We start from the raw sequence: 57671 nt of genomic DNA, 5'->3' as shown, positions 1-57671 counted from the left end.
TCCCTAAGGAAAAAGTGCGGTCAAAAAAAGACAAATTTTTTGATCGTTTATTTAATTCATCACACCAACAATGGCAGCAAGAAAAGATCCAGCAAGCCGCAAAGCAATTTTCTGTTCAACATCTGTTAGAACAACCTTTCCAACAGCTTTCAGGCGGCGAAAAAGCCCGTGTTCAGCTTGCCCGTTGTTGTATTAAAAACGCACCGATTTTATTGGCAGACGAACCTATCGCGCCCCTTGATCCTTATTATCAAATTGATATTTTAGAACAATTAAAATCACTCACCCCAAACACCACTTGCGTTGTCGCCATTCACCACCTTGATCTTGCCTACCGTTTCTGCGATGAAATCATCTTGCTTCACCAAGGCAACTTACTTGCTCACGGCAACACGCAAGATGTCCTAACCGCAGAAAATCTAGCCATTGCGTTTGGGGTTAAGGCGGAGATTGATGTGGAAAAAAGAATGTTTGGAAATATTCATAAATTATGATTAACTATTTATATTTAATCAAAAATGAGAAAAGAAAATGACAAGCACAATACTTAAATCCTTAGCTGAAATTCATAAAGCACTTGCTTTTTTTCAACGTGAAAATGCTAAAAAAGAATTATATGATGCGAGCAGTTTTAGCCCTTTTCAATTTATAAGGAATGATGAAAATTGTTTATCTGAAATCATTGCGTTCCTACTTGACCCTAGTCAAAATCACGGGCAGCAAGAATTATTTTTAAATAGTTTATTAAAATATTTGAAACTGCCAGAATATTTGTCTTATAACAATGTGTCAGTAACTTGTGAAAAAGCAACTTTTAATAATAGAAGACACGATATTTTTATTGAAGGTTTTTTACATAATGAACGCCAATGGATTGTTTCTATTGAAAATAAGTTAAGATATGCAGCCGATCAAAATAGCCAATTAGAAGATTACTGGAAAGATATTAATCGTTATCGCCCTAAGTTTAGCTGCTTGGTCTATTTATCTCCATTCAAACAGCTGCCCAGTGAAAAATCTATTAATACAGATAGCTGGAAAGAATTAATTCAAAATAATCAAGCAAAAGTGATTGGTGCAGAAGATCTGATTAAGTGGCTGGAGCAAACGCCAATAGTTGCTCCAAATATTCGAGCTTTTTGTCAGAGTTTTATACAGTTTTTAAAGGAAGATATTATGAATGAAACAAAAGAAAATAATCAATTATTAGATGAGTTAGTGAAAAATCCTAATTGGGTTGAAACAGCAACAACGTTATTAGAGTTATCAGATAATATTTATCAAAAATTAGAAGATAGCTTGGTTCAACAACTTCATAAGATGCTTAACGATAACAAAAAATATTCGAGAATGATTGAATATAACTGGCATTTTTATAATAAACATAAAGAAGGCATTTATCTTGATAAAGAAGATAAAAAGTATCCTTGGGGGATCGGAGTAGAATTTAGAGATAGAAGTTATCATAAGGCATATTATGGTTTTTGGGCTACTAAAGATAATATCTCACAGGAAAATTATCAAAGATTAGAAGAAATATTTAAATTAGAAGGATTTAAACAAGATAACTGGTGGCTGCAATGGCAAGATTGCAATGGAAACTTACAAAATTGGGACGGAAAAGTTTGGAAGGAAGTTTGGAAGGAAGAGGAAGTTAAGGCTGGTCGATTAGCGAAAGAGATTTTTGAGTTATTAGAACCCTTTATCAAGATAGCTAATGATCATTTAGAAGAATTAGAAACGTTTATTGATAAATAGAAAAAGTGCGGTGATTTTTCACCACACTTTTTTTAGTTTACTTATTTCAATTTACTTCATCGAAACCCCAAGCCATTTGTGCATTTCTTTTTCGTTCCAGCCTTTACGTTGGGCGTAGTCTAAGGCTTGGTCTTGGTCAATGCGGCCTAGGGTGAAGTAGTTGCTGGCTGGGTGGGTGAAGTACCAACCGCAGACGCTGGCGGCAGGCCACATTGCGTAACTTTCGGTGAGTTTCATTCCAATGCGTTGTTCCACTTCAAGTAAATCCCAAATTAGTTGTTTTTCGGTGTGTTCTGGGCAGCTTGGGTAGCCCGGTGCGGGGCGGATACCCACATAATTTTCTGCGATCAGATTTTCGTTATCGAAGGTTTCATTGGAATAGCCCCAAACTTTTGTGCGAAGCTCAAAGTGTAAATATTCTGCCATCGCTTCGGCTAAGCGGTCGCCAATGGCTTGCAGTAAAATAGCGCTGTAATCATCGCCTGCGGCTTTGAATCCTTCCACTAAATCGTGTTCTTCAATTCCTGCGCACACCGCAAACATTCCGAACCAATCTTGTTGGCCGCTTTCACGATCAGCAATAAAATCACTTAAGGCAACGTTATAAGGGCTTTTGCTATTTTTGCCACGTTCACTTTGTTGGCGCAGATGATGCGCCACGCCTGTCACAGAAGTGCGGTCAGAATTTTGATAAATTTCAATATCATCGCCCTTGCGATAGGCAGGGAAAATGCCCATAATTCCACTTGGTTTGAGTTTGCCGTTTTGCTCAAATTCATCAAGCATTTGTTGCGCATCATTATAGACTTTGCGCGCTTCTTCGCCGCCCTCTGGATAGTCAAAGGCATCAGGATAACCGCCCATTAACCCCCATAAACGGAAAAATGGCGACCAGTCAATAAATTGGCGTAAGGTGGAAATTGGTACATTTTTGTATTCCACAATGCCTGTTTGTTTTGGTTGTGGCACTTGATAATCCGCCCATTCGCCAGAAAACGCTGGGAAAGCGTTAGCACGCGCTTCTTCAATTGGAAGCTGTTGGCGTAATGGTTTACGGTTAGCAAAGCTGTGCTGAATTTTTTCGTATTCTTTTTTTGTACGTTGCCAAAGTTCTGCTTTGCTTTCTGGGTTCATCAAAGCGGCACAAACCGTTACAGCACGGGACGCATTGGTGGTGTAGATCACTTCGTGCTTGTATTTTGGATAAAGTTTGATGGCGGTATGTTCTTTTGACGTGGTTGCACCGCCAATCAGTACGGGAAGGCTTAATCCCAAACGGTTCATTTCACCTAAGAAATATTCCATTTCATCTAACGATGGCGTGATCAAACCGCTTAAACCGATAATATCGGCTTTTTCGTTGATCGCCGTTTCGATGATCTTATCGGCAGGAACCATTACGCCGAGATCGATCACTTCAAAGTTATTACATTGCAATACCACGCTGACAATGTTTTTGCCGATGTCGTGCACATCGCCTTTTACCGTAGCGATTACCACTTTTCCGCTTGATACACCTTGCTGTTTGGTGGCGTTGATAAAGGGTTCTAAATAGGCGACCGATTGTTTCATTACACGCGCAGATTTCACCACTTGTGGTAGGAACATTTTACCGTCCCCGAATAGATCACCAACCACGTCCATTCCCGCCATTAATGGGCCTTCGATCACTTCTAGCGGTGAGCTAAATTGCAGACGCGCTTCTTCCGTATCTTCAATAATATGGCTAGTAATGCCTTTCACTAAGGCTTGTTTTAGACGCTCTTCCACCGTCCAAGTACGCCATTCTGCCACGGCATTATCGCTGCTTTCGCTGGCTGAACCTTTGTATTTATCCGCAATATCAAGCAGGCGATCGGTGGCGTCTGCACGGCGATTTAGCACCGCATCTTCGACAATTTCACGCAGTTCAGGATCAAGATCATCATAAATTGCCAGTTGCCCTGCATTAACGATCCCCATATCCATACCTTGTTTGATGGCGTGATAAAGAAAAACGGCGTGAATGGCTTCACGCATTGGATTGTTGCCACGGAACGAGAAAGAAACATTGGACACACCGCCCGAAATTTTAGCGTGGGGGAGTGAGCGTTTAATGCGTCCTGTGGCGTTAATAAAATCCACACCATAATTATTATGCTCTTCAATACCCGTACCGATCGCAAAAATATTTGGATCGAAAATAATGTCTTCAGGGGGAAAGCCCACTTCATCAACCAAAATGTGATAAGCTCGGGTACAGATTTCCACCTTGCGTTCTTCGGTATCGGCTTGTCCCACTTCATCAAATGCCATCACTACGGCGGCTGCACCGTAACGGCGGATCAATTTGGCTTGCGCAACAAATTTTTCCTTGCCTTCTTTCAGGGAAATGGAGTTTACAATCCCTTTTCCTTGAATTGATTGCAAGCCCGCTTCGATCACTTCCCATTTAGATGAATCGATCATCACTGGCACTTTCGCGGCATCAGGTTCGGTTGCCATAATATTAAGGAATTGAGCCATACATTTTTTGCTATCAAGCAAGGCTTCGTCCATATTTACATCAATCACCTGAGCGCCATTTTCCACTTGGTCAATAGCAATCTCAATGGCTTCGGCATAGCGATCTTCTTTAATTAATTTTTTAAATTTGGCTGAACCAGTAACATTATTACGTTCGCCCACGTTTACAAAGAGGCTGTTTTCATCAATGTTTAACGGTTCTAAGCCTGATAAACGCATTGCCACAGGCAAATCAGGCAAGGCTCTTGGCGGCACGTTTTTCACCACTTCTGCAATGGCGTGGATATGCTCTGGGGTTGTTCCACAACAGCCGCCCACAATGTTCAGCCAGCCGTTTTGTGCCCATTCTTGAATATAAGCGGCCATTTCTTCTGCGCCTAAATCATAACCGCCAAAGGCGTTTGGCAAGCCTGCATTCGGGTGAACGGAAACAAAGGTTTCGCAGATTTTTGACATCACTTCCACATACTGACGCAATTCTTTTGGCCCAAGGGCGCAGTTTAATCCAAAGCTTAATGGCTTAACGTGGCGCAACGAGTTATAAAAGGCCTCCGTAGTTTGCCCTGAAAGGGTGCGCCCTGAGGCATCGGTAATCGTGCCTGAAATCATAATTGGCAATTTGATGTCAAGTTCTTCAAACACTTGATCAATGGCGAATGCCGCCGCTTTAGCATTGAGCGTATCGAAAATGGTTTCGATCATAATGAGATCTGCGCCACCTTCGATTAATCCTTTGGTGGCTTCTGCATAGGCATCAACCAACTGCATAAAGGTGATATTGCGGTAAGCAGGATCGTTTACATTAGGCGAAATAGATGCGGTGCGGTTAGTCGGCCCAAGCACACCAGCCACAAAACGTGGTTTTTCTGGCGTGCTATATTTATCCGCCGCCAAACGAGCTAATTTCGCACCAGCAAAATTCAGCTCATAAGCAATGCTTTCAAGGGCATAATCCGCTTGCGCAATGGTGGTGGCTGAAAAGGTGTTGGTTTCAATAATATCCGCCCCTGCGGCAAGATATTTTTCGTGAATCGCTTGAATCACCAAAGGCTGAGTAAGCGTGAGTAAATCATTATTGCCGCGTAGATCGATGGTGCTGTCTTTAAAGCGTTCACCGCGGAAATCTGCTTCGGTGAGTTTATATTGCTGGATCATCGTCCCCATCGCCCCATCTAAAATAAGAATGCGATCTTTAAGGGCTTGCTGGATAAGAGAAAAAGAAGGATGTTGTTTCATTTTGTTACGACTTATTGTGATGACTTAGATTTAATAATAACAGGCATAATAGAAATAAGGTGGGGTTGTGTCAAACCTTATCTTTATGCGGGGAAAAGTGCGGTGCAAATTGAGCAAGTTTTATTTGCTTTCAGATGCAAAATTTTGAAAAAATCCCACAGCACTTTGGAAGTGTTCGCCATAAAAAATCAGCGGGGTGCGCGTGCGTTGCCAGACTGGCACATTGTGCGCTTGCCACAGTTTTTTGATGTCTTGATGAACGCCTTGTGCATTGCGCACTTTGCCCGAATAAGCAAAACGGATTGAGAGCGGCGCATCGGTTAATGGCAACTGATAGCTTTTCCCTTGCCATTGAATTTGAATGGCTGATTTGGTTTGGGTGAAGCGGATTTCTCCAAGATTATCAGGCAATTCAATACGCTGATTTAAGCGAACGGGAATTTTTAGTGCACGAAGATCGGCTAAGATTTCTGTTAAATACAGGCGCTGCTGATAACGGCGCAGGATTTTATTACCCAGTTGAAATTGTGGATTGCGATCCGTTTCGGCAAAAATCACGTCTTGAATTAATTGTTCCAACTGCTTGGTGGAGGGCATTGGCTGCTGCAAGGTTTCCAGCCATAAGCGGAGTAGGGCTTTTTGTTTCAAATCAGACAATTGCGAGAAATCCGTTAAATCAAAAGTGCGGTGCGTTTTGTCTGAATATTTTTCTAGCTCTGGCTGTAATAATTCGGCTAAAAGCTGTTGTTGCTCCGCACAATGGGTGGCACTGCGTTGCACTGCTTGATCGAAGTGCGTCCAGCGTTCACGCAGTTTAGGTAAGATTTCATTGCGTAAGAAATTGCGTTCGTATTGGTTGTTTTGATTGCTTTCATCTTCAATCCACGACAGCTGATTTTCCGTGGCATATTGCCAAAGTTGTTGGCGTGAAAAGCCGAGTAGGGGACGAAAAATATTCAGATTAAACACCGCACTTTGTGCTTTCATTGCGGATAAACCGCTGACGCCGCTACCACGTTTTAAGGCGAGGAAAAAGGTTTCGGTTTGATCTTGTTGATGGTGAGCGGTGAGCAAAATCTCTTGCGTTAAAATATGGCGAGCAATCGCTTGATAGCGCGCTTGACGTGCTGCGGCTTCAATGCCCATTCCTTGTGTCAGCTGAACTTTTTCCACGATCAAAGGAATGGAAAATTGTTGGCAAAGCTGTTGACAGTGGCGCGTCCAATCATCAGCATTTGGGCTTAAGCCGTGATGAATATGGATCGCACGCAGCTGAAAGTGCGGTTGTTTTTCGCGTAATTTTGCTAAAAGCGCAAGCAACACGGTAGAATCCAGCCCACCGCTTAAGGCAATCAGAAAATGCGAGTGGGGCTGGCGTTGTAATTGCTGTTGAAATTGCTCAATTAGCGTCATAGCAAGGGCAATGTTAGGCGATTTTCACAGCGTTAAATTGGCTCACAGGGCGAACAATCTGTTCACGCGCAGCCACAATTTGCAGTTCATAATTATCCTGCTGTTGCGTTACCGTCATTACATCATTCACGGCATTGGCGGTATGCTCAAAGGCTTCCACGTCCGTTTTGCCATTAAGCAGATTCGCCATAAATAGCCCCGCGGTTAAATCGCCCACGCCCACAGGTTCTTTCTTAAATTGATGAAGTGGGCGGCTAATATGCCAAATGCCCTCTTGATTGGCGAGCAACATTTCAAATTGGCTTGGATCTTGCCCCACTTTGCTCAGGTGTTTCACTAGCACTTTTTTCGGCCCTTTGGATAAAATTACTTTTACCGCTTCAATGGCTTGAGCAAAGTTTTCTACTGGCAAACCGCTCAGTTCACGCAGTTCCACTAAATTAGGCGTGATAATATCGGTTTTCGCCATAGCAAGGTTGATGAGATTTTCTTTCACACCATCAGCCACAATGCAACCTTTGTCAGGGTGGCCCATTACAGGATCGCACAAATAAACGGCATTAGGATTGCGAGATTTCACTTTTTGCACCGCATTAATGATTTCTTCCACTTGCTCCGCCGCGCCGATATAACCTGAAATCACCGCATCACATTGATGTAATTGACCAATATTATCAATCCCTTGCACGATTTCCCCAATTTGTTCTGGTGGCATTACCATTCCCGTCCATTGGCCATATTGAGTGTGATTGGAAAATTGCACGGTGTTCAATGCCCACACATCAATGCCGAGTAATTGCATTGGAAAAGTGGCAGATTTATTGCCCGCATAGCCGTAAACGACGTGAGATTGAATGGAAAGAAGATGTTTCATTTTGCTATCCTTTATGCTTTCTAATAACGCTTGAAAGTAAAAGTGCGGTTAAAAAACCGCACATTTTTATTTAGCAATAACCGTAGCTCATTAGGCGTTGGTAACGGCGTTCTAACAAGGTATCTGGATCAAGAATTTCTAAATCCGCTAAATCTGCCAGTAAACGCTGTTTAAGATTTTGCGCCATTTGCTCATAATTGCGATGCGCACCGCCCAATGGCTCAGGGATAATGTTATCGATCAATTGCAATTTTTGCAGACGATCTGCGGTTAAACCCATCACTTCTGCTGCGGTAGAGGCTTTATCGGCGCTTTTCCATAAAATGGACGCACAGCCCTCTGGGGAAATCACGGAATAAGTGCTGTATTGCAACATATTGACTTTATCGCCCACGCCAATGGCTAACGCGCCACCAGAACCGCCTTCACCAATTACCGTACAAATAATTGGCACTTTTAGCATTGACATTTCACGCAGGTTACGCGCAATGGCTTCTGATTGTCCACGCTCTTCCGCGCCCACACCAGGGTACGCACCTGGGGTGTCAATAAAGGTGATGATTGGCAATTTAAAACGTTCTGCCATTTCCATTAAACGTAACGCTTTGCGATAGCCTTCAGGGGCTGGCATACCAAAGTTACGTTTCACTTTCTCTTTTACCGTGCGTCCTTTTTGGTGGCCAATCACCATAACAGGCTTGCCGTCTAAACGGGCTAAACCACCCACAATGGCTTTATCATCTGCAAAAGCACGATCGCCTGCGAGTTCTTCAAACTCGGTGAAAATTTGTTCGATGTAATCCAATGTATAAGGACGATTTGGGTGGCGAGCCATACGAGAAACTTGCCACGCATCTAAGTTGGCAAAGGTTTTTTTGGTTAATTCTTCGCTTTTTTTCTGTAAGCGAGCAATTTCATCATCAAGATTAATTTCATCATCTTGCCCCGCCACTGCACGCAAGGATTCAATTTTTGCTTCAAGTTCAGCAATCGGGAGTTCAAAATCTAAATATTCTTGGCTCATTTGTTATTCCTAGTATTTTCGGCAAAATTAGTACGCACTTTAGCAATATTTTACTTAGGGTGCAAATCTACCGAATATTTTATGCGTTTTTTACAAAAAAAGTAGTGTTTTTTGCAGTTAGCTGGTTAGACGACTGGTAGAAATCTTTTTGTCATTTAGGAATTGGGGTTAATCCCTTTTTGATAATATTTTCTAAGGCGCTGTAATCACATTTATGCGATAAAATAGACGCTTGAATCATTTCATCTGTACTAACCTGTTCAAAATTTAAATAAAAGCCTAGGGTTTGAGCTAATTGATTAATGAATAACCTTTGAGTACGACCATTGCCTTCACGAAAAGGGTGTATCGCATTAATTTCGCCTAAATAGTAAGCTAATCTTGCAGGGATTTTTTCTGGAAGCGTATTTTTCAAAAATTGCTCATTTTTTAGCTCATTAAACAATTTTTCTAGCTCAGGGATAATTCTTGAGCTGGTTGCAAACATTGTATCTCCTTTAGAGATATCAATACTTCTAATTTCGCCAGCCCAAGAATAGATGTCATTAAACAAATGTTTATGGATAGCTTTTAGGTGAGCGATATCAAATTGCCCTTTCACTGGTGTAATTAACAATATAGCTGTTTGAATAGCAGTGATTTGAGCTTCTTTTTTATCTAGTTCATCTTGAGTTTCGATTTTCAGCTTATTAATTAGTACCCCATTTTTATTTAGCATAGGATCAGAGCTATGATATTTCATTCGTTTTTACTTTTAATTCTGAGATAGTTATTTCACCCATTACCCATCTTTGAAAATAATGTAGCATCTCTTGGCTAAGATATAGTCCTTCAAGGCGATTATTATCAATTGCAAACTGTAGGGCTTGTTGTCTAATTTGTTGCTCTTTTAAATTATGCATTATTTTATTCCCTATTCGGCACTTCTTCCTGACAATGCGGGCAGGTCATTAGGTGTTTTTGGTTGTTATGCACGATGAAATGCCCCATTTTTTTTGCTTTGGTGTCTAAATATTCCGTGTTGTAGCGGTTTTCGCCTACGTTTAACGGAACGCGTTCTACCACGTTTATTCCCGCTTTTTTCATTGTGTCGATTTTGTTTGGGTTGTTGGTGAGCAGGCGAACTTGTTTTACACCGAGCAGATCAAAAATATCCGCGCAAACTTCAAAATTACGCTCATCTGCGGCAAAGCCCAAAGCAAGGTTGGCTTCAATGGTATCCATTCCTTGATCTTGTAAGGAATAAGCACGGATCTTGTTAATTAAGCCAATGCCGCGGCCCTCTTCGCGGTGATAAATCAGCACGCCACGGCCTTCCTCGCTAATTTGGCGTAGTGCAGTGGCAAGCTGAAAACCGCAATCGCATTTCAGGCTATGCAACGCATCGCCCGTTAAACATTCGGAGTGAATGCGGGCTAAAACAGGCTCCTCTGGATTTGAAATATCGCCCATTACTAAGGCAACGTGTTCTTTTTTAGTGTCGGGAAACTCAAAGCCCACAATGCGGAATAAACCAAATTCGGTCGGTAAATTGGCTTCCGTAACCCGTTGAATTTTTGTCATCGCTAAATCCTTCATTCTTTTTTTATTGAATAATGCTAAACTATGCACTCAAATTTATGGAGTGATTAAAATGTTAAAACGTCTTTCATTATATACCTTATTGCTTTGTTGTGTGCCTTTTTTTGCGTGGTTAATTAACTGGCATTGGCAAGGGGATACAAATTATACACAAATTGATACGTTGCTTTATTTTATTACCGAAACAGGTAGTGTGCTTTATGCCATTATCACTTGTGGCGTGTTTGCTGTTGCGTATTTTTTCTGTATTGCAGATAAAAAGCAAGCCCTTGCGGTGATTGCAGTGATGGCGATTTCTGTTGGGGTAAACCAAGGGGTGAAATCGGCGCTCAAAACGGTGTTTGCTGAACCTCGTCCTTTTATTGTGCAATTGGCGGAAAAATCAAGCATTAGCCCTGAGTATTTTTACGATCAACCTCGCAATGAACGCGAAAAAATCGTGTTGGATTATTATGCAGATAAGCCAGTTGATGCCCATTTAGTGCATCACCGTAGCAAAGAAACAGGCTATTCTTTCCCATCTGGTCACAGCATTTTTGCCGCCACTTGGTTAATGCTTGCGGTAGGATTTGGGCAGCTTTTGGGGCGTAACAATAAAGGAATGAAATATCTCACCGCAGGCATTGCCGTTTGGGCGGTGTTAATGCTCGTTAGCCGTTTGCGTTTAGGAATGCATTACCCGATTGATTTATTGGTTTCCGTGTTGCTGGCGTGGGCGTTTCATTGTGGATTATTCGATTGGATCAAAAACAAACCGATTTTCAACTGCACTTTGCAAGATAGAGTGCAATAAGAAAGTGCGGTCAGATTTTTAATTATTTTTTGAGGTGAACAATGTTATACGGATTTGATATTGGCGGCACAAAAATTGAGCTTGCTGTATTCAATGAAAAATTGGAAAAACAATATTCCGAACGGGTCGATACCCCAAAAGAGAGCTACGAGCAATGGCTTGATACCATTGTCAATTTGGTGAAAAAAGCCGATGAAAAATTTGGCGAAAAAGGCACAGTAGGGCTAGGCTTACCGGGTTTTGTGAATCACGAAACAGGTTTGGCGGAAATCACCAATATTCGCGTAGCAGACAACAAACCTATTTTACAAGATTTAAGCCAGCGTTTAGATCGCGAAGTGCGGGCAGAAAATGACGCAAATTGTTTTGCCTTATCAGAGGCTTGGGCAGAAGAAAATCAGCAATATCCAAGCGTGTTAGGCTTAATCCTTGGCACAGGTTTTGGTGGTGGGTTAGTGATTGACGGCAAAATCTACTCAGGACAAATCGGAATGGCGGGCGAACTTGGGCATATGCAGCTGAATTACCACGCCTTAAAACTGCTCGGCTGGGATAAAGCGCCAATTTACCCTTGCGGCTGCGGCAATCAAGCCTGCTTAGACACCTATCTTTCAGGCCGCGGCTTTGAAATGCTATACCGCGATCTCAAAGGGGAAAGCCTATCAGCCAAAGAAATTATCCAGCGTTTTTACGCCAAAGAACAAAGTGCGGTGGAATTTGTGGAAATGTTTGTGGAACTCGCCGCTATTTCTATCGGCAACATCATAACAGCCCTTGACCCGCATTTAATCGTACTCGGCGGCGGTTTATCCAACTTTGATTATCTCTACGAAGCACTACCAAAAGCCCTGCCTAAACACCTAATGCGCAGCGCTAAAGTGCCAGTGATCAAAAAAGCCAAATACGGCGATTCCGGCGGCGTTCGCGGTGCAGCAGCGTTGTTTCTTTCACGTTAATATTTAAGTAGTCCTATTAGGTGATTAATATGAGGCTAACATTAGCTATGAATGTAAGAAGTTTATATAGTTAATTTATTAGGGGGAATTATGACATGCGGAATATTTCTAAATTAAGTATTTCAGAATTAATGGTTTCCCTGCCTTCCAATAAATTAAGAGTAAATTAGTGGGAGTGAGAATATGAATTGGTGTTTAAGATTTATGCACTTAAAGAATTTAAAAACTCAAAATATCGTACAATAAAATCCCCAATCCCCCCATTTTTTATGATAAAATCCGCCCCTATTTCCATAACATTAAACATAGGACAGATTATGAAAGTATTAGAAGGCGCGATTGCAGCACCAAACGCTAAAGTTGCGGTGGTGATTGCACGTTTTAACAGCTTTATTAACGAAAGTTTATTAGAAGGCGCATTAGATGCCTTAAAACGTGTTGGGCAAGTAAAAGATGAAAATATCACCTTAGTGCGCGCACCGGGGGCTTATGAGTTACCATTAGTGGCTCGCCGTTTAGCGGAAAGCAAAAAATATGATGCGATTGTGGCATTAGGCACCGTGATCCGTGGTGGTACAGCGCATTTTGAATATGTCGCAGGCGAAGCGAGTAGCGGTTTAGGCCAAGTGGCGATGCAAGCGGAAATTCCTGTGGCATTTGGCGTGCTAACCACTGAAAATATTGAACAAGCCATTGAACGAGCAGGCACAAAAGCGGGAAATAAAGGCGCAGAAGCGGCATTAGTGGCTTTAGAAATGATCAACTTATTAGCACAAATTGATAACGCATAATGGCTGAACTTGCAATGAACGATAAAGTAAAGAAACCAAGCCAGCGCCGCCGTGCCAGAGAATGTGCGGTGCAAGCCCTTTATTCTTGGTATGTTTCGCAAAATCCTATTGAAGAAGTGGAATTAGCGTTTATTACCGAGCAGGATATGCAAGGCGTGGATATGCCTTATTTCCGCAAATTATTGTGTCAAACCGCAGAAAATATTGAAGCGGTTGAAGCGACAATGACCCCTTATTTGGATCGTAGCCTTGATGAATTAGATCCTATCGAGCGTGCGATTTTACGTTTAGCGGTGTATGAACTGAAATTCGAGCTAGACGTGCCTTATAAAGTGGCAATCAATGAAGCCATTGAAGTGGCAAAAGTATTCGGGGCAGATGACAGCCACCGTTATGTGAATGGTGTATTGGATAAAGTTGCACCTGCCTTATCGCGTAAATAATCATTTCAGGGAAGGAAGCCAATGAGTGAAGGCGAATTTGATCTAATTAAACGATATTTTAATGCGTCTAAGCGCCCTTCCCGTAAAGATGTGATTGTTGCCATTGGTGATGATTGTGCGATTACCGAACATCGGCAAAACCAACGCATTGCCATTACAACAGATACTATGGTGGAAAATACCCATTTTCTGCCATCTATTTCTCCCGCCGATCTGGCTTATAAAGCCGCTGCGACCAATTTAAGCGATCTGGCCGCAATGGGCGCAGAACCTGCGTGGTTCTCCCTTGCTTTAACCTTACCCCATATAGATCATCAATGGCTGCAAGCGTTTAGCCAAAGTTTTTTTGACGTGTTGGATCACTATAATGTGGATCTGATTGGTGGTGATACGACCAAAGGCGCGTTGCACGTCATTAGCATCACCGCACAGGGCATTATCCCCAAAGGCAAGGCGTTATGTCGCCACAGTGCTAATGTGGGCGATTGGGTTTATGTGTCTGGCACCCTTGGCGATAGCGCAGGGGGCTTGGCTTTATTGCTGAATTCCGTAAGGGAAACACCTATGCAAGCGCAAAGTGCGGTGCAAAATGGGACAGATTTTGAGCGCGATTATTTAATTCAACGCCACCTTCGCCCGACACCCCGAGTGTTGCTTGGCTTGGAATTAGCGGTATCTGCACTTGCCAGTTCTGCCATTGATATTTCAGACGGTTTGATTGCCGATCTGGGACATATTTTAGAACGTAGCCAATGTAGTGCGGTGATAAATTTAGATAAATTGCCGTTGTCCAATGCCTTGATTAATACTTTCGGGCGCGCTCAAGCAGAGCAGTTTGCTTTAACTGGCGGTGAAGATTATGAGCTATGTTTTACCGTGCCAGATCGTCAGCGAGAAAAACTAGATCAACATTTAAAACATATTGGCGTAAATTATACCTGTATCGGCCAGCTCCGTGCGTTACGCCCAAATGGCAAAAAACGCCTTGTTTTTCAACGTAATGGGCAAGAAGTGGACGTGGCGCATACCGGCGGTTTCGATCATTTTAAATAGAAAAATTATGCAAAATACAGCCCAACAAGATCCCCGCAGCAGACTTTCTTTAACCAATCCCGTGCATTTACTGGCCATCGGGTTTGGCTCAGGCTTGCTTCGCCCCGCTCCCGGCACTTGGGGAAGTTTAGCCGCCACGCTAATTGGCGCGGCGCTCTTGCAGATTATGCCATTAAAAATTTTCCTTTTTTTCACCGCACTTTGTTTTGTGGCTGGTTGCTTTATTTGCCAGAAAACTGCTGATGATATGGGCGTTCACGATCACGGCGCGATTGTGTGGGACGAATTTGTTGGCATTTTTATGGTGCTTGCGGTGTTGCCTGAAATCAATCTGCTATGGTGTGCAGTCGGTTTTGCGGTATTTCGTCTTTTCGATATTTTGAAGCCTTATCCGATCCGCTATTTCGATCGTAAATTGGAAAGTGGCTTTGGCATTATGATTGATGATGTGCTAGCCGCCATTTACAGCATTATTACCATTTATTTATTGTCATCTATTTTATTGGAGAGCTTTTTATAATGTGGACAGTTTTATTTGTTAATTTTGTTGGCTTACTTAGCCCTGGCCCTGATTTTTTATATGTAAGCCGCAAAGCGGTAAGCGAAAGCCATCGCAATGCCGTGGCAGGTGCGTTAGGCATCGCACTAGGGATCTTGTTCTGGTCGGCAGTAGTCATTTTTGGCTTAGCGATGATTAACCGCACCAATAATTTAGTGCAATATATCATTATGTGCTTAGGCGGCAGCTATCTCGCTTACTGCGGAATCAAAATGCTACGCGTTACCCAAAACGCACAGCTAACCGATTCTAGCCAACAAAAAATAAAGCAAACGTCCTTTTTTAGCGAAGTGATGAAAGGTTTATTCATCAACATTAGCAATGCCAAAGTGATCGTATTTTTCAGCAGTGTGCTGTCTGGTTTTATGACAAATTTCTCAGGAATGGCAGAAATTATACTCGTTATTGTCCTTGTGGCGCTGGAAAGCTTCCTTTATTTTGTGCTGATTGCTTTTTTCTTTTCACGCAAAATGGTGCGCGATTTTTACAACCGCTACAATCGTTATATCGATAATTTTGCTGGTTTAGTTTTCCTATTTTTCGGTGGTGAACTGATTTATTCAGGCTTAACCACCATTATTGAACTCACCTCGTAACAGGAGTAGAAAATGACATTAAAAATTGCCGTGGTAGGTGCAGGTGGCCGTATGGGACGCCAATTAATTCAAGCCGTACATAGCGCAGAAGGCGTGGAATTAGGCGCAGCTTTTGAACGCAAAGGCTCATCATTAGTAGGCGCAGATGCAGGTGAATTAGCAGGCGTTGGACAACTTGGCGTGAAAGTTTCTGATGATTTAAACGCAGAAAAAGATCACTTCGATTTAATCATTGATTTCACTCGCCCTGAAGGCACGTTAGCACACTTGGATTTTTGTGTTCAACACCAGAAAAAAATGGTGATTGGCACAACTGGTTTTGATGATGCAGGCAAAGCTGCAATCAAAGCTGCTTCAGAAAAAATTGGTATCGTGTTTGCGTCTAACTTCAGCGTAGGTGTAAACCTCGTGTTTAAATTGTTAGAAAAAGCTGCCAAAGTGATGGGCGATTATTGCGACATTGAAATCATCGAAGCGCACCACCGCCACAAAGTGGACGCCCCCTCAGGCACCGCTTTATCAATGGGCGAACATATTGCGAAAACCCTCGGACGTGATCTTAAAACCCATGGCGTGTTCTGCCGCGATGGCATCACAGGCGAGCGCAAACGCGATGAAATTGGCTTCGCCACCATTCGCGCCAGTGATGTAGTGGGCGAGCATAGCGTATGGTTTGCCGATATTGGCGAACGTGTTGAAATCTCCCACAAAGCCTCAAGCCGAATGACCTTCGCCAACGGTGCCGTGCGTGCCGCAAAATGGCTCGAAGGCAAAGAAAAAGGCCTGTTTGATATGACAGATGTGTTGAGTTTGAATGAGCTTTAAGGGCTGTTAAGTTAAAAGTGCGGTGGGAATTTTTGAAGTTTTAAAATTCCGTGGAAAATGACCGCACTTTTTTGTTTGGACGTTATCGTTGGTTAATTGCTTTTTTCTTTGGGAGTGATAACGGGTTTCGCTCGTTGAGCGACCTACTTTCTTTTGCTTGCTCAAAAGAAAGTAGGCAAAGAAAAAAGCACCCGACTAAATTGCTGATCTTCATTTTTAACAAATTTTCTTAACGAAAAGTAAGCCCATACTCGCTACGCTGCGTTCAGGCGTTACTTTTCTAAAAATTTGTTAAAAATGAAGGCAATTTACACGGGAGATTAATCCTTTCTCTCTTCTACATTTTGTTTGAAAATTAGAGCAAAGTAGGAGAAAAGATTTATTTTCCTATTTTGCAAAATGAAAAATGCGGTCATTTTCCACGGAATTTTAAAACTTCAAGAATTCCCACCGCACTTTAAAATTTGCCTTAACCGTATTCCCCGTCCAAACCGCCCGAGTGGAGATAAAATTTTTAGAAAAATCACGCCGAGCGAGAGCGAAGCGAACATCAGGCTGATTTTTCGTAAAGAAAATTTTATTGGAATGAGGAAAAAGCGGTTTGATCGGGGTTCCCTTTTCTTTGCTTCCTTTCTTTTGGGTAAGCAAAAGAAAGGAAGTCGCCAACGGCGAAACCCGTTATCAATCTCAAAGAAAAATAATTTAACGCAGAAAAAGAAAATTTCACTCAAATACGATTATTTCAATATCTCACTTTAAAAAATGAAAATCACCCTATTAAAACAAAAAATTACCCTTGAACACCACAACGAAATGCCGTTACTACAAAAATTAGAAATCCACGGCATTTATCCAGAATATCAGTGCCGTTCGGGTTATTGCGGTACTTGCCGCACAAAAATAAAAAAGGGTAAAGTCCGCTATAATGAACCACCACTTGCTTTTGTAAATGAAAACGAAGTGCTACTTTGCTGCTGCCAAGTGGAAAGTGATTTGGAGTTGGAGTTATGAGGTAAAAACTTTAACCGTTTTACTCCCCGTGTAAATTGCCCGAATGAAAATAAAAGTTTAGAAAAATGGAACTTATCAACGTCAAAGAAAAAATAACCGCACTTTTAGTTATCTGAAAGTGCGGTCAGAATTTTCCATAAATTTATTACAGATCAAAATCCCCGAAATCGCTGGTATCAACTTTTGAATCAATTTGACCAACAAGATAAGAACTTACTTCCACTTCTTGTGGGGCGACTTGTACATTGTCCGACACCAACCACGCGTTGATCCAAGGGATTGGGTTTGAACGCGCTTCAAATGGCAATGGTAAGCCGACTGCTTGCATACGGATATTGGTGATGTATTCCACATATTGCACCAAAATATCTTTATTTAAGCCAATCATTGAGCCATCTTTGAACAGATAATCTGCCCATTCTTTTTCTTGTTCTGCGGCAGCTAAGAAAAGTTCATAAGCCTCTTGTTTGCATTCTTCGGCAATTTCTGCCATTTCAGGGTCATCTTGTCCAGCTGCCATAATGTTGAGAATGTGCTGTGTTCCCGTTAAGTGTAGTGCCTCATCACGGGCGATAAATTTGATGATTTTGGCGTTGCCTTCCATTAATTTCCGTTCCGCAAAGGCGAAAGAGCAAGCAAAGGAAACATAAAAACGAATGGCTTCTAAGGCGTTTACGCTCATTAAGCAGAGATAAAGTTGTTTTTTTAGATTGCGCAGAGTGACGACGCATTCTTTGCCGTCCACGGTGTAAGTGCCTTCGCCATAAAGGCTGTAAAGCTGGCTGTCGCGGATTAAATCATCGTAATAGGCGGAGATGTCTTTTGCGCGTTTGATGATTTCTTCGTTAGTTACAATATCATCAAAAACGATGGACGGGTCATTGACGATATTACGAATAATATGCGTATATGAACGGCTGTGAATGGTTTCAGAGAATGTCCAAGTTTCGATCCACGTTTCCAGTTCAGGAATAGAAACCAATGGCAATAGCGCCACATTTGGGCTACGACCTTGAATGGAATCAAGCAGGGTTTGATACTTTAAGTTACTGATAAAAATATGTTTTTCGTGTTCTGGCAGTGCAGCATAGTCAATGCGATCTTGAGACACGTCCACTTCTTCTGGACGCCAGAAGAAAGAAAGTTGTTTTTCAATCAGTTTTTCAAAGGTTTCATATTTTTGTTGATCGTAACGGGCGACGTTCACATTTTGTCCAAAGAACATTGGTTCTTTGAGTTGATCGTTTTTGGTTTGTGAGAAAGTGGTGTATGCCATAGAAATATCCTTACATCTTTTTAATTGAGAATGGCTCGTATTTTACACTAAAAATCTGATTCGTTTAATGGGTTTTATATATTCTTGAAATTAGCGAACAATAAAAACGGAGAGTTGTTTTAAAACTCACCGTTTTTCAAAGGGTTAGGAAATTATTAAGAGCTATTTTTCGGCCTTTAAGATGCCTGATGATCCTTCAGAATAATCTCTTGGAGGATTTTCTTCTGAATTGTTTTCAGCAACGGTCTTATCTTGTTCTGCTTTTTTATCTTCTAATTGATTTTCAAACAGAATTTTATTCTCTAGCTGAGGAAGTAATTCCGCTGAAGAATTGGCTAAATGCTGATAAAGTTTCTGGTAATCCTGTGCAAGGGTTTTGAGTAATTCAGCACTTTCTGAAAAGTGTTTTTCCAGATTTTGCTTTTGCTGATCAAGTTCAGATTTGACTTTTTTTAACTCAGTTTCTGTTTGCAGTTGTTTTTTTACTGAGCCTTTAGTGAGACGCAATAATAAGTAACCGAGAATCAAACCAACGACTAAGCCAACTAAGGCTGATTGCCACATTTCAGGTGTCCAATTTTGCATAAAAACTCCTTATTGTTAGTAATAAAAAACGCTAATATCCTAGCATTAAATAAGCATAATTTCTTTGGGGCAGATCACAAAATAGGGTTTAATTCTCTGCTTTCCAATAGTCTGCTTTGGCTTTTTGCAATTTATGATAGGCGTTGAGTAATTTTTGATGTGCGTGGAATTGTTGTAAATGCTCATCATCAGCCAATAAATCATAGAACGGATTGCCACCTTGAATGGCATTCCAAGCAAATTCCACCGCACTTTTGCCATACATTTTCTCAAATACCGCACGATATTGAGCGGGATCGCGGTTTTCATCTAGGAATAATTCTAGGCTGTTTACTAAACAGCGGTAATAATTCGCACGCTCTGGGGGAAACACGGATTGATTCATATTTAGCGTCCAGTTTGCCCAATCTAAGGCATTTTCTAAATCTTGTGTAGCAAGATAGAGCATTGCTTTGAGTTCACCAATGCGTAGGGTTGTCCAGCCCGATTTTGGTGGTGGCACGATACCAATAAATTCGCGTACACGAGAGGCATCATCAATGCCTTGTTCGTCAAGCTCATCAAGCAATTCTTGATAAGTGTCTTGATCGTGATGGAAGTGTGGTAAATCAAGCAAAATTTCACGCCAATCCATTCCCATATTGTTATTGGCGTAAATTAAATCGTCCGCAGGGTAAATATCCGACATTCCCGGCACAATAATGCGGCAAGCGTAAACGCCGAGATGTTGATAATCCATAATATAGACTTCCTGATTGAGCGCTTGGAAAATCGCCATCAGATTTTGATATTCTTGCTCCGTTGTGCCAGAAAAATCCCAGTCCACAAAAGGATAATCGCTCTCTTGTTTGAATAAATCCCAAGAAATTAAACCGCTTGAATCAATAAAGTGCGTTTCCAAATTGGCGTGTTCTGCTACATCATCATTGTTGAAAGAAGGTGGTGTGAACACATCAAGATCTTTCAAGCTACGCCCTTGTAATAATTCGGTTACCGTGCGTTCCAAGGCCACGCCAAAATTAGGGTGCGCACCGAAAGAGGCAAAGCAAGTGCCATTTTGTGGATTGAGCAACACCACACAGATTACAGGATATTTTCCCCCTAAGGACGCATCATAAGCGAGAATTGGGAAGCCTTCTTGCTCAAGGGTTGCAATGGCTTCTTGCACCGTAGGGTAGCGATCCATTACATCTTGCGGAATAAGTGGCAAGCTGATGGCATCTGCAATAATTTTATTTTTGACATAACGCTCAAACACTTCTGAAAGCCCTTGCACACGTGCTTCAAACAAGCTGTTGCCTGCGGACATTCCATTGGAAACATAAAGATTAGCGATAATGCTTTGTGGAATATATACCGTTTGGTTATCCGATTGACGCACATAAGGCATTGCCACAATGCCACGTTCTGCATTGCCCGATTGGAGATCGATCAATAAATCTGGCGTCAATTCGCCATTGGGATCATAATAAGCCAATAAATGCTCATCTAAAATGCCTTCGGGCAGCTCGGTTTCATCTTCAATTTCAAACCATTTTTCATTGGGATAATGCACAAAAGGTGCATTGGCAAGTGCTTGCCCAAGGTAATAGTCGGCAAAGAAATAGTTGGTGGAAAGGCGTTCAAAATATTCCCCTAAAGCAGAAGCCAGCGCCGCTTTTTTACTCGCCCCTTTACCGTTAGTGAAGCATTGCGGGCAATCTTTATCACGAATATGCACAGACCAAACATTCGGCACGGGATTGAGCCACGAGGCTTCTTCAATATCAAAGCCAAGTGCGGTCAATTTTTGCTGAAATTTTGCAATGCTGTCTTCAAGGGCGGCATCTTTGCCGGGAATAAAGGTTTGTTCGGTCATTTCGTGTTCTCCGTCATTTCGTATTATTCGTTATCTAAGAGGCGAATCATATTGAGCCGTGCATAATAGGCAAGTTTCGCCTGTTCAGCAAGGGGAAATCCTGTTAAAAAGCAAAACCAGCTTGTTATTTCAATGAGTTGTTTTTGATGAGCCTTTCCGCTTTGGCGGCTTGGCGAAAAGCATTGGCAGGGTTGAGAACAGGGGAAAAGGGCGATGTTTGGGGATTTAAGGTCATTGGCAACGTGCGTTTTTGGGCCACAATGATCATCATTTCGCCAAAATAATGGGGGTTTCCTTGCAAGGATAAGCATTGCTGATCAAGCAGATCGAAATTGAGCAGGCTCAGCCAATCCACAATCCGACTGGCAAAATAAGGGTGAAACGGCAATTTATTTTTGCCAAAAGGCAAATGTTGTTTAAGGGAAAATAGGCTGAGCGGATTAAATAAGGAAAGAAATAAGATTCCATCTTGATTGAGCGTGCGCGTAGTTTCGCGTAACACTTGGTGCGGATCAGCGGTGAAATGCAAGCCGTGCGCAAGCAAGCAGGCAGAGAAACATTCATCAATAAAAGGTAGCGCCGTGGCTTGAGCTTGCACTAAATCGATGTGTGGGCATTGTGAAAGTGCGGTCAAATTTTGCGGAATTTTTTCGCTCACAATAATTTGTTGATCGCAAGGATAATACGCCACTTCGCCACTTAACGCGCCCAATTTGAGGCAATAATCTCCCGAAATTTGTGCAAAGTGTTTTGTTAAATATTGCTGAATTAGGCTACAATAGCGCTCACCTTGTGGCACCTGTTGCCAGCTTAGCGGTGTTTCTATTTGCGCATTGTTTAGAATATTCCACTTCATTTTTAATAAGGATCAATATGTTAGTACCCATTCCTGCCCTTGATGATAACTATATTTGGCTGTATGCACGAGAAAATTTACCTGTAATTGTGATCGACATCTCAGAAAGCGCGCCTTTGCTTGCTTATTTACAGCAACATCAGCTTGAAGTGGAAGCGGTGCTGCTTACCCATAAGCATCAAGATCACGTTGGCGGCTTGGCAGAATTTAAACAGCATTATCCCAATGTCCCTGTGTTTGGCCCACAAGAAACCGCAGACTTGGGCGCAACGCAAATCATTAATGAAGGGGAAATTCACACCACGCATTATCAAATCCAAGTGCTGTCCTCGGGCGGCCACACGGAAAATCACGTGAGTTTTGTGGTGGACGGTCATTTATTCTGTGGCGATACCTTATTTTCAGGCGGTTGCGGACGCGTGTTTACAGGGGATTACGCACAAATGTTTGATTCGCTCCAACGGCTCAAAGCCTTGCCTGATAGCACCATTGTTTGCCCGGCGCACGAATATACTTTAAGTAATTTACAGTTTGCCGAGAACCTGTTAGGCTCGTCTGACTTTCTAACCGATTATACGAGAAAAATTGCAACATTACGCCAACAGAATCAACCGAGTTTGCCCACTACCTTAGCATTAGAAAAACGGATTAATCCTTTTTTACAGGCGGAAAATTTAACCCAATTTACCCAATGGCGAAAATTAAAAGATCAGGGTTAAATTAAACAAAAGTGTTGCTTTTTGCTAGGAAAGGGCAATCCGATTTGCTCAAGGGTAAATAATTGCTTAGAATGAGCAAGTTTTTATTTTCTTTCTTTTTATTTTGTGGGGGCTTGACCGAAAGTGCGGTCAAATTTCAATTAATTTATGACAATTCTTGTTTTAGGCATTAACCATAAAACTGCTTCTGTGGCATTGCGTGAAAAAGTGGCGTTTTCTGATGAGAAACGTCAGCAGGCGTTGCAACAAATCGAGCAAGCTGCTTTGGCAGACAGTGCTGTGATTTTGTCCACCTGCAATCGCACGGAAGTGTATTTTCATAATAAAGCCATTTCCCCACAAGATGATGCTCAATGGCAACGCCAATGTATTGATTGGCTGAGCGAAATTCATCAGATCGATAAAGAAGAACTCAACCACAGCCTTTATGTCAAACAAAATCAGTTCGCCACCCAACATTTAATGCGTGTCGCGTGCGGATTGGATTCCCTTGTATTGGGTGAACCACAAATTTTAGGGCAAGTGAAGCAAGCCTATCAGCTGAGTGAAGATTATTATCAGCAACATCAAGGGGCGATTTCTGGCCAGCTTTCTCGCTTATTCCAAAAAACCTTTTCCACGGCAAAGCGTGTGCGCACGGAAACCAGTATCGGTGAAAATGCCGTGTCGGTGGCCTATACCGCCTGCACGCTCGCCCGTCAGATTTTTGATAGTTTACGTCAGCTGAATATTTTACTTGTCGGTGCGGGCGAAACCATTGAATTGGTGGCACGCCATTTATTACGCCACGGCGTGAAAAGTTTAACCATTGCCAACCGAACCCTTGCTCGCGCTGAACAGTTAGTAGAAAAACTGGGATCAGCACAGAAAATTCGTGTGGTAGGGCTAGATGATCTTCAAGCAGGCTTAGATCAGGCCGATATTGTGATCAGCTCAACAGGCAGCCCAAACACCCTAATCAGTCAAGCAATGGTGCAGCAAGCACAGAAAAAGCGTTGCTATAATCCAATGCTAATTGTCGATATTGCCGTGCCACGTGATGTAGAAGAAAGCGCAGGCGAAGTGGAAAGCGTTTATCATTACACTGTTGATGATTTGCAGAATATCATTCAGCGCAATCTCACCCAGCGCGAACAGGCTTCCGCCGAAGCAGAACAGATTATTGACGAAGAAAACCAAGCCTTTTTTGAATGGCTCAAGGTGCATCAATTTTCTAATTTAATTCGCCGTTATCGTGAGGAAGCGGAGCAAACCCGCCAAGAAATGCTAGAAAAAGCCTTGAGTGCCTTACAGCAAGGTGAAAGTGCGGAGCAAATTTTGCAAGAATTAAGCTACAAACTAATGAATAAATTGATTCACACCCCAACCCAAGCAATGCAAGCCATGGTGAAATCAGGCAACGCACAAGGCTTGCAAGCATTTTCGCAAGAAATTCAAACCAAACCAGAATAAGGCGAAAAAATCGCCTTATTTTGCACCGCACTTTATTTTTTCGCCTCCCCTAATCCGTCAAAATCACAACCATAGCCATTACTGCACCGGTCAGGATAAACCATAGGCTACGTTTTAGCATTTTCTTTGAGCCTGGGATAAGCCATAGGGAGCTTATGCAGAAAAAGAGCAGAGAAATGCCGAAAAGGGTAGTGAGCCAAGAATAGGGATATTGCGAATTGCCTAAGTGTAGGCGATTTAGTTCAGCGAGCCAGCCTGGGTATTCCATTGCGTGATATTTTACTTCCCCCGTTTTGCTGTGATATTCCCCTTGCTTAAAATAAAGCACGTCATCTTTTTTCTCGCTGATCAATAAATTTTTTATGCGTAATTTCTGCCCAAGCTGTTGTTCAGTGAGTTGGGGGGAAATGTTTTTTTCGATATAGACTGAACGTTTGAAAATGTTGGTATCTCGATAAATCAACACGATGCCAGTCAGGGCATAAATCGACATAATGACTAATAATAAAAATCCGAAATAGCGGTGCAAAATCCGCATCCATTTTGCTGTTGTTTTGCTCATTTGTATGTTGGTTGGAGGTTAAAAATGCGGTGATTATATAGAAATTTTATCCATTATGTAAATGAAAATAATTATTATTTGTTGAATTAATAATTATTATCAATAGAATAGGTGGCTGTTGTTCAATAGATAAGGAGTTCTAACTTTATGAAACTAGCTTGCCCTCTAAATTTTCCTTTAAAAACGACCGCACTTTTAGTTATAAGTGTTTGTTCTAGCAAGGTGTTATATGCGGAGGAAATTTCTTCATCAACAGAGTATATGGCCGTGTTACCAACGATTGATGTTGTTACCACACAGGAAACCGCCAACACAAAGGGCTATGTGGGGTATGAAGAAGCACAGGCAACACGCAATCTTCTTACGATCAAAGAAATGCCGCAGACTGTTGATGTGATTAACATTCAGAAAAATAAAAATTATGGAACCAATGATTTGAGTTCTATTTTAGAGGGAAATGCGGGGATTGATGCCACCTATGATATGCGTGGTGAAAATATTTACTTGCGTGGTTTTCAGGCTGATGCGAGTGATATTTATCGTGATGGGATTCGTGAGAGTGGTCAAGTTCGCCGTAGCACCGCGAATATTGAACGGGTTGAGATTTTAAAAGGCCCATCGTCAATTTTATACGGACGCAGTAATGGTGGTGGTGTGATTAATATGGTCAGTAAATTTGCTAATTTTACAACCAGCAGAAATATTGGCGTAACCTATGGTTCTTGGAATAGCCGCAGTGTAAACTTAGATGTGAACCAAAAAATTAACGAAAATGTTGCAGTGCGTTTAACTAGTGAGCTTTCTGCAGCAGAGGCTTATCGCTATGGGGTTAGAAATAAGGGGAGAATGTTTTCGCCAAGCATTAGCCTACAAAGTGATGATGGGCGACTACAATGGATTGGGCAATATACCTACGATTATCAATGGCGTATTCCAGATCGCAATCCAGCTAAATCTGTTTATGATGAAATGGGAATAGGCTATCGAAATAGTTTTTTCCGTGATGGAGACTATGTCGATGATAAATTGCAAGTTTGGCGTTCGGATCTCAAATATTTTATAAATGATTTATGGATGGTCAATTGGCAGCTGGCTTATCGCCAAGCAGATCAGGATTTTGATCATTATTTTGCAGGAACTTATTCTGCAACGGATAAAACGTTAAAGCAAAGCTATGCGTGGCAAAAAACACGAAATAAAACGTTCACCAATAATATTACCTTTAATGGCGAATTTGACACAGCTCGCTTTAAGCATAAAGTAACCATTGGGCTGGATTATAGTCAGGAAGAACGCCACCCTATTTTGGCTGTTTTGCGTAATCAAGAAATTGATCCTTTTCTCAACCGACATCAATGGCCAGCTCGTCAGCACCCAAATGCGACGGTAAATAATCGCCATAAAGCGTATAGTACAGGTATTTTTGTACAGGATTTAATTTCATTAACCGATAACGTAAAAGTGCTATTAGGCGGGCGTTACGATTTTTATCGTTTTAACTCCACAAATATTAAGCAAGAATGCCGTGATACAAAAGGGCATTCCTTCAGCCCAAATGTGGGCGTTGTGTGGGAAGTTACACCAGAACATACGCTTTACGCCTCCTTTAACCGTAGTTTCTCACCTTATGGAGGGCGTGGCTATTTAGGGATTAGCACCGATCAAAAAGACGTGTTTAATGCCTCACCCGAATATAATCAACAATATGAAGTGGGCATTAAGAGCGATTGGTTTGACAAAACCTTAAGTACTACCTTATCTGCTTATCAATTAGAACGCCGTAATATTCGTTATCGTCCTAATAAAGATATTCTTGATGTTTGGGCGGTGCGTGGAAAAGATCAATCCAAAGGTGTGGAATTAAGCCTATTAGGGCAGCTCGCACCGAAATGGTATATCCGTTCTTCAGTAGGCTGGATGGTTGCAAAAATTAAGGAAGATAAACAAAATCCGCAAAATAACAACCGCACTTTAAATAATACGGGAAATTTCACGAGTAACCTGTTTGTGCGTTATGTGCCAACAGAAAAACTCTATTTAGAAACAGGAGTAACCCATTTAGGAAAACGTTATTATTTCAATAACAATAAACAAACCATTCTGCCAAGTTTTACGCGTGTTGATGCGATGGTGGGATATAACTTGAACCCTGTGAATATCACCTTGGCGGTATCAAATTTATTGAATAAAGCTTATTGGCGTTCCGATTCAATGCCGGGTAATCCGCGTTCCTTTAATTTACGTTTAACTTATACCTTTTAATTAATCAAATAAATGCGGTGTTTTAAGCACCGCATTATTTTTAGAGAATAATTGTTTTATTTTTATAAACAAAGATCCGATCTTGTAGCGCGAGATCTAAGGCTTTGGTGAGAACGGTTTTTTCCACATCACGCCCTGCACGCATCATTGCATCAGCACTGTATGTGTGATCCACATTAATTACGTTTTGCATAATAATTGGGCCTTGATCTAATTCATTATTAATGAAATGCGCAGTTGCACCAATAATTTTTACCCCACGTTCATAAGCCTGATGATAAGGTCTTGCGCCAATAAACGCAGGCAAGAAAGAGTGGTGGATATTAATTACTCGATTTGGATAACGGGCAACAAATTCAGGGTTTAACACACGCATATATTTCGCTAACACAATATAATCTGGCGCATATTGATCGATTTTTTCCGCTAATAATTTATCGTGTTCAACGCGGGTTAATCCTTCGTGGCTAATACAATGAAACGGAATGTCAAAACGTTCCACTAAATTTCTTAGGGTATCGTGATTTCCAATAACGGCAGCGATTTCAACATCTAAACCACCGTAATAATTTTTCATTAAAATATCACCAAGGCAATGGGCTTCTTTGGTGACTAAAATAACAATGCGTTTTCTTTTTGTGCTAATTAATTGGCAATTTGTTCCTGCTGGTAGGCTAAATGTTAAATCAGCAAGCAAGGTTTCATCATTGAAAATCCCTTCCAATTCCGTTCGCATAAAGAAATGTTTTGTTTCAAAATCGACAAACTCATTGTTATGAATAATGTTGAGTTGGTGTTTATAACAAATATTGGTTATTTTTGAGATGAGTCCTTTATCATCAGGACAATCAGTTAGAAGAATTTTATTTTCTCGCATAATTTTGTGTGTGGTAAGGTTTTTTGAGATGAAAAAAAAAGTAAAGCCAAGGGGCTTTACTTTTTATCGTAAGAAATTAAATTTCAAAATCAGATAATGATTTACCTGCATTTAATGCACGTTGAATTGGAAGCGGGGTTCTGCCTTGACCAGTCCAGGTTTTTACGTTGCCATTGTCATCAGTGAATTGATATTTCGCTGGACGAGCAGGGCGTTTTTGACGTGGTGCTTTTGGTGCTGCAGTTTGCTCTGAAATTAAATCTTCAGGTGTAATTCCTTTTTCTTTTAAGAAATTATGCACTTCAGCAAGGGATTTTAATCTTTCTGCTTCTTGTTGTGCAGCTTGTGCCACTTCTTCACGTTTTTCTTCAAGTACAGTTTTTACTTTTTCTAAGATTTCTTCTAAATGTTCTACATCTAGATTTTTTGCTACAGCGCGTAAACTACGAATATTTCTTAATGATCTTAATAAATCACTCATTTTAAATCTCCCAAAGTATGATATTAAATTAATAAGGACGTAGCTATAATAACGAAAATATTATTCAAGGTAAATAGCAAATGTTATTTAATGTTTCATTCTTTTTATTTCCTTTATAAAAGTGCGGTGTTATTTTGCCAAGTTTTTTACATAAATTTCATTTTCGTATAACGCAATCCTTTGCGTGCAGTGAGATGATGTTTAGATAAAAAGTTATCGCTTTTTTATGGATAATGCTTGCATTTTTCCTTGCTTATTGTAATCTTTGCGAGATCCTACTTATGTAGAGGAGCGACTATTATAAGTATTTTTTCTGAGTGGATAACGATGAGGAAAAAGGAAAGGAATAGTTGCCGAAATCAATTAAAAGTCGTTTTAATTGGTTGGGAGCGTTTTCGAAAGAAACGTTACTGTCATAGTCTTTTTAACAACTATGGAGCGCTACTGGTTAGGTTGGGTAATTTTGCCTGCCTTTTTATTTTAAATTTTCACCCTTCTTTAAAATAGTAAACTTCAGTGGTTCTCCCTTATTCTTAGGTAGAACAATAATGGAACTCTTAGATTATTCCACATCAATTTGGTCGGTTGTCCCGCCCCTGTTAGCCTTATTATTGGCAATTTTTACCCGTAAAGTCATTTTATCGTTAAGTATTGGTATTGTGATTGGCTCATTAATGTTGGCAGATTTCAATATTGCCAACACAGCGATTTATTTAAAGAATACCGTGCAATCTTTGGTATATGGTGATGACGGTTGGAACTTTGATACCATCAACATCATTTTATTCTTATTATTATTGGGAATTTTGACCGCACTTTTAACGGTATCAGGTAGCAATCGTGCCTTTGCGGAATGGGCGCAAAAGCGTATTAAAAATCGCCGTGGCGCGAAATTAATGGCGGCTTCTTTGGTCTTTGTTACTTTTATTGATGATTATTTCCACAGCCTTGCGGTGGGGGCGATTGCCCGTCCTGTTACAGATAAATTTAAAGTTTCTCGTGCAAAATTAGCCTATATTTTGGATTCCACCGCCGCGCCAATGTGTGTGATTATGCCTGTTTCAAGTTGGGGCGCGTACATTATCACCTTAATTTCAGGCTTGCTTGCTACTTATGCCATTACGGATTACACCCCAATTGGGGCATTTATGGCGATGAGTGCGATGAATTTCTACGCGATTTTCTCTATTTTAATGGTGTTCTTCGTGGCCTATTTCTCTTTCGATATTGGCTCAATGGCAAGACACGAAAAACTTGCTCTTGAAAGAGCAGAAGAAGATAAAGATGAGCAAAACGGCGTGAAAGGCCACGTTCGCAACTTGATTTTACCTATTGTTACCTTAATTGGTGCAACGGTATTTATGATGTTGCACACAGGTAATGAAGCTCTCGCTGCAGATGGCAAGCCTTTCTCTGTATTAGGCGCATTTGAAAACACTACGGTAGGGATTTCTTTAGTGGTGGGTGGCTGTGCTTCAATCGTTGTGGCAACCCTTTGTATTTTGATTGATCGTCAAGTGAGTTTTGCAGAATACGCCAAATCTTGGATCGTTGGCGTGAAATCAATGCTTGGTGCGATTTTGATTTTATTCTTCGCTTGGACAATTAACAATGTTGTGGGCGATATGAAAACAGGAACGTATTTATCTAGCCTTGTTTCTGGTAATTTACCTGTGGCAGTGTTGCCTGCGTTATTATTCGTATTAGGCGCAGTAATGGCGTTCTCAACAGGAACAAGCTGGGGAACATTCGGCATTATGTTGCCAATTGCTGCAGCCATTGCCGCCAATGCCGCGCCAGAATTAATGTTGCCTTGTCTTTCAGCCGTAATGGCAGGGGCGGTATGTGGCGACCACTGTTCACCAGTTTCCGATACCACCATTTTGTCTTCCACTGGGGCGAAATGTAACCATATGGATCACGTTACCACCCAGTTACCTTATGCCTTAACCTTAGCCGCTGCAACCATTGTGGGCTATCTTGTGGTCGGTTACACCGCATCAGGCGTGTTTGGCTTTATTGCTACAGCAATCACCTTGATTGCACTCATTTTCTTATTTAAAAGACGATAAAATGTGATCTAGATCACAAAATCAGAAATAAAATTTTATTTCGTCTATTTTATAAAATGCGGCAGATTGTCGCATTTTTTTATTTTAAGCTGAATTTTATTTTATAAAATATCGAATTTGCAAAATTTTTAGAAATTTATTCTGAAAAATCACCACTCTTTTCACTCAAATCTTGCTAGACAAGCCATTCTCAATCCGTTACAAATAATCATCGTTAATGAAAAAACAGAAGTGCGGTGCAAATTCCGCAAATTTTTGCGAGGTAACAATGAAAAAATTATCAGGTGCGGAAATGGTTGTGCAATCCTTGCGTGATCAGGGCGTAAAATTTGTATTTGGCTACCCCGGTGGCTCGGTGTTGGATATTTATGATGCTATCCACACATTAGGCGGCATTGAGCATATTTTGGTTCGCCACGAGCAAGCCGCCGTGCATATGGCAGACGGCTATGCACGTTCCACAGGGGAAGTGGGCTGTGTGTTAGTTACATCGGGCCCCGGGGCAACCAATGCCATTACAGGGATTGCCACTGCGTATATGGATTCTGTACCTTTGGTGGTGATTTCTGGACAAGTAATGTCTGGCTTGATCGGTAGTGATGCGTTCCAAGAATGCGATATGGTGGGGATCTCTCGCCCTGTGGTGAAACACAGCTTTTTGGTAAAACGGGCAGAAGATTTGCCTGAAGTGATCAAAAAGGCGTTTTATATTGCCTCCACAGGTCGTCCGGGGCCGGTGGTGATTGATTTGCCGAAAGATGTGCTAAACCCGGCTAATAAATATACTTATACCTATCCGCAAGAAATCAGCTTGCGTTCTTATAACCCGACAGTGCAAGGGCATAAAGGGCAGATCAAAAAAGCCTTGAAAGCCTTATTGGTGGCGAAAAAGCCCGTGCTTTTCCTTGGCGGTGGTGCGATCACAGCAAATTGTAGCGAGCAAATTAGCCAATTTGCCAAGCAGTTAAATTTGCCGGTTACTGCGTCTTTAATGGGATTAGGTGCATTTCCAAGCACGGATAAACAGTTCTTAGGAATGTTAGGAATGCACGGCACATACGAAGCGAATAACGCAATGCACCACAGTGATTTAATCTTCGCCATTGGCGTGCGTTTTGATGATCGCACCACCAATAATTTGGAAAAATATTGCCCGAATGCCAAAGTGGTGCATATTGATATTGACCCAACGTCCATTTCTAAAAATGTACCAGCAGCGATCCCGATTGTGGGCAGTGCAGAAAATGTGTTAAACGAAATGCTAGCTTTATTAGAAGAAGATAACTTAGCTAAATCCCAAGCGGATCTGAGCGATTGGTGGAAACAAATTGATGAATGGAAAGCGGTGAAATGCTTGGATTTTGATCGCAATAGTGGCGTGATTAAACCACAGCAGGTGATTGAAACTGTCTATCGTCTAACCAAGGGCAAAGCCTATGTGGCATCAGATGTAGGGCAGCACCAAATGTTCGCTGCCTTGCATTATCCTTTTGATGCGCCACGTCATTGGATCAACTCAGGCGGGCTTGGCACAATGGGCTTTGGCTTGCCAGCGGCATTAGGCGTGAAATTGGCTCACCCAGAGGCAACGGTGGTGTGCGTAACGGGGGACGGCAGCATTCAAATGAATATTCAAGAGCTGTCCACGGCGCAACAATATGGCATTCCTGTGGTGATTATTAGCCTAAACAATCGCTTTTTAGGAATGGTAAAACAATGGCAAGATTTGATTTATTCGGGGCGTCATTCGCAATCTTATATGAACTCACTGCCAGATTTCGTCAAGCTGGCGGAATCTTACGGACACGTTGGCATTCAGATTGATCGTCCTGAAGAATTGGAAGAAAAATTGGCGCAAGCCTTTGCCATTAAAGACAAACTTGTTTTTGTGGATATTAAAGTTGATGAAACGGAACACGTTTACCCAATGCAAGTGCGTGGTGGCGCAATGAACGAAATGATTTTAACTAAACCGGAGAAAGCCTAATGCGTAGAATTTTATCAGTGTTATTAGAAAATGAATCAGGGGCGTTATCCCGCGTGGTGGGCTTATTTTCTCAGCGTGCTTTTAATATTGAAAGCCTAACTGTTGCGCCCACCGATGATCCCACGCTTTCGCGTATGACCATTGAGGCTTACGGTGATGAGCAAGTGCTAGAGCAAATTGAAAAGCAACTGCATAAATTGGTAGATGTGTTCAAAGTGATCAGCCTAAGCGATTGTGAACACGTTGAGCGTGAAGTGATGTTGGTGAAAGTGCGTGCGCAAGGCAGTTCCCGTGATGAGTTAAAACGCTTGGCGGAAATTTTCCGTGGACAAATCGTGGACGTTACCACCAAATCCTACACCATTCAATTAGTGGGAACGAAAGACAAACTTGATGCTTTTGTGAAAGCATTAAAAGAAGAAAGTTCGCTGATTGAAATTGTCCGTTCAGGTTTAATCAGCCTTTCGCGTGGCGAGAAAAATTGTTTGTAGGAATAGAGTAGAAAAGCAGTAAAAAATAAAGTGCGGTGGTTTTTTCCGCACTTTTTAATCAATATTATTTATCCATTATTAACAATTCAACCCTGTGCTTTCAGCCACTTGCTCAACTACTTGGCGTAGGGCTTTGGCGCATTGGTGAAGTTGCTCTAACTCATCAGCGGGTAGTTTGTATTTCAAAATGCGTTCTACGCCTTTGCTGCTGATGATCATTGGCACGTTCACCACCACATCGTTTAAGCCGTATTCGCCATTGAGCATTGTGCCAACGGGCAAGACAGAATATTCATTAATGCTAATGGCGCGAATAATGCGGAACACGCTCGCCGCAATGGCATGGTTGGTGTTGAGTTTTAAGCTGAATACTTCCAAACCAATGGCTTTGGTGGCTTTGAGTAGCTCTTGCGGATCGAGCATTGGTACATCGTTTTGTTGGCAAAAATCATCGATTTTTTGCCCTGCGATATTTACGATACTCCAAGGAATAAAACTATTGGCGCCGTGTTCGCCCATCACATAACCGAACACGTTTTTCGGATCGATTTTTACTTTATCGGCAATAATTTTCATCATTCGCGCCGTATCCACCACACAACCTGCACTAATCACACGGTGCGCAGGGAAGTTCGTATTACGAATAATAAAATGGGTGAGAATATCACAAGGGTTGGTGACCACAATGATAATCGCATTGGGTGTATAACGTTCTAATTGACGGGCAATCTCCACGGTGATTTTCGCATTGATATGACCGATTTCTAAGCGATCTTGCCCCACTTTAATTTGTGCGCCAGCGGTGATCACCACCACATCGCTATCACGAGTATCTTCATATTCACCGGAAATAATTTTGGTGTTTTTGGCGAAGGTTAATGCGCTGGTATGGCTGAAATCTAACTGTTCGCCACGGGTGCGCTCTTTGTTGAGATCCACCAAGACTACTTCTTGGCATTCGCCCATTGTCAGAAGATAATTACAAATGCCCACGCCCACCGCGCCTGCACCGATAATGGATACTTTCATTGTGTTTTCCTGTATTTGTTATAAGTTAAGTTGTTTTCAAAAGGGCGTTAATCTTACTTTATCTGTTTCCCTTGCTCAACGCCTGAATAGAAAGTGCGGTGTTATTTTTGCGAATTTTTTGCTATTTCGCTTAAAAAATTAACAAATGTTCGCACCGTTGGCGCAAGCCCGCGATTTTTATAATAAATGGCATATAAAGGCACGCTTTCCACTTGCCAATCGGGTAATAATTTTTGCCAATGAGGTTGAATTAAGCCTGAAAGCTCAGGCAACAGGGCAATGCCATAGCTATCTTCAACAAGTTGCGCCAATACTGAAGCATCATTGGTTTGTAAGGCTTTTTTCCCTTGAATTAATTCCCGTTGATTGCCCTGCTTGAAAAGCCAATTTTTGCCATCACTTTTATGTAGCAAGCGGTGGTTTTTTAGTTCTTTTGGGGTGAGTGGCGAGCCATTTTCCTTTAAATAATGAGGTGAAGCGTAAACCCCAGAATCAATATCTAATAAATGCTTAGCAACCACGTCATCAAGATCAAGTTCACCAATACGCAAGGCAATATCCACGCCTTCTTGCAATAAATTCGCGCGGCGGTTTTCCATTGTAATATTTAGCTCAACATCAGGGTGTTGCTGTAAATAGTACGATAAATGTGGTGTGAGCCAATAACGCAAAATTTCACTAGAAATGGAAAGACGTAGCAACCCACGAGGCGTGGCTAAGCAATCTGCCACAGAATTCACCGCACTTTCTGCCGCTTCCACCGCAATTAAAGCGTGTTGATAAAAATGTTCACCCAGATCATTTAAACGTACCCCATTACGATTGCGATCGAGCAGTTTGCTGCCCAGTTGATTTTCTAATTCGGTTAAACGGCGGCTTAAGCGAGATTTCGGCACGTTTAGTTGTTCCGCCGCGTGGGTGAGGCTACCAGATTGGATCACGGTAACAAAAAAGCGCATATCATTGAGATCGATTTGTTGCATAAATAGAACCTTGTGTTTCAAAATTGACTATTGTTCACTATATGGAACAAGTATAAACTACGCCACAAGAAATAAGCAAACAGTTTAGGAGAAAGAAAATGCGTATTTTGGAATTAGATAGAATTAACGAATTAGCGCGTAAAGCAAAAGTTACCGCACTTTCTGAAGCTGAATTAAATGAGCGTAGTGCGTTACGTCAGCGTTATTTAGCGGCAATCCGTGGACAATTAACTAATATTTTATCTACCGTAAGTGTGGTTGATCCAGACGGCAATGATGTTACCCCAACTAAATTGCGTGAAGCGCAACGTAGTGGAATGCAAGTTGCCACTTATTAATGAACTAACCGCCCTGAATATTCAGGGCATTACAAAAAACAGAATTTATCAAATTTAGGAGAAAAAATTATGCGTACAGTAAATCGAGTATATCAAGCACCACAACAACATTGGGTGGGCGATGGTTTTTATGTATCACCTTTATTTTCACATAGCCAACAGGATAAAGTAACTAGCCCGTTTTTAATGCTAGATTACGCAATGCCAATGGAGTTTAAACCTCATAACGGCGCGCCAAGAGGTGTAGGGGCACATCCACACGCAGGATTTGAAACCGTCACAATCGCGTTACAAGGTGAAGTTGAACACCGTGACAGCGATGGTAACGGCGGCGTAATTGGCTCGGGCGATGTACAATGGATGACCGCAGGAAATGGGATCGTTCACCAAGAGTTCCATAGCGAAAACTTCAGCCGTACAGGCGGAATGTTTGAAATGCTACAACTTTGGGTAAACTTGCCAGCGAAAGACAAAAACGCCCCAGCGGGTTATCAAAGCATTAAAGCGGCAGATATTCCAACTTATCACTTTGCGGATAATGCAGGAACAGCACGCATTATTGCAGGTGAATTGGACGGCGTAAAAGGCCCAGCTCGTACCTTTACTGAGTTAAATATGTGGGAAATGGATATTAAAGCCAACCATAGCGTAACCATTAACGTGCCAGAAACCCACCATTTAATGTTGGTGGCATTACGCGGATCTGCAGTGATTAACGACAGCGACCGTGCGAACCCAACAGAATTGGTGATTTTCAACCACGAAAGCGGCGAAGTTAAAATCACCGCAGGTGATGAAAACGTGAAAATTGTGCTACTCAGTGGTGTGCCAATTGATGAGCCAATTGCAGCCTACGGACCGTTCGTAATGAACACCCGCGAAGAATTAATCGAAAAATTCAATGCGTTTAACAAAGGTGAGTTTGGTGATATTCATTAATCATTAATAACGAACCAAATAACCAACCAAGTGCGGTGGTTTTTAGGAAAATTTTCTCTAAAACCACCGCACTTTTTTATTTCAATGTCAAAACTTTCACTTCATCATTTACGCGAATAATCCCCGTATTCAACGGAATTAAATTAATGCCGAAAAGTGGTGCGCCTTGTTCGTTGCGGTTGAGTTTTTTCAGCGTGCGGAAAGGTTCCATTTTTGGATCGGTTTGGTTGGTGGTCGGGTTGCGAGTGGTGAGAACGCAGCGTTCGCAAGGTTTGCTGTGTAAGAATTTGACTTTACCGATTTGAATTTCATCCCATTGCTGTTCTTCAAAGGGGGCGATGCTGTCAATAATTAAATTTGGGCGAAATTGCAGCGGTGAAATGGGGCTTGGACAAGCTTGCTGTACTGCGTTAAAAGACGCTTCAGTGGTGAGCAAAAGTGGGTAGCCATCTGCAAAAGAAAGCGGTTGGTCGGGGTAGCGTTTAATTTTGCGTTGCGTGTGTTCGCCTGTCCAGCGCAATTGCACGGCACGGCCTATTTTCTCGCTAAACCAGTGATTAATTTCTTGCGGTGCAAGCAATGAGTTAAATTCATTTCCCCACACTTCGCAGGCTTGGCTTTGCTGAAAATCCGTATATTGAACTTGAATGGCTGAACCGTCTTTATGTTGAATATATAAACCAAGCGGTGTTGGTAAGGCGTAAAAATGATACAGTTCGGCATCTTTGCGTGCGCTGATAAATGTGCCATCAGGTTCGGTGAGCATAAACGTGCGATCAAAATTCAGCCCTTGAGGTTGAACTACGGCTTGCGCCACTTCATAGCTTTGCGTAGATTTGATGGGGTATAAGTAAATATGCTGTAATTTCATTGCTTAATCCTGATAAAGTTGGTTGTAAAGGGCATTTTCAAAACGCACTAAGGGCGCGCGTTTGGTTTTGTTTTCCAGATCACCCGTGGAATAGCCATTAATAAATTGTACGAAGGCAATGGACTCGCCTTTCGCATTTTTCATAAAGCCTGCTAGGTTATAAACCCCTTTTAACGCGCCTGTTTTTGCAGAAATGTTTTGCACTAAAGGGGGATTGATCATCGAACCACGTCCGCTTAATGTGCCATCTACCCCCGCAATGGGAAAGCTGTCTAATAAATGCAGTTGCGTTTCGTGATTGGCAATATATTCAAGGGCTTGCAACATAATATTAGCAGAAATTAAGTTGTGGCGTGAAAGCCCTGAGCCATCGGCAATAACGCTATTATCAAATTTTATGCCTGCTTGAGATTGCAAAATTTGGCGCATTGCTTTCGCGGAAAGTTGAAAGGACGCAGGGCGTTTGTAATAGTGATAACCAATGGTTCGAAATAGGGTATCGGCAATTTGGTTATCGGATTTTTTCATCATTTTTTTGATCAAATCTGGCAGCGGTTTAGACAAATGCTGCGCCAAAATTTGCCCTTTTTGTACCGTGCGCGGCTGTTGGATTTTACCGTTAAATGCAATACCAAGACGGTTTAATTGCCGTTGAATAATGGCTGCTGCATAAGCATTGGGATCTTGCACGGCAAAACTGAGCGCAAAAGGTTTATTTTGACGAGCAAGGCAGCCTTTGATCTGATAGCGATTGTTGTCGTGCAACACGGCATCAAGCTGGCAATAAGGCGCTTCTTCTTTGCTTGCCACACGAACTTGGCCGAACACTTGCACGGGATATTGCGCAGGCACGTTGAATTTCACTAGTTCACCCACAGGCAAATTGGCATCAAGATCCACATAAAAACAGTTGTGATTGATATTTACCGCCGCAGGTGGCGAATTAAAGCACATTGACAAATCATTCCAAATCCAACCTAAGCCACGATCGTGTCCTGTAAACACGGAAGTATCTAAAATAAGATCACCTGTAATGCGCTGAACACCTTGCTGTTTTAATTGGGCAAGCAGCTGATAAAGTTGATCGCTGGTTAAATCTGGATCACCCGTAAAAACAATAACTAAGTTACCGCGTAACTCACCATTTTGAATATCCCCTTGGCGTAGCAGAGTTGTTTTAAAATAAAATTCATCACCAAGGCTGAGCTTGGCGGCAAGCGCGGTAAATACTTTCTGCGTGCTTGCAGGAAGCATAAAGGTTTGCGGATTAAGTGCGGTGAGAATTTCTTGCGTTTTTAAGTTTTTCGCCACAAAAGAAAGGTTTGTTCCCGCAGGAAGCTGCGCGCTAAGTTGTGCCACGTCTATTTCAGCGGCGCTATACGGCGTATGCAAAGCAAAGGAAATGCCTAATGCAAAAGGCAGTAATTTTGATGATAATTTGTACATAAATAATCGCTATGGTTGCTATTTTTTTTTAGAAACACAATAATAGTGCCGGATACTGCGAGAGTAAAATTATTTCTCGCATAAAATGGTGTAATAACGCGGTTTACACCAAAATGATTTTTTGAGCTACGGCAAAGCTGAACAATGAAAACGTGTCGCTTTGTCGTGGTTTTGTTTTTGACTAAAAAAAGGAACAAGGATTAACAATGCAACAAATTCCAATGACGGTACGCGGTGCAGCGCAATTAAGAGAAGAGTTAGAGTTTTTAAAGAATGTTCGCCGTCCAGAAATTATTAAAGCCATTGCGGAAGCGCGTGAACACGGTGATTTGAAAGAAAATGCGGAATATCACGCGGCGCGTGAGCAGCAAGGCTTTTGCGAAGGGCGTATTCAAGAAATTGAAGGGAAGTTAGCCAACAGCCAAATCATTGATGTGACTAAAATGCCAAATAACGGCAAAGTGATCTTTGGGGCAACCGTAGTGCTAGTGAATGTGAATACGGACGAAGAAGTAACCTACCAAATCGTGGGCGATGATGAAGCGGATATTAAACAAGGCTTAATTTCGGTAAATTCACCTATTGCTCGTGGCTTAATTGGTAAAGAAGTGGACGATAGCGTAACCATCGCAACCCCAGGGGGAACGGTTGAGTTCGATATTATTGAGGTGGAATATAAATAAAAAAATAGGGCGTTTTAACACGCCCCATTTTACTTATTTTTTAGGTAAGGAAATTTTATGCTCTTCGCTTGGGCGATAAAGCACAAGGATATGACCGATAGTTTGTACCGCTGCGGCTTGCGTTTCTCTCACAATCGCATCAATAATCAGCTGTTTGGTTTCGCGATCGGCGCCAGCAATTTTCACTTTAATTAATTCGTGATGATTGAGGGCGTTGTCGATTTCAGCGATAACCCCTTCGGTTAAGCCATTTCCACCTAGCATAACGACAGGGCTTAAATGGTGTGCAAGCCCTTTTAAAAATTGTTTTTGTTTTGTTGATAACTGCATTAATTTAATCCTATGTTTATAAAGTGCGGTGGTTTTTTTATGGAGAAATTCCGAATACCACCTTGAACTGGGAAATTTTAACCTCATATTGACAAAACTACCACAAAAATTAAGAAATTATGGGAAAGAAAAAACGTTCAGCAAGTTCAACCCGTTGGTTGAATGAGCATTTTAAAGATCCATTTGTGCAAAAAGCACATAAGCAAAAATTGCGTTCTCGAGCTTATTTTAAGCTTGATGAAATTCAGCAAACGGATCGCTTATTTAAACCGGGTATGACCGTGGTGGATCTCGGTGCAGCACCGGGTGGCTGGTCGCAATATGTGGTGAGCCAAATTGGTGGCAAAGGGCGTGTTATCGCTTGTGATATTTTAGAAATGGATCCTATTGTGGGGGTTGATTTCCTGCAAGGGGATTTCCGTGAAGAAAATGTATTGAATGCCTTGCTGGAACGTGTAGGCGAGGCAAAAGTTGATGTGGTAATGTCGGATATGGCGCCAAATTTTAGTGGTATGCCATCAGTGGATATTCCTCGTGCTATGTATTTAGTGGAACTGGCTTTGGATATGTGTAAACAAGTATTGGCGCACAAAGGCAGTTTCGTTGTGAAAGTTTTCCAAGGTGAGGGCTTTGATGAATATTTAAGAGAAATTCGTTCTCTGTTTAGTGTCGTTAAAGTGCGTAAACCTGAAGCATCTCGTGGGCGTTCTCGTGAGGTGTATATTGTGGCAACGGGTTACAAATATTAACTATAAATTCAATAACTTCTCATTTTGGAATGAATGTAGTAATCTTGTAACAAATTATTAACTTAGAAAAACGAGGTCAAACCTTGAAAGATATGGTCAAAAACTTAGTCCTATGGATTGTGATTGCAGTAGTTATGATGTCTGCATATCAGGGCTTTAGCGGTAGTTCGAATGGTAATCTTACCGATTACACCACCTTTATTACTGATGTGGGTAATGATCAAGTACGCCAAGTGCGATTTGAAGATAACGAATTACAAGTTACTAAATCTGATGGTTCAAAATATTCAACCGTAATGCCAATTTATGACGATAAATTATTGAATGATTTATTAAATAAAAAGGTAAAAGTGGAAGGAACGTTGCCAGAAAGACGTGGTATTTTATCGCAAATTCTTATTTCTTGGTTCCCAATGCTATTACTTATTGGCGTATGGTTCTTCTTTATGCGCCAGATGCAAGGTGGTGGTGGCAAGGCGATGAGCTTTGGTAAAAGCCGTGCCAAAATGCTTACCAAAGAGCAAATTAAAACCACCTTTGCTGATGTAGCAGGCTGTGATGAAGCCAAAGAAGAAGTGGGTGAAATCGTTGATTTCTTGCGTGATCCAAGCAAATTCCAAAAATTGGGCGGCAAAATTCCAAAAGGGATTTTAATGGTTGGGCCACCAGGAACAGGTAAAACCTTATTGGCTAAAGCCATTGCAGGTGAAGCAAAAGTGCCATTTTTCACCATTTCGGGTTCTGACTTTGTTGAAATGTTTGTTGGCGTGGGGGCTTCTCGCGTGCGTGATATGTTTGAACAAGCGAAGAAAAACGCACCTTGCTTGATTTTCATTGATGAAATTGATGCAGTAGGTCGTCAACGTGGTGCAGGTCTTGGTGGTGGACACGATGAGCGTGAACAAACCCTTAACCAAATGTTAGTGGAAATGGACGGTTTTGAAGGCAATGAAGGGGTAATTGTGATCGCCGCAACCAACCGCCCAGATGTGCTTGATCCTGCCTTAACGCGTCCAGGTCGTTTTGACCGTCAAGTAGTAGTGGGCTTGCCAGATGTATTAGGGCGTGAGCAAATCTTAAAAGTGCATATGCGTAAAGTGCCGGTTGCACCAGATGTGAATGCGATGACCCTTGCGCGTGGTACACCAGGTTATTCAGGTGCTGATTTGGCTAACCTTGTGAATGAAGCTGCGTTATTTGCTGCACGAATGAACAAACCATTGGTTTCAATGCTTGAGTTTGAAAAAGCCAAAGACAAAATCAATATGGGGCCTGAACGCCGCACAATGATTATGACGGATAAGCAAAAAGAATCCACCGCTTATCACGAAGCAGGACACGCCATTGTGGGTTATTTAGTGCCAGAACACGATCCGGTGCATAAAGTAACCATTATTCCGCGCGGCCGTGCCTTGGGGGTAACTTTCTTCTTGCCAGAAGGCGATCAAGTAAGCATTAGCCAAAAACAATTAGAAAGTAAACTTTCCACCCTTTATGCAGGGCGTTTAGCGGAAGATTTGATTTACGGTGAAGAAAATATTTCTACTGGTGCATCAAATGATATTAAAGTGGCAACCAATATTGCCCGTAATATGGTTACCCAGTGGGGCTTTTCTGAGAAATTAGGGCCAATTCTTTATTCTGAAGATGAAGGCGAAGTGTTCTTAGGACGTTCAATGGCTAAAGCGAAACATATGTCCGATGAAACAGCACATCTTATTGATGAAGAAGTCCGTGCTATTGTTACTCGTAACTACGAGCGAGCAAGACAGCTATTAATTGACAATATGGATATCTTACACGCAATGAAAGATGCATTAGTAAAATATGAAACCATTGAAGAAGAGCAAATTAAACAGCTGATGAACCGCGAATCAGTAACACCACCAGCTGGTTGGGACGAGAATGGCAAAGCGAGTTCAGAAAAAACGGCTGAACCAAATGCTTCCGCACAAAATCAAAGTACGGTAGATCAAAGTGCGGTAGAAAATTCAGACAAATCTGAACACAACTAATCACTTAATAAATATTAAAGGACTGATTTTTAACGAAATCAGTCCTTTCTTTTTTCTTTTTTAGGCTTTAACATAAAGCGAGTCCAAACAATAAATTAACAATAAACACAATGAATTATGGCGATTGGCTTGCCTTAGCTGAAACACAGCTTGCCGGCAACAAAAAGACAGATCCTTTCATCAATCCCAAGGTGGATGCCAACCTATTATTACAATTTGTAACAGGGCGTTCTCGTTCGTCTATTTTGGCCTTTTCTGAAACCGAGCTTTCAGCGCAAGAACTCGCACAGCTTGAGAAATTATTACAACGCCGTATAAACAGTGAGCCAATGGCTTATATTCTTGGTCAGAAACCCTTTTGGACACTTGATTTGAAAGTGTCTGAGGATACGCTTATTCCAAGATCGGATACAGAAATTTTAGTGGAAAATGCGTTAATTTGTGCGGAAGAACGCATTTCGTCAGCCCAATTTGGCGAAGAATTAAAAATATTAGATTTAGGCACAGGTACAGGGGCAATTGCAATAGCCCTTGCTCAAGAATTGCGATCTAGATCGAAAAAATTATTTAAAGTTTCTGTTGTAGGTGTTGATCTTATTGATAATGCGGTAAACTTAGCTCAAGACAATGCAAAACGTAATGATGTTGATAATATTCTTTTTTATCAAAGTAATTGGTTTGAAAATTTACAAGATCAGCGTTTTGATATCATTGTAAGTAATCCGCCTTATATTGATAAAGATGATCCGCATTTGCAGTTGGGCGATGTGCGATTTGAGCCATTAAGTGCTTTAGTCGCTAAAGAACAGGGGTATGCAGATTTGCGGCATATTATCATCAGTGCACCAACTTATCTAAAACCCCAAGGGTGGTTGTTATTGGAGCATGGTTGGCAGCAGGGAGAGAAAGTGCGGTCTTTTTTTCAAAAGAATTTGTGGCATAACGTTATTTCTCGTAAGGATTATAACCAAAACGAACGTATAACATTAGCTCAATTAAATACAAGAGGGAATGATTGATGAATACAAATCGCAATGCAATTTATAATGAAATGCTTAACTTTTATGTACTTACAGGGAATGATGGGCAACGCGAGCTAGGGAATATTCATTCAATTATGAATGGTTTTTTAACTCAAGCAAGAGAAGCCATTGAGCAAGAAAAAGACGATGAAGCAAAAATCAGAAAACTGATCGATTTAGTTTATGTTGATTGGGGCTTTTTGACGGATTCTAATAATTCTTTTGATCATTCTAATTATTACTTACCTGATGTTTTAACAAATCGTCGAGGTGTCGCGATTTCTGTTGGCGGCGTTTTATTGTATCTCGCTGAAAAATTAGAATTACTAATTTATGCAATGGAATTTCCAGTTAATATTATGCTTAAAGCAGATGTGAATGGAAAACATCTCTACTTTGATCCTTGGACTGGCAGAGAATCTTCAGAAAAATATATTGAATACATTTTTAGAGTACATTACGGTGATGAAGTAGAATTTTCTGTTCCATTACTAGGTGAACTAGATGAAGAAGAGTTAGAGTTCCGTTATGGTCAGTTAGCGAAAAATTCTTTAATGCGAGAAAATAACTTTGAACCAGCCTTGGCTTATATTGAAAACGTGTTAGAACGTTATCCGGGCAGCTTAGATGAAATTCGTGATCGTGGGATTTTAAAAATGCAGCTTGGGCGTCTTCAAGAAGCATTAAAAGATCTTGAAGAATTTGTTGAGAAAAGACCTGATGATTCTTTTTCAATAATGTTCAAAGAGCAATTACCGTTAATTAAAAAAGACATTGAAGCGCAAGAAAAAGCAAAAAAAGAATCTATTCACTAAATTTATTAGAGAAAACTATGCAAAATAAAGTTATTAAAATTGGTAATATTGAAGTCGCGAACGATAAACCATTTGTTCTGTTTGGTGGAATGAATGTATTAGAAAGCCGTGATATGGCAATGGCAGTGTGTGAAAAATATGTTGAAGTAACGCAGAAACTCAATGTGCCTTATATGTTCAAAGCATCTTTTGATAAAGCGAACCGCTCGTCAATCCACTCTTACCGTGGACCGGGAATGGAAGAGGGGTTGAAAATTTTCCAAGAATTAAAAGACACCTTTGGCGTTAAAGTGATTACCGATGTTCACGAAATTTATCAATGCAAACCTGTGGCTGAAGTGGTTGATGTAATTCAGTTACCCGCATTTTTAGCACGTCAAACTGATCTTGTTGAAGCAATGGCGCGTACAGGGGCGGTGATCAACGTGAAAAAACCACAATTCTTAAGCCCAGGGCAAATGGGAAATATCGTAGAAAAAATTGAAGAATGTGGTAACGATAAAGTGATTCTTTGTGATCGTGGAACTAACTTTGGCTATGATAACCTTATTGTAGATATGCTTGGTTTTAGCGTAATGAAGAAGGTTTCCAAAGGTTGCCCGGTGATTTTTGATGTAACCCATTCTTTACAATGTCGTGATCCTTTTGGTGCAGCATCAAGTGGTCGCCGCGCACAGGTAACAGAATTGGCACGTTCAGGGCTAGCGGTAGGGCTAGCAGGATTATTCCTAGAAGCACACCCTGATCCACAAAATGCTAAATGTGATGGGCCTTCTGCTTTACCATTAGCCAAATTAGAAGCCTTTGTGAGCCAAATGAAAGCGGTAGATGATTTGGTTAAGTCTTTTGAGGAATTAGATACATCAAACTAATTGCTTGAAGATTAAATGTTAGAGAAAACGGACAATAACAGGTGAGTTTTAGGCGGAAATATGATAAAAATACCGCCTTGTTTTAATTTTTTCATTTGAATAGGAAACAAAATATGTCAAATTTACAAAATATCATTGAAGCTGCGTTTGAACGTCGTGCAGAAATTACCCCTAAAACAGTAGATGCCGAAACGCGCGCTGCGATCGAAGAAGTGATCGAAGGTTTAGACAGCGGCAAATACCGTGTTGCAGAAAAAATTGACGGTGAATGGGGAACTCACCAATGGTTGAAAAAAGCGGTATTGCTTTCTTTCCGCATTAACGATAACCAAGTGATTGACGGCGCAGAAACCAAATATTACGACAAAGTAGCCCTTAAATTTGCAGACTATGACGAAGCACGTTTCCAACAAGAAGGTTTCCGTGTTGTGCCTTCAGCAACCGTGCGTAAAGGTGCATACATCGCGAAAAATGCCGTATTAATGCCATCTTATGTAAACATTGGTGCTTACGTTGGCGAAGGCACAATGGTAGATACTTGGGCAACCGTTGGTTCTTGCGCACAAATCGGTAAAAATGTTCACCTTTCAGGCGGTGTTGGTATCGGTGGCGTATTAGAGCCATTGCAAGCTAACCCAACCATTATCGGCGACAACTGCTTTATCGGCGCGCGTTCTGAAGTGGTTGAAGGCGTTATTGTAGAAGATGGCTGTGTAATCTCAATGGGCGTATTCATCGGTCAATCAACTAAAATCTATGATCGTGAAACTGGTGAAATCCACTACGGGCGCGTACCAGCAGGTTCTGTGGTCGTTTCAGGTAGCCTTCCTTCAAAATGTGGTAAATATAATCTCTATTGTGCAGTAATCGTGAAAAAAGTTGATGCGAAAACTTTAGGTAAAGTCGGTATTAACGAGTTATTACGTAGTATTGATGAGTAATATTTAATACTAATTAATCAAAAATAAAAATCTGCACGAGAGTTTCTTGTGCAGATTTTTTATGAAAATTTTTATTGGAACATTGCCGAAAAATTTAACTAGAAAGTGTTTTTAAGATAAGTAGTGAACAAAATATCAAAGGAACCGTTTGAGCTTATTTATAATCGTTTTTACAAGAGCCAAGAAAGGAAAGATCAATAAAGCCACCTTATAAAGGTGGCTTATTTTGTGTGGGGAAAAAAATAATTAAATTTATTACCGCACTTAATCAATTAGATTTTACAAGCTCCGCCAGCACAATCATCATTGAGATCTTCTTGGCTGTCTTCTGCGCCATCACGAGTGTTTTGGTAGTAAAGGGTTTTCACGCCGTATTTGTAAGCGGTTAATAAATCTTTTAACAACACTTTCATCGGCACTTTACCGTCTTCAAAACGTTGTGGATCGTAGTTGGTGTTGGCAGAAATCGATTGGTCGATAAATTTCTGCATAATACCCACTAAATGCAAATAACCGTCATTATTTGGAATGTCCCATAATAATTCGTAGTTTTCACTGAGGTTTTCATAATCTGGTACAACCTGTTTTAGGATACCGTCTTTTGATGCTTTTACGCTAACGTGTCCACGCGGTGGCTCAATGCCATTGGTCGCGTTGGAAATTTGCGATGAGGTTTCTGATGGCATAAGCGCCGTTAGCGTTGAGTTACGCAAGCCGAAAGTTTTAATATCTTGGCGTAGGCTTTCCCAATCGTAATGTAACGGCTCTTGCGTGAGTGTATCCACATCTTTCTTATAAGTATCAATCGGTAAAATGCCTTGTGCATAAGTGGTTTGGTCGAAATATTCACAAGCGCCCATTTCTTTCGCAAGGTTCATTGACGCTTTCAATAAATAGTATTGAATAGCTTCAAAGGTGCGGTGCGTGAGGTCGTTAGCGCTGCCGTCCGAATAACGTACACCATTTTTAGCTAAATAATAAGCGAAATTAATTACCCCGATACCTAAAGAACGGCGCGCAAGAGAGCTACGTTCTGCCGCGATCACAGGGTAATCTTGATAATCTAATAGGGCATCTAAGGCACGCACAGCAAGATCCGCAAGCCCATCTAATTCATCAAGGTTCTCAATCGCCCCTAAGTTGAAAGCAGAAAGCGTACAGAGCGCAATTTCACCTTCTTCATCGTGGATATGAGAAAGTGGCTTAGTTGGTAATGCAATTTCTAAACAAAGGTTAGATTGGCGCACTGGCGCAACGCTTGGATCAAATGGTGAGTGCGTATTACAGTGATCCACATTCTGAATATAGATGCGCCCTGTTGAAGCACGTTCTTGCATTAATAGTGAGAACAGTTCAACGGCTTTCACGCTGCGTTTACGAATGTTTGGATCTTGCTCATATTGCGTGTAAAGACGCTCAAATTCATCTTGATCGGCAAAGAATGCTTCATATAAACCCGGTACATCAGACGGGCTAAACAAGGTGATTTCGCCGCCTTTGATTAAGCGCTGATACATTAATTTGTTAAGCTGAACGCCGTAATCCATATGGCGAACACGGTTATCTTCCACACCACGGTTATTTTTTAACACTAACAGGCTTTCTACTTCCAAGTGCCAAATCGGATAATAAACCGTTGCCGCACCACCACGCACGCCACCTTGCGAACAAGATTTCACCGCAGTTTGGAAGTATTTATAGAATGGAATACAGCCCGTATGGAACGCTTCGCCACCACGGATTTGGCTACCTAAGGCGCGAATTGCCCCTGCATTTACCCCAATTCCTGCACGTTGTGAAACATATTTTACAATGGCAGAAGCCGTAGCGTTAATCGAATCTAAACTATCGCCACATTCAATTAACACACAAGAACTAAATTGACGGGTTGGTGTACGCACCCCTGCCATAATTGGAGTAGGTAGAGATATTTTAAATGTCGATGTGGCATCGTAGAAACGGCGTACATAGTCTAAGCGCGTTTCTTTTGGATAGTTTGAGAACAGGCTCGCCGCCACCAAAATATACAAGAACTGCGCGGATTCATAAATTTCACCCGTTACACGGTTCTGTACTAAATATTTGCCTTCAAGCTGTTTGACTGCCGCGTAAGAGAAGGTCATATCACGCCAGTGATCTAAAAAGCCGTCCATTTCGTCCCATTCTTCACGGCTATAATCGGTTAGCAAAGCTTGATCATATTTGCCTAAACGCACTAATTTCTTAACGTGATCATACAAACGCGGTGGATCAAAATGCCCATAGGCTTTTTTACGCAAATGGAAAACCGCAAGGCGAGCAGCCAAATATTGATAATCAGGCGTATCTTTGCTGATTAAATCTGCCGCTGCTTTAATAATGGTTTCGTGAATATCCGAAGTGCGAATGCCTTCATAAAATTGAATGTGGGAACGCAATTCCACTTGAGAAACAGAAACGTTATCCAATCCTTCCGCTGCCCAAGTAATCACTCGGTGAATTTTATCTAAATCGATGGGTTCTTGTTTTCCGTCACGTTTGGTGACCATCATAGCTTTGTTCATAGAAATGATTCCGACTGGTTAGTATTATCTGTCAAAACCACAAGATATAGTGGTTTATTGAAAACGGGATACAAGATAATGTGTTCTTAGCAAAACTGCAAGCACTAAATTTTACGTTCGATTATTGACATAAACTAAGTTATTTATAAATAAGCAAAAATCATGAAAGCTGATTTATCCCTTATTTTTATAAGGAATTAAAAGGCAAAGTGCGGTTAAAAAATGTATAAAAAATCACAAATTTTTCAATAGCTAAGAGAAATTTACCGATTTTTATTGACCTATTTTTCTCTTCTATGTTAGAAAAACTTACTGATGAAATTCATTTTTCTTATAACAGAGAAATGATCCATTTGGGGGGGGATACTTTCAAGCCCGTTATTTTACTAGGAGAGATTAATGGTTCGATACATTCGATACTTTATGAAATTAGAAGCTGCCAGCGGAATGTTACTACTATTTTTCGCTGCGTTTGCAATTTTATTGGCAAATACACCGTTAAGCCGTTTTTATTTTAGTTTTCTTGATGCACCAGTGGTGATCCAATTTGGTTCGATTGTGCAAATTAACAAGCCACTCTTAATGTGGGTGAATGATGGCTTTATGGCCGTGTTTTTTGTACTGGTGGGATTGGAAGTAAAACGCGAATTGCTCACAGGGGCAATTTCAAGTTATCAAAAAGCCATTTTCCCTGCCGTTGCTGCCTTGGGGGGAATGGTTGTGCCAGCGGCGATTTATTGGTTTGTTACTAAGGATACTCCGCAATATCAAGACGGCTGGGCAATTCCAATGGCAACAGACATCGCCTTTGCACTGGGGGTGTTAGGTTTGCTTGGTAGCCGTGTTCCTTTCGCATTAAAAGTGTTTTTGCTTGCATTGGCGATTATTGATGATTTAGGCGCGATTATTGTGATTGCCTTGTTCTTTTCACAGGATTTAAGTACCCGCGCCTTAATTCTTGCCAGTATTGCCATTGTGGGCTTGATTTTGCTTAACCGTTTTAAAATATCCAATTTAGGGCCTTATGTGATTGTCGGCTTAGTGTTATGGGTATCCGTGCTGAAATCAGGCGTACACGCCACGCTTGCAGGCGTTATCATCGGTTTCAGTATTCCGCTCAAAGGCAAAAACGGCAGAAAAGTGTTGCACGATATGGAACATATTTTAGCCCCTTGGTGTTCTTTCTTTATTTTACCGTTATTCGCCTTTTCCAACGCAGGCGTATCCTTATCCGGAATGGGGTTAGACACCTTAAGTTCACCACTCACCTTAGGCGTAATCTTAGGGCTATTACTGGGAAAACCACTGGGTGTCTTTTTGTTTAGTTATCTCTCAGTATTATTCCGTATTGCAAAATTGCCTGAAGGAATTAATTTTAAACAGATTTTCGCCATTGCCTTGCTCTGCGGTATTGGTTTTACCATGTCAATGTTCTTAGCAGGTCTTGCCTTTGGTGGCGATGGGGCAAGTGAAATGGCAAGCTTTGCTCGAGTCGGTATTTTACTTGGCTCTGCCATTTCAGCAGTCGGTGGTTATTTCTTACTAAAAGTTTGTACGAAATCTAAGGGATAATATGAGATAAAAAAATCGGGCTATTCAACGTAGCCCGATTTTTCATTAATGTTATTTTTTCAATGTTGGAATATATTCCGCTAATCCTTTCATTTCTTCTTCACTTAAACGAGATTTCGCCGCATTTCCTGCACCGACAATCTCCCCCGCCTTACGTTTTTCAAGTGCGGTGAGAATTTCTTCAGTTTTTAAGCTATTGATAATTGCGGATTGATTTAATGCTGATTTTTCCCCTTGTTTGCCATGGCACATTGCACAAGAGCGATTAAAAATTTTTTGTGTATGCTCAAGGCTTTCATTAGCGTGGCTGTTGAGTGCCAATAACGAGCCTGCAATAAAAAATAGAGTAGAAGCGTAACCTTTCATTATTTTTCCTCAAATAGTTTTCGTAATTCATCTTCAGGGATTAAGCCCTCGAATTTATAAAGGATTTTTCCTTTAGGATCAAGCACGAATGAGGTCGGTGTGCCAACCAACTGATAACGTTCAGCCGTGATATTAAGCTGATCTTTGGCAATCGGCAGTGTGAGTTGATTTTTTTCTGCGACAGCTTGCGTGTTACCGCGTTCACCATCAATATTAATGGCTAAAAGTTGTAAGCTCTCGGGATAGCTTTGGGAAAATTGCTGTAATAATTTCATTTCAACAATGCAGATGCCACAGGTTTCTGACCAAAAATTGATGAGCAATTTTTTCCCCGCAAATTGGCTCAATTCCACCTCGTTGCCTTGCAAATCAAAAGCCGCAATATCAGGGGCTTGGCTGCCGATGTTGGCAGTTTGGTCTTTACAAGAAATAAGCAAAAAAAGCACCGCACTTAATAAACCGAGTTTTAGACTATTTTTTAATTGCATTCTATTATCCATAAAAAATTGATGTGCTATGTTACCACAGAATGTCGCATTCAATATTTTTTGATTTGTAAATTAACAATAACGCTATCCAGTACAACACTGTATAGCGTTTTTCTGTTAGAATAACCGCTAATTTTATTTACCTTAACCCCGAATTGAACAAATGGATAGCCAAAATGTGATTAACGCCTTTGCGGAAACGGGCGTGCTGAGTCAGCATATTAAAGGATTTCGCCCCCGAGCCGAGCAGTTAGAAATGGCGCAAGCCGTGGCGCAGGCGATTTCACATAAGCAAGCCCTTGTGGTGGAAGCAGGAACAGGCACGGGGAAAACCTTTGCGTATTTAGTGCCTGCGTTGCTTGCAGGCAAGAAAACCATTATTTCTACGGGTTCAAAAAATCTGCAAGATCAATTATTTAATCGTGATCTTCCTGCTATTAAAAAAGCGTTGGGTTATACGGGCAAAATCGCGCTTTTAAAAGGGCGAGCTAATTATCTTTGCCTTGAACGTTTGGATCAGCTGATTGCACAAGGGGTATTGGGCGATCGCACGGTGTTAGCAGATCTGGCTAAAGTGCGAAAATGGAACAATGCCACTAAGACAGGGGATTTAAGCGAATGTGTGGAAATTGCGGAAGACAGCCCGATTTTGCCACAGCTTACCAGCACCACAGAAAGTTGCTTAGGCTCCGAGTGCCCGAATTATGGCGATTGCTATGTGGCGGCGGCGCGTAAAAAAGCCTTAAATGCCGATTTGGTGGTGGTGAATCATCATTTATTTTTTGCCGATATGGCGGTAAAAGAAAGCGGCTTTGGCGAGCTGATCCCCAATGCACAGGCGATTATTTTTGATGAAGCCCATCAAATTGCTGATGTGGCGAGCCAATATTTCGGCATTTCCCTGACTTCACGTCAATTATTTGATTTATGCAAAGATGCCAATATTGTTTATCGTACAGAATTAAAAGATATGAAACAGCTTGGCGTGGCGGCGGATACCTTGCTCAAGGTGGTGCAAGATTTTCGTTTATTATTGGGTGAGGGCAATCGCCGTGGCAACTGGCGCGAGCTCTATCAGCCTGTAAATTCTCAGCCTGCAATGGCACATTCCACAGATAAAAGTGCGGTGCAAAAATGCGTAGAATTATTGCAAGAAAAATTGGCATTTTTAGCTGATGTGGTGAAACTTGCGCTAGGTCGCTCGCAAACCCTAGACAGCATTTTTGAACGCATTGCCAGTATTCAGGTGATTTTAAAACGTCTGCAAGAAACCCATTTGGTCGGATATTGTTATTGGTATGAAACTATGGGGCGTGGCTTTGGCTTGCATATCACCCCGCTCACCGTGGCAGATAAATTTGGTGAACAGCTCAGCCAAAAAGAAGCCGCGTGGATTTTTACTTCTGCTACCTTAGAAGTGGGGGGCAATTTTCAGCATTTTTGCCAACGTTTAGGCATTCAAAATGCCGAGCAGAAAATTTTGCCGAGTCCGTTTAATTATCCTGAACAAGCCCTATTATGCGTGCCACGTTTCCTGCCAGCCTTGAACCAATCGCACACGCAAACGCAGCTCGGGCAAATGTTATTGCCGATCATCGAAAAAAATCAGGGGCGCTGTTTTGTACTTTGTACCTCTTATTCAATGATGCGTGGGCTGGCGGATTTTTTCCGTGAACACAGTGATTTAACCGTGTTACTGCAAGGGGAAACGGCAAAAAGCAAATTATTAGAACAATTTACCACCCAATCTCACGCCGTGTTGGTCGCCACTTCCAGTTTCTGGGAGGGGGTAGATGTGCGCGGCGATGCCCTTTCCTTAGTGATTATTGATAAATTACCCTTTACCGCGCCTGATGAGCCTTTGCTGAAAGCTCGAATGGAAGATTGTCGCTTGCAGGGCAAAGATCCGTTTAATGAGATCCAAATTCCCGAAGCGGTGATCACCTTAAAACAAGGGGTGGGGCGTTTGATCCGTGATGTTACCGATCGCGGAGCGGTGATTATTTGTGATAGCCGTTTGGTGATGCGATCCTACGGTGAAACTTTCTTGAAAAGTTTGCCTAATGCTAAACGAACCCGAGATTTAAACAACGTAATCCAATTTTTAACAGAGAAAAAATAATGACAACTTTACTTGCTTTAGATACTTCAACGGAAGCTTGTTCCGTTGCCTTATTGCATAAAGGGGAAATTACCCATTTAGACGAATTGGCGCAACGCACGCACACAAAGCGCATTTTGCCAATGGTGGATGAAATTTTAAGCCAGTCTGGTGTTACACTCAATCAAGTTGATGCCTTGGTTTTTGGACGTGGCCCGGGTAGTTTTACTGGTGTGCGCGTGGGCGCAGGCATTGCGCAAGGCTTAGCATTAGGCGCAGATTTGCCAGTGATTCCTATTTCTAATCTCACCACAATGGCACAGCAAGCCTATGAGCAATATGGCACAACACAGGTGCTATGCGCTATTGATGCCAGAATGAATGAAGTCTATTTTAGCCAGCTTCAGGCGCAAAAAGTGCGGTCAGATTTCGGCGAGTTTTTTGATTGGCAAGCATTAGTGAGCGAGCGAGTTTGCACCCCAGAAGCCGTGCTTCAGCAGGCTCAACAAATGGAAGATTGCGTTAAAGTGGGAACTGGCTGGCAGGCTTATCCGCAACTTGCCGCATTAGATTGGGCGAAAGATTCCGACATCACCTTGCCTTCTGCCAAAGCAATGTTGCCTTTAGCCTTGCCTTATTACTGGCAGAAACAATGGATAAGTGCGGTGGAAATTGAGCCAGTTTATTTGCGCAATGAAGTCACTTGGAAAAAGTTACCTGGGCGTGAATAACGCATCAGCATTTGGCACATTCGTGAGCTAGTGATAAAATCCGTAAGATTTAATAAAAATAATAAGGATAACAAATGGAAAAGCCTTGGTTTATCAATTATCCAGAAGGTGCAGAAAGGGAACTGGATACTTCCGCCTATGAAAATATTTTAGATATGTTTGATAAGGCGGTGCGCAAACACCCTGATCGCTCTGCTTATATTAATATGGGGCAAGTCCTGACCTTTCGTAAATTAGAAGAGCGTAGCCGCGCCTTTGCTGCTTATTTGCAAAATGAATTGAAGTTACAACAAGGCGATCCTGTGGCATTGATGATGCCAAATTTATTGCAATATCCTATTGCGCTATTTGGTATTTTACGCGCTGGAATGGTGGTGGTGAATGTTAATCCCCTTTACACGCCAAGAGAGCTAGAACATCAGCTACAAGACAGCGGCGCAAAAGCCATTGTGGTGGTGTCAAATTTCGCTTCAACCCTTGAAAAAGTGGTGTTCAATACAGAAGTGAAACACGTTATTTTAACCCGAATGGGCGATCAGCTTTCTTTTGGTAAGCGCACGCTGGTGAATTTCGTGGTGAAATACATTAAAAAGCTCGTGCCAAAATATAAATTACCGCACGCCGTAACGTTCCGTGAAGTGCTGGCTGTGGGCAAATATCGTCAATATGTGCGTCCGCATTTAACAGGTAATGATCTTGCTTTCTTACAATATACGGGTGGCACAACAGGCGTTGCCAAAGGCGCAATGCTTTCTCATCACAATATTATTACCAATGTATTTCAGGCAAAATGGATTGCCTATCCTTTCGTGGGTGATCACACTCGAGAGCGTAAAGCCATTCTCGCGTTACCCCTTTATCACGTGTTTGCTTTAACGGTAAATTGCCTATTATTTATTGAGTTAGGGGTTACTGCCGTTCTGATTACTAATCCGCGTGATATTGATGGTTTTGTCAAAGAGATGAAAAAATATCGCTTTGTTGCCATTACTGGGGTAAACACCTTATTTAACGCTTTGTTGAATAATGAAAATTTCAAAGAAATCGATTTTTCACAATTAAAACTTTCCGTTGGTGGGGGAATGGCCATTCAGCAATCTGTGGCAACTCGTTGGCACGAAACCACCGGTTGTAACATTATTGAAGGCTATGGAATGACAGAATGTTCGCCATTGATTGCCGCTTGTCCAATCAATGTGGTGAAACACAACGGCACTATTGGTGTTCCCGTGCCGAATACGGATATTAAAATCATCAAAGACAATGGCGAAGAAGCTCAACTTGGTGAACCAGGGGAGCTTTGGGTGAAAGGTGATCAGGTGATGCAAGGTTATTGGAAGCGCCCTGAAGCCACAGCAGAAGTACTGAAAGACGGCTGGCTTGCCACTGGCGATATTGTGGTGATGGACGAATCTTACAGCTTACGCATTGTAGATCGCAAAAAAGATATGATCTTGGTTTCAGGCTTTAATGTGTATCCAAATGAAATTGAAGATGTGATTATGCTCAATTACAAAGTGGCAGAAGTGGTGGCCATTGGCGTACCAAATGAAGTGTCAGGCGAAACCATTAAAGTGTTTGTGGTGAAAAAAGATGAAAGTTTGACGCGTGATGAGCTACGCCAACATTGCCGCCAGCATCTCACCGGCTATAAAGTACCGAAAGACATTGAATTTAGAGATGAATTACCAAAATCCAATGTAGGTAAAATTCTGCGCCGCGTACTGCGCGATGAAGAATTAGCCAAACGACCAGCAAATTAAATTTGCTTAATTTACTTGAATAGCAATAAAAGCGGACGATTGTCCGCTTTTGTATTGTAAAAGTGATGGAATAAAATTATGCCAGCAATAAAAAAAGAAATCAAAAATCCACCGCACTTTCAAATAGTTACTTCGGATATTGTGCTAGCAGAAGTATGCCAGCGAGCAAGAGAGAAATCTTGTGTGGCGTTGGATACGGAGTTTATTCGTACCCGAACCTTTTACCCTAAACTGGGGCTAATTCAGCTTTATGATGGTGAGCAAGTTAGTTTGATTGATCCGTTGGCGATTGATGATTTTTCTCCTTTTATTAACTTACTATCCGATCAAAATGTGGTGAAAGTGTTGCACGCGTGCAAGGAAGATTTGGAGATTTTTCACCATTATTTCAAACAATTACCTACGCCGTTAATTGACACACAAGTGATGAGCCATTTTTTAGGCTTTGGTCGTTCAATGGGATTTGCCAGTTTGATTTATCATTATTTTGAGCTGGAATTAGACAAAGGCGCTTCACGTACTGATTGGCTAGCTCGTCCGTTGTCGGAAGTGCAGTTACGTTACGCTGCGGCAGATGTATGGTATTTAATTCCTTTATATGAGGAAATGCAGCAACACTTGGCACAAACACCGTGGCAAAGTGCGGTGCAAAATGAGTGCGAATTTTTATTGGAAAAATGCCAGAAAACTAAATCATCCGATACAGCCTATTTAGATATTCCAAATAGCTGGAAACTGAATGAAAGGGAGTTGATGGCGTTAAAATTATTAGCCAAATGGCGTGTGGAACAAGGAATAAAACGCGATATTGCCCTGAATTTTATTGTAAAAAGTGAGCATTTATGGCTTGTGGCAAAACATTTTCCTAAGCATACTTCGGAGCTGCTTGATTTAGGCTTGCTACCAATGGAAGTGCGGGTGAATGGTAAAAAAATGTTGCAGCTTGTTGAAAAAGCAAAACGCACAGCAAAAGAAGAATATCCGTCACGAATTGTTCGTTTGGTTGATGATCCACGTTATCGTTCTGGGCTAAAAATTTTGCAGCAGAAATTAAAAGAAATTACCCCAGCAGAACTGCCGATAGAAGTCATTTCGAGTAAACGAGGCTTAGAAAGTTTGATGAAATGGTGCTGGATAAAACAGCAAGATCCGAATGATTTACCTGATTTGTTACAGGGTTGGCGAAAAGAGTTTGGTGAAGTTTTGCTCAAATCTTTACAAAGCTTTTAACTATATTGCTTGGCAATTTCTCAGTAGACAGATTAAAATATCCCGTTCTCTATGAGAATGAGTATATAACTAAGGTTTTGGTTATATTATTTTGTTTATTATTTAAAGGAAAATACAATGAATAAAATCATCAAATTAGGTACGGCTGTTATTTTTGCTCTTTTTGTTGTAGCGTGTAATAAAGCGGATCCAGAACTAGATTATCAAAAATTAGTTGAGTGGAGCGTGGCAAATCAGCAAAGCCAAGTTGCTTTTCATCAAGAATATATGCAAAAACTATCATCTGGAGATGAGAAACAAATTGCGGATGCAATGAACGCATTAAGTGCAAGAAACGCAGAAGTGCAAAAAAGTTTGAATGCTTTAGATATTAAAAGCCCTGAAATCAAACAGTTAAAAGATAAAATGCAATCGGTATTAACCTTAACTTCAGAGCTTGCAAAAGACGGTTTAGCATTAATGAATAATGCAACGCCTGAAGCCACTAAAGCGGTACAAGAGAAAACAGAAAAAACCACTGCTGCAACTGCGGAGTTACAAAAACTTCAAGCTGAATTAGCAGAAAAATATGGTAAAAAAGCAGAGTAAAATCGCTTCTTTATTTGTAAATACCGCCGTTAAGGCGGTTTTTTTATGCTTGAATTTATTGCAGCGAAGAGATTTGGCGTTAAAGAAGATAAATTTTAAAAGCAATGAGAAAAGGGATTTCCGCATCATTAGGTGTAGCAGAAATATTTTTCTATGAAGCAAAAAAGTAGGGGCTGTAGTAGATTAGCAACAATGCTATACTACAAAAATGAAGATAACACATTGTAAATTAAAGAAATCTATACAGAAAAAACTGCTGGAGTTTTTTATCGCAGAAGTTACTGCAAGAACGGCAGCAAATTTGCTAGATATTCAACCTAATACAGCCGCTTTGTTCTACCATAAAATCAGGCTTGTGAT

The 57671-nt window shown here is 41.3% G+C and carries 55 protein-coding genes, 1 pseudogene and 1 riboswitch (1 of these 57 running past the window's edge); of the genes and pseudogenes, 34 read left to right on the top strand and 22 right to left on the bottom strand.

The window, feature by feature from the left end:
• Both ACNAV8_RS01405 and ACNAV8_RS01400 read left to right on the top strand, forming a co-directional pair.
• Positions 1 to 494 carry the 3' portion of an ABC transporter ATP-binding protein gene (locus tag ACNAV8_RS01405; protein WP_415777074.1) on the top strand. It extends 304 nt beyond the left edge of the window, so 494 of the gene's 798 nt are visible here — the last part of the coding sequence; its start codon lies beyond the left edge, outside the window; the stop codon is at positions 492 to 494.
• A 37-nt stretch (positions 495 to 531) separates the two neighbouring features.
• A complete protein-coding gene (locus ACNAV8_RS01400) occupies positions 532 to 1758 on the top strand; it encodes a PD-(D/E)XK nuclease family protein (protein ID WP_103854725.1) in 1227 nt (408 codons plus the stop codon).
• Positions 1759 to 1809: 51 nt separating this feature from the next.
• On the opposite strand, the gene metH is transcribed toward ACNAV8_RS01400, so the two are convergent.
• The 7 genes from metH to ribA form a co-directional block, all read right to left on the bottom strand.
• Positions 1810 to 5499 (bottom strand): methionine synthase, encoded by a 3690-nt coding sequence (gene metH, locus ACNAV8_RS01395; protein ID WP_415777073.1) that lies wholly within the window; start codon positions 5497 to 5499, stop codon positions 1810 to 1812.
• A 120-nt stretch (positions 5500 to 5619) separates the two neighbouring features.
• Positions 5620 to 6912: a tRNA lysidine(34) synthetase TilS gene (gene tilS, locus ACNAV8_RS01390; protein ID WP_415777072.1), complete on the bottom strand. Its 1293-nt coding sequence runs from the start codon at positions 6910 to 6912 to the stop codon at positions 5620 to 5622.
• 13 nt (positions 6913 to 6925) lie between these two features.
• A complete protein-coding gene (pdxY, locus tag ACNAV8_RS01385) occupies positions 6926 to 7786 on the bottom strand; it encodes a pyridoxal kinase PdxY (RefSeq protein WP_103854724.1) in 861 nt (286 codons plus the stop codon).
• A gap of 70 nt (positions 7787 to 7856) precedes the next feature.
• Entirely contained in the window at positions 7857 to 8810 is a 954-nt protein-coding gene (gene accA / locus ACNAV8_RS01380; RefSeq protein ID WP_103852969.1) for an acetyl-CoA carboxylase carboxyl transferase subunit alpha, read from the bottom strand.
• Positions 8811 to 8961: 151 nt separating this feature from the next.
• Complete coding sequence (locus tag ACNAV8_RS01375) at positions 8962 to 9552, bottom strand: Fic/DOC family protein (RefSeq protein WP_103854723.1); 591 nt, start codon at positions 9550 to 9552, stop codon at positions 8962 to 8964.
• Complete coding sequence (locus ACNAV8_RS01370) at positions 9539 to 9712, bottom strand: antitoxin VbhA family protein (RefSeq protein ID WP_172459081.1); 174 nt, start codon at positions 9710 to 9712, stop codon at positions 9539 to 9541. Before ACNAV8_RS01370 ends, ACNAV8_RS01375 begins: the two co-directional genes overlap by 14 nt.
• A 4-nt stretch (positions 9713 to 9716) precedes the next feature.
• On the bottom strand, positions 9717 to 10373 hold the full coding sequence (gene ribA / locus ACNAV8_RS01365; RefSeq protein ID WP_103854722.1) for a GTP cyclohydrolase II: 657 nt from the start codon (positions 10371 to 10373) through the stop codon (positions 9717 to 9719).
• A gap of 70 nt (positions 10374 to 10443) precedes the next feature.
• Between ribA and ACNAV8_RS01360 the strand changes: the two genes are divergently transcribed.
• From ACNAV8_RS01360 to yfaE, 10 genes are all read left to right on the top strand, one after another.
• Positions 10444 to 11184, top strand: a complete 741-nt coding sequence (locus ACNAV8_RS01360) for a phosphatase PAP2 family protein (RefSeq protein WP_415777071.1) — start codon at positions 10444 to 10446, stop codon at positions 11182 to 11184.
• Between the two features lie 41 nt (positions 11185 to 11225).
• On the top strand, positions 11226 to 12140 hold the full coding sequence (nagK, locus tag ACNAV8_RS01355) for an N-acetylglucosamine kinase (RefSeq protein WP_103854721.1): 915 nt from the start codon (positions 11226 to 11228) through the stop codon (positions 12138 to 12140).
• Between the two features lie 317 nt (positions 12141 to 12457).
• Positions 12458 to 12931, top strand: coding sequence for a 6,7-dimethyl-8-ribityllumazine synthase (gene ribH, locus ACNAV8_RS01350; RefSeq protein ID WP_103852964.1), 474 nt, complete (start codon positions 12458 to 12460; stop codon positions 12929 to 12931).
• A gap of 14 nt (positions 12932 to 12945) precedes the next feature.
• The gene (nusB, locus tag ACNAV8_RS01345; protein WP_103854732.1) at positions 12946 to 13374 is read left to right on the top strand and encodes a transcription antitermination factor NusB; all 429 of its coding nucleotides are present in this window, start codon (positions 12946 to 12948) and stop codon (positions 13372 to 13374) included.
• Positions 13375 to 13395: 21 nt separating this feature from the next.
• The gene (gene thiL / locus ACNAV8_RS01340) at positions 13396 to 14427 is read left to right on the top strand and encodes a thiamine-phosphate kinase (protein ID WP_103854720.1); all 1032 of its coding nucleotides are present in this window, start codon (positions 13396 to 13398) and stop codon (positions 14425 to 14427) included.
• 7 nt (positions 14428 to 14434) lie between these two features.
• Positions 14435 to 14947, top strand: coding sequence for a phosphatidylglycerophosphatase A family protein (locus ACNAV8_RS01335; RefSeq protein WP_103854719.1), 513 nt, complete (start codon positions 14435 to 14437; stop codon positions 14945 to 14947).
• Positions 14947 to 15582, top strand: a complete 636-nt coding sequence (locus ACNAV8_RS01330; protein ID WP_415777070.1) for a LysE family transporter — start codon at positions 14947 to 14949, stop codon at positions 15580 to 15582. The genes ACNAV8_RS01335 and ACNAV8_RS01330 overlap by 1 nt, the downstream gene beginning before the upstream one ends.
• 12 nt (positions 15583 to 15594) lie before the next feature.
• Complete coding sequence (dapB, locus tag ACNAV8_RS01325) at positions 15595 to 16407, top strand: 4-hydroxy-tetrahydrodipicolinate reductase (protein ID WP_194751727.1); 813 nt, start codon at positions 15595 to 15597, stop codon at positions 16405 to 16407.
• A 399-nt stretch (positions 16408 to 16806) separates the two neighbouring features.
• Entirely contained in the window at positions 16807 to 17166 is a 360-nt protein-coding gene (locus ACNAV8_RS01320) for a hypothetical protein (protein WP_415777069.1), read from the top strand.
• 3 nt (positions 17167 to 17169) lie between these two features.
• On the top strand, positions 17170 to 17418 hold the full coding sequence (gene yfaE / locus ACNAV8_RS01315; protein WP_415777068.1) for a class I ribonucleotide reductase maintenance protein YfaE: 249 nt from the start codon (positions 17170 to 17172) through the stop codon (positions 17416 to 17418).
• A 145-nt stretch (positions 17419 to 17563) separates the two neighbouring features.
• On the opposite strand, the gene nrdB is transcribed toward yfaE, so the two are convergent.
• The 4 genes from nrdB to ACNAV8_RS01295 form a co-directional block, all read right to left on the bottom strand.
• Positions 17564 to 18694 carry a class Ia ribonucleoside-diphosphate reductase subunit beta gene (nrdB, locus tag ACNAV8_RS01310; RefSeq protein ID WP_103852957.1) on the bottom strand — a complete coding sequence of 377 codons (1131 nt, stop codon included), beginning with the start codon at positions 18692 to 18694 and terminating at the stop codon, positions 17564 to 17566.
• A 162-nt stretch (positions 18695 to 18856) separates the two neighbouring features.
• Positions 18857 to 19279, bottom strand: a complete 423-nt coding sequence (locus ACNAV8_RS01305) for a Z-ring associated ZapG family protein (protein WP_415777067.1) — start codon at positions 19277 to 19279, stop codon at positions 18857 to 18859.
• A gap of 88 nt (positions 19280 to 19367) precedes the next feature.
• Positions 19368 to 21137, bottom strand: a complete 1770-nt coding sequence (ycaO, locus tag ACNAV8_RS01300; RefSeq protein ID WP_103855919.1) for a 30S ribosomal protein S12 methylthiotransferase accessory factor YcaO — start codon at positions 21135 to 21137, stop codon at positions 19368 to 19370.
• A gap of 124 nt (positions 21138 to 21261) precedes the next feature.
• The gene (locus tag ACNAV8_RS01295) at positions 21262 to 21993 is read right to left on the bottom strand and encodes a class I SAM-dependent methyltransferase (protein ID WP_103855918.1); all 732 of its coding nucleotides are present in this window, start codon (positions 21991 to 21993) and stop codon (positions 21262 to 21264) included.
• A 17-nt stretch (positions 21994 to 22010) separates the two neighbouring features.
• Between ACNAV8_RS01295 and gloB the strand changes: the two genes are divergently transcribed.
• Together gloB and hemA are read left to right on the top strand one after the other, a co-directional pair.
• The gene (gene gloB, locus ACNAV8_RS01290; RefSeq protein ID WP_103855917.1) at positions 22011 to 22712 is read left to right on the top strand and encodes a hydroxyacylglutathione hydrolase; all 702 of its coding nucleotides are present in this window, start codon (positions 22011 to 22013) and stop codon (positions 22710 to 22712) included.
• Between the two features lie 147 nt (positions 22713 to 22859).
• A complete protein-coding gene (gene hemA / locus ACNAV8_RS01285; RefSeq protein WP_103855916.1) occupies positions 22860 to 24164 on the top strand; it encodes a glutamyl-tRNA reductase in 1305 nt (434 codons plus the stop codon).
• A 49-nt stretch (positions 24165 to 24213) separates the two neighbouring features.
• Here hemA and ACNAV8_RS01280 read toward each other — a convergent pair whose 3' ends face one another.
• Positions 24214 to 24726 (bottom strand): PepSY-associated TM helix domain-containing protein, encoded by a 513-nt coding sequence (locus tag ACNAV8_RS01280; RefSeq protein WP_103852951.1) that lies wholly within the window; start codon positions 24724 to 24726, stop codon positions 24214 to 24216.
• Positions 24727 to 24873: 147 nt separating this feature from the next.
• Between ACNAV8_RS01280 and ACNAV8_RS01275 the strand changes: the two genes are divergently transcribed.
• Entirely contained in the window at positions 24874 to 26988 is a 2115-nt protein-coding gene (locus tag ACNAV8_RS01275) for a TonB-dependent receptor (protein ID WP_103855915.1), read from the top strand.
• 40 nt (positions 26989 to 27028) lie between these two features.
• Here the strand turns inward: ACNAV8_RS01275 and purU are convergent, their stop codons facing one another.
• Both purU and ACNAV8_RS01265 read right to left on the bottom strand, forming a co-directional pair.
• Entirely contained in the window at positions 27029 to 27865 is an 837-nt protein-coding gene (gene purU, locus ACNAV8_RS01270) for a formyltetrahydrofolate deformylase (RefSeq protein WP_103855914.1), read from the bottom strand.
• A 76-nt stretch (positions 27866 to 27941) separates the two neighbouring features.
• Positions 27942 to 28346 (bottom strand): H-NS family histone-like protein, encoded by a 405-nt coding sequence (locus ACNAV8_RS01265; RefSeq protein ID WP_126372261.1) that lies wholly within the window; start codon positions 28344 to 28346, stop codon positions 27942 to 27944.
• 276 nt (positions 28347 to 28622) lie between these two features.
• Positions 28623 to 28798, top strand: a riboswitch (Lysine riboswitch).
• Positions 28799 to 28894: 96 nt separating this feature from the next.
• Between ACNAV8_RS01265 and ACNAV8_RS01260 the strand changes: the two genes are divergently transcribed.
• From ACNAV8_RS01260 to ilvN, 3 genes are all read left to right on the top strand, one after another.
• Positions 28895 to 30418 (top strand): Na+/H+ antiporter NhaC family protein, encoded by a 1524-nt coding sequence (locus ACNAV8_RS01260; RefSeq protein WP_415777066.1) that lies wholly within the window; start codon positions 28895 to 28897, stop codon positions 30416 to 30418.
• A 268-nt stretch (positions 30419 to 30686) separates the two neighbouring features.
• Positions 30687 to 32405, top strand: a complete 1719-nt coding sequence (locus ACNAV8_RS01255) for an acetolactate synthase 3 large subunit (RefSeq protein WP_415777065.1) — start codon at positions 30687 to 30689, stop codon at positions 32403 to 32405.
• Positions 32405 to 32896: an acetolactate synthase small subunit gene (gene ilvN / locus ACNAV8_RS01250; RefSeq protein ID WP_017805703.1), complete on the top strand. Its 492-nt coding sequence runs from the start codon at positions 32405 to 32407 to the stop codon at positions 32894 to 32896. Before ACNAV8_RS01255 ends, ilvN begins: the two co-directional genes overlap by 1 nt.
• A 78-nt stretch (positions 32897 to 32974) precedes the next feature.
• Here ilvN and ACNAV8_RS01245 read toward each other — a convergent pair whose 3' ends face one another.
• A complete protein-coding gene (locus ACNAV8_RS01245; RefSeq protein ID WP_194751709.1) occupies positions 32975 to 33925 on the bottom strand; it encodes a lactate/malate family dehydrogenase in 951 nt (316 codons plus the stop codon).
• 101 nt (positions 33926 to 34026) lie between these two features.
• Positions 34027 to 34908 (bottom strand): LysR family transcriptional regulator, encoded by an 882-nt coding sequence (locus tag ACNAV8_RS01240; RefSeq protein ID WP_415777064.1) that lies wholly within the window; start codon positions 34906 to 34908, stop codon positions 34027 to 34029.
• A 98-nt stretch (positions 34909 to 35006) separates the two neighbouring features.
• Here ACNAV8_RS01240 and ACNAV8_RS01235 point away from each other — a divergent pair, with 98 nt between their 5' ends.
• Both ACNAV8_RS01235 and ACNAV8_RS01230 read left to right on the top strand, forming a co-directional pair.
• Entirely contained in the window at positions 35007 to 35246 is a 240-nt protein-coding gene (locus tag ACNAV8_RS01235) for a DUF896 domain-containing protein (protein WP_103855086.1), read from the top strand.
• A gap of 69 nt (positions 35247 to 35315) precedes the next feature.
• Positions 35316 to 36185: a pirin family protein gene (locus tag ACNAV8_RS01230; protein ID WP_103855087.1), complete on the top strand. Its 870-nt coding sequence runs from the start codon at positions 35316 to 35318 to the stop codon at positions 36183 to 36185.
• A gap of 76 nt (positions 36186 to 36261) precedes the next feature.
• Here ACNAV8_RS01230 and ACNAV8_RS01225 read toward each other — a convergent pair whose 3' ends face one another.
• Together ACNAV8_RS01225 and dacB are read right to left on the bottom strand one after the other, a co-directional pair.
• Positions 36262 to 37056 carry an MOSC domain-containing protein gene (locus ACNAV8_RS01225; protein ID WP_103855088.1) on the bottom strand — a complete coding sequence of 265 codons (795 nt, stop codon included), beginning with the start codon at positions 37054 to 37056 and terminating at the stop codon, positions 36262 to 36264.
• A gap of 3 nt (positions 37057 to 37059) precedes the next feature.
• Positions 37060 to 38502 carry a serine-type D-Ala-D-Ala carboxypeptidase gene (gene dacB, locus ACNAV8_RS01220; protein ID WP_415777063.1) on the bottom strand — a complete coding sequence of 481 codons (1443 nt, stop codon included), beginning with the start codon at positions 38500 to 38502 and terminating at the stop codon, positions 37060 to 37062.
• 206 nt (positions 38503 to 38708) lie between these two features.
• On the opposite strand from dacB, the gene greA reads away from it, so the two are divergent.
• Complete coding sequence (gene greA, locus ACNAV8_RS01215; RefSeq protein WP_103852936.1) at positions 38709 to 39185, top strand: transcription elongation factor GreA; 477 nt, start codon at positions 38709 to 38711, stop codon at positions 39183 to 39185.
• A gap of 33 nt (positions 39186 to 39218) precedes the next feature.
• On the opposite strand, the gene yhbY is transcribed toward greA, so the two are convergent.
• Entirely contained in the window at positions 39219 to 39515 is a 297-nt protein-coding gene (gene yhbY, locus ACNAV8_RS01210; RefSeq protein WP_103852935.1) for a ribosome assembly RNA-binding protein YhbY, read from the bottom strand.
• A gap of 119 nt (positions 39516 to 39634) precedes the next feature.
• Between yhbY and rlmE the strand changes: the two genes are divergently transcribed.
• From rlmE to dapD, 6 genes are all read left to right on the top strand, one after another.
• Positions 39635 to 40264: a 23S rRNA (uridine(2552)-2'-O)-methyltransferase RlmE gene (gene rlmE, locus ACNAV8_RS01205; RefSeq protein ID WP_035684982.1), complete on the top strand. Its 630-nt coding sequence runs from the start codon at positions 39635 to 39637 to the stop codon at positions 40262 to 40264.
• A gap of 92 nt (positions 40265 to 40356) precedes the next feature.
• Positions 40357 to 42279: an ATP-dependent zinc metalloprotease FtsH gene (gene ftsH / locus ACNAV8_RS01200; RefSeq protein WP_415777062.1), complete on the top strand. Its 1923-nt coding sequence runs from the start codon at positions 40357 to 40359 to the stop codon at positions 42277 to 42279.
• A 110-nt stretch (positions 42280 to 42389) separates the two neighbouring features.
• A complete protein-coding gene (gene prmC, locus ACNAV8_RS01195; protein WP_415777061.1) occupies positions 42390 to 43298 on the top strand; it encodes a peptide chain release factor N(5)-glutamine methyltransferase in 909 nt (302 codons plus the stop codon).
• Positions 43298 to 44116 carry a SirB1 family protein gene (locus tag ACNAV8_RS01190; RefSeq protein WP_415777060.1) on the top strand — a complete coding sequence of 273 codons (819 nt, stop codon included), beginning with the start codon at positions 43298 to 43300 and terminating at the stop codon, positions 44114 to 44116. The genes prmC and ACNAV8_RS01190 overlap by 1 nt, the downstream gene beginning before the upstream one ends.
• Positions 44117 to 44133: 17 nt before the next feature.
• Positions 44134 to 44988 carry a 3-deoxy-8-phosphooctulonate synthase gene (gene kdsA / locus ACNAV8_RS01185; RefSeq protein ID WP_415777059.1) on the top strand — a complete coding sequence of 285 codons (855 nt, stop codon included), beginning with the start codon at positions 44134 to 44136 and terminating at the stop codon, positions 44986 to 44988.
• A gap of 113 nt (positions 44989 to 45101) precedes the next feature.
• Complete coding sequence (gene dapD, locus ACNAV8_RS01180) at positions 45102 to 45929, top strand: 2,3,4,5-tetrahydropyridine-2,6-dicarboxylate N-succinyltransferase (protein WP_103855150.1); 828 nt, start codon at positions 45102 to 45104, stop codon at positions 45927 to 45929.
• A 272-nt stretch (positions 45930 to 46201) separates the two neighbouring features.
• On the opposite strand, the gene nrdA is transcribed toward dapD, so the two are convergent.
• Positions 46202 to 48472 carry a class 1a ribonucleoside-diphosphate reductase subunit alpha gene (gene nrdA, locus ACNAV8_RS01175; RefSeq protein ID WP_103855149.1) on the bottom strand — a complete coding sequence of 757 codons (2271 nt, stop codon included), beginning with the start codon at positions 48470 to 48472 and terminating at the stop codon, positions 46202 to 46204.
• Positions 48473 to 48871: 399 nt separating this feature from the next.
• Between nrdA and nhaA the strand changes: the two genes are divergently transcribed.
• The gene (gene nhaA / locus ACNAV8_RS01170) at positions 48872 to 50044 is read left to right on the top strand and encodes a Na+/H+ antiporter NhaA (RefSeq protein ID WP_103855960.1); all 1173 of its coding nucleotides are present in this window, start codon (positions 48872 to 48874) and stop codon (positions 50042 to 50044) included.
• A 51-nt stretch (positions 50045 to 50095) separates the two neighbouring features.
• On the opposite strand, the gene ACNAV8_RS01165 is transcribed toward nhaA, so the two are convergent.
• Positions 50096 to 50410 (bottom strand): c-type cytochrome, encoded by a 315-nt coding sequence (locus ACNAV8_RS01165; protein WP_017806140.1) that lies wholly within the window; start codon positions 50408 to 50410, stop codon positions 50096 to 50098.
• On the bottom strand, positions 50410 to 50898 hold the full coding sequence (locus ACNAV8_RS01160) for a TlpA family protein disulfide reductase (RefSeq protein WP_415777058.1): 489 nt from the start codon (positions 50896 to 50898) through the stop codon (positions 50410 to 50412). Before ACNAV8_RS01160 ends, ACNAV8_RS01165 begins: the two co-directional genes overlap by 1 nt.
• A 163-nt stretch (positions 50899 to 51061) precedes the next feature.
• Between ACNAV8_RS01160 and ACNAV8_RS01155 the strand changes: the two genes are divergently transcribed.
• The 6 genes and pseudogenes from ACNAV8_RS01155 to ACNAV8_RS01130 form a co-directional block, all read left to right on the top strand.
• Positions 51062 to 53020: an ATP-dependent DNA helicase gene (locus ACNAV8_RS01155; protein WP_103855962.1), complete on the top strand. Its 1959-nt coding sequence runs from the start codon at positions 51062 to 51064 to the stop codon at positions 53018 to 53020.
• Entirely contained in the window at positions 53020 to 53730 is a 711-nt protein-coding gene (gene tsaB, locus ACNAV8_RS01150; protein WP_103855963.1) for a tRNA (adenosine(37)-N6)-threonylcarbamoyltransferase complex dimerization subunit type 1 TsaB, read from the top strand. The genes ACNAV8_RS01155 and tsaB overlap by 1 nt, the downstream gene beginning before the upstream one ends.
• Positions 53731 to 53804: 74 nt before the next feature.
• On the top strand, positions 53805 to 55493 hold the full coding sequence (gene fadD / locus ACNAV8_RS01145) for a long-chain-fatty-acid--CoA ligase FadD (protein ID WP_103855964.1): 1689 nt from the start codon (positions 53805 to 53807) through the stop codon (positions 55491 to 55493).
• 78 nt (positions 55494 to 55571) lie between these two features.
• On the top strand, positions 55572 to 56723 hold the full coding sequence (rnd, locus tag ACNAV8_RS01140; RefSeq protein ID WP_415777057.1) for a ribonuclease D: 1152 nt from the start codon (positions 55572 to 55574) through the stop codon (positions 56721 to 56723).
• A gap of 117 nt (positions 56724 to 56840) precedes the next feature.
• Positions 56841 to 57311 (top strand): hypothetical protein, encoded by a 471-nt coding sequence (locus tag ACNAV8_RS01135; protein ID WP_415777056.1) that lies wholly within the window; start codon positions 56841 to 56843, stop codon positions 57309 to 57311.
• Positions 57312 to 57519: 208 nt separating this feature from the next.
• Positions 57520 to 57671, top strand: a pseudogene (locus tag ACNAV8_RS01130) (IS1595 family transposase); the annotation flags it as partial.

Source organism: Avibacterium endocarditidis (genome assembly GCF_965138825.1).
GTDB lineage: Bacteria > Pseudomonadota > Gammaproteobacteria > Enterobacterales > Pasteurellaceae > Avibacterium > Avibacterium endocarditidis.
This window is presented reverse-complemented; position numbering and strand designations above follow the sequence as displayed.

Bases quoted from the DNA above. Each gene is read 5' to 3' on its own strand.
- ACNAV8_RS01400 (WP_103854725.1), top strand. From the start codon at position 532: ATGACAAGCACAATACTTAAATCCTTAGCTGAAATTCATAAAGCACTT.
- metH (WP_415777073.1), bottom strand. From the start codon at position 5,499: ATGAAACAACATCCTTCTTTTTCTCTTATCCAGCAAGCCCTTAAAGAT.
- tilS (WP_415777072.1), bottom strand. From the start codon at position 6,912: ATGACGCTAATTGAGCAATTTCAACAGCAATTACAACGCCAGCCCCAC.
- pdxY (WP_103854724.1), bottom strand. From the start codon at position 7,786: ATGAAACATCTTCTTTCCATTCAATCTCACGTCGTTTACGGCTATGCG.
- accA (WP_103852969.1), bottom strand. From the start codon at position 8,810: ATGAGCCAAGAATATTTAGATTTTGAACTCCCGATTGCTGAACTTGAA.
- ACNAV8_RS01375 (WP_103854723.1), bottom strand. From the start codon at position 9,552: ATGAAATATCATAGCTCTGATCCTATGCTAAATAAAAATGGGGTACTA.
- ACNAV8_RS01370 (WP_172459081.1), bottom strand. From the start codon at position 9,712: ATGCATAATTTAAAAGAGCAACAAATTAGACAACAAGCCCTACAGTTT.
- ribA (WP_103854722.1), bottom strand. From the start codon at position 10,373: ATGACAAAAATTCAACGGGTTACGGAAGCCAATTTACCGACCGAATTT.
- ACNAV8_RS01360 (WP_415777071.1), top strand. From the start codon at position 10,444: ATGTTAAAACGTCTTTCATTATATACCTTATTGCTTTGTTGTGTGCCT.
- nagK (WP_103854721.1), top strand. From the start codon at position 11,226: ATGTTATACGGATTTGATATTGGCGGCACAAAAATTGAGCTTGCTGTA.
- ribH (WP_103852964.1), top strand. From the start codon at position 12,458: ATGAAAGTATTAGAAGGCGCGATTGCAGCACCAAACGCTAAAGTTGCG.
- nusB (WP_103854732.1), top strand. From the start codon at position 12,946: ATGAACGATAAAGTAAAGAAACCAAGCCAGCGCCGCCGTGCCAGAGAA.
- thiL (WP_103854720.1), top strand. From the start codon at position 13,396: ATGAGTGAAGGCGAATTTGATCTAATTAAACGATATTTTAATGCGTCT.
- ACNAV8_RS01335 (WP_103854719.1), top strand. From the start codon at position 14,435: ATGCAAAATACAGCCCAACAAGATCCCCGCAGCAGACTTTCTTTAACC.
- ACNAV8_RS01330 (WP_415777070.1), top strand. From the start codon at position 14,947: ATGTGGACAGTTTTATTTGTTAATTTTGTTGGCTTACTTAGCCCTGGC.
- dapB (WP_194751727.1), top strand. From the start codon at position 15,595: ATGACATTAAAAATTGCCGTGGTAGGTGCAGGTGGCCGTATGGGACGC.
- ACNAV8_RS01320 (WP_415777069.1), top strand. From the start codon at position 16,807: ATGAAAAATGCGGTCATTTTCCACGGAATTTTAAAACTTCAAGAATTC.
- yfaE (WP_415777068.1), top strand. From the start codon at position 17,170: ATGAAAATCACCCTATTAAAACAAAAAATTACCCTTGAACACCACAAC.
- nrdB (WP_103852957.1), bottom strand. From the start codon at position 18,694: ATGGCATACACCACTTTCTCACAAACCAAAAACGATCAACTCAAAGAA.
- ACNAV8_RS01305 (WP_415777067.1), bottom strand. From the start codon at position 19,279: ATGCAAAATTGGACACCTGAAATGTGGCAATCAGCCTTAGTTGGCTTA.
- ycaO (WP_103855919.1), bottom strand. From the start codon at position 21,137: ATGACCGAACAAACCTTTATTCCCGGCAAAGATGCCGCCCTTGAAGAC.
- ACNAV8_RS01295 (WP_103855918.1), bottom strand. From the start codon at position 21,993: ATGAAGTGGAATATTCTAAACAATGCGCAAATAGAAACACCGCTAAGC.
- gloB (WP_103855917.1), top strand. From the start codon at position 22,011: ATGTTAGTACCCATTCCTGCCCTTGATGATAACTATATTTGGCTGTAT.
- hemA (WP_103855916.1), top strand. From the start codon at position 22,860: ATGACAATTCTTGTTTTAGGCATTAACCATAAAACTGCTTCTGTGGCA.
- ACNAV8_RS01280 (WP_103852951.1), bottom strand. From the start codon at position 24,726: ATGAGCAAAACAACAGCAAAATGGATGCGGATTTTGCACCGCTATTTC.
- ACNAV8_RS01275 (WP_103855915.1), top strand. From the start codon at position 24,874: ATGAAACTAGCTTGCCCTCTAAATTTTCCTTTAAAAACGACCGCACTT.
- purU (WP_103855914.1), bottom strand. From the start codon at position 27,865: ATGCGAGAAAATAAAATTCTTCTAACTGATTGTCCTGATGATAAAGGA.
- ACNAV8_RS01265 (WP_126372261.1), bottom strand. From the start codon at position 28,346: ATGAGTGATTTATTAAGATCATTAAGAAATATTCGTAGTTTACGCGCT.
- ACNAV8_RS01260 (WP_415777066.1), top strand. From the start codon at position 28,895: ATGGAACTCTTAGATTATTCCACATCAATTTGGTCGGTTGTCCCGCCC.
- ACNAV8_RS01255 (WP_415777065.1), top strand. From the start codon at position 30,687: ATGAAAAAATTATCAGGTGCGGAAATGGTTGTGCAATCCTTGCGTGAT.
- ilvN (WP_017805703.1), top strand. From the start codon at position 32,405: ATGCGTAGAATTTTATCAGTGTTATTAGAAAATGAATCAGGGGCGTTA.
- ACNAV8_RS01245 (WP_194751709.1), bottom strand. From the start codon at position 33,925: ATGAAAGTATCCATTATCGGTGCAGGCGCGGTGGGCGTGGGCATTTGT.
- ACNAV8_RS01240 (WP_415777064.1), bottom strand. From the start codon at position 34,908: ATGCAACAAATCGATCTCAATGATATGCGCTTTTTTGTTACCGTGATC.
- ACNAV8_RS01235 (WP_103855086.1), top strand. From the start codon at position 35,007: ATGCGTATTTTGGAATTAGATAGAATTAACGAATTAGCGCGTAAAGCA.
- ACNAV8_RS01230 (WP_103855087.1), top strand. From the start codon at position 35,316: ATGCGTACAGTAAATCGAGTATATCAAGCACCACAACAACATTGGGTG.
- ACNAV8_RS01225 (WP_103855088.1), bottom strand. From the start codon at position 37,056: ATGAAATTACAGCATATTTACTTATACCCCATCAAATCTACGCAAAGC.
- dacB (WP_415777063.1), bottom strand. From the start codon at position 38,502: ATGTACAAATTATCATCAAAATTACTGCCTTTTGCATTAGGCATTTCC.
- greA (WP_103852936.1), top strand. From the start codon at position 38,709: ATGCAACAAATTCCAATGACGGTACGCGGTGCAGCGCAATTAAGAGAA.
- yhbY (WP_103852935.1), bottom strand. From the start codon at position 39,515: ATGCAGTTATCAACAAAACAAAAACAATTTTTAAAAGGGCTTGCACAC.
- rlmE (WP_035684982.1), top strand. From the start codon at position 39,635: ATGGGAAAGAAAAAACGTTCAGCAAGTTCAACCCGTTGGTTGAATGAG.
- ftsH (WP_415777062.1), top strand. From the start codon at position 40,357: ATGGTCAAAAACTTAGTCCTATGGATTGTGATTGCAGTAGTTATGATG.
- prmC (WP_415777061.1), top strand. From the start codon at position 42,390: ATGAATTATGGCGATTGGCTTGCCTTAGCTGAAACACAGCTTGCCGGC.
- ACNAV8_RS01190 (WP_415777060.1), top strand. From the start codon at position 43,298: ATGAATACAAATCGCAATGCAATTTATAATGAAATGCTTAACTTTTAT.
- kdsA (WP_415777059.1), top strand. From the start codon at position 44,134: ATGCAAAATAAAGTTATTAAAATTGGTAATATTGAAGTCGCGAACGAT.
- dapD (WP_103855150.1), top strand. From the start codon at position 45,102: ATGTCAAATTTACAAAATATCATTGAAGCTGCGTTTGAACGTCGTGCA.
- nrdA (WP_103855149.1), bottom strand. From the start codon at position 48,472: ATGAACAAAGCTATGATGGTCACCAAACGTGACGGAAAACAAGAACCC.
- nhaA (WP_103855960.1), top strand. From the start codon at position 48,872: ATGGTTCGATACATTCGATACTTTATGAAATTAGAAGCTGCCAGCGGA.
- ACNAV8_RS01165 (WP_017806140.1), bottom strand. From the start codon at position 50,410: ATGAAAGGTTACGCTTCTACTCTATTTTTTATTGCAGGCTCGTTATTG.
- ACNAV8_RS01160 (WP_415777058.1), bottom strand. From the start codon at position 50,898: ATGCAATTAAAAAATAGTCTAAAACTCGGTTTATTAAGTGCGGTGCTT.
- ACNAV8_RS01155 (WP_103855962.1), top strand. From the start codon at position 51,062: ATGGATAGCCAAAATGTGATTAACGCCTTTGCGGAAACGGGCGTGCTG.
- tsaB (WP_103855963.1), top strand. From the start codon at position 53,020: ATGACAACTTTACTTGCTTTAGATACTTCAACGGAAGCTTGTTCCGTT.
- fadD (WP_103855964.1), top strand. From the start codon at position 53,805: ATGGAAAAGCCTTGGTTTATCAATTATCCAGAAGGTGCAGAAAGGGAA.
- rnd (WP_415777057.1), top strand. From the start codon at position 55,572: ATGCCAGCAATAAAAAAAGAAATCAAAAATCCACCGCACTTTCAAATA.
- ACNAV8_RS01135 (WP_415777056.1), top strand. From the start codon at position 56,841: ATGAATAAAATCATCAAATTAGGTACGGCTGTTATTTTTGCTCTTTTT.